62 protein-coding genes (1 of these 62 only partly in view) are annotated in these 56,403 nt (G+C 43.2%); 43 read left to right on the top strand and 19 right to left on the bottom strand.

Going from position 1 to position 56,403, the window contains the following annotated elements; all coding sequences use genetic code 11:
• The 4 genes from ACTWQL_RS07930 to ACTWQL_RS07915 all read left to right on the top strand — a co-directional run.
• A protein-coding gene (locus ACTWQL_RS07930; RefSeq protein ID WP_443141911.1) for a type II secretion system F family protein crosses the window boundary here: on the top strand, positions 1–809 show its 3' portion. Its footprint begins 151 nt before the window's first position; the window shows 809 of its 960 coding nt (coding positions 152–960); its start codon lies beyond the left edge, outside the window; its stop codon occupies positions 807–809.
• Positions 810–813: 4 nt separating this feature from the next.
• Complete coding sequence (locus ACTWQL_RS07925; RefSeq protein WP_443141910.1) at positions 814–1,731, top strand: type II secretion system F family protein; 918 nt, start codon at positions 814–816, stop codon at positions 1,729–1,731.
• A gap of 339 nt (positions 1,732–2,070) precedes the next feature.
• Positions 2,071–3,120, top strand: coding sequence for a ribosome small subunit-dependent GTPase A (rsgA, locus tag ACTWQL_RS07920; RefSeq protein WP_443141909.1), 1,050 nt, complete (start codon positions 2,071–2,073; stop codon positions 3,118–3,120).
• Complete coding sequence (locus ACTWQL_RS07915) at positions 3,087–3,524, top strand: secondary thiamine-phosphate synthase enzyme YjbQ (protein WP_443141908.1); 438 nt, start codon at positions 3,087–3,089, stop codon at positions 3,522–3,524. Before rsgA ends, ACTWQL_RS07915 begins: the two co-directional genes overlap by 34 nt.
• Before the next feature lie 66 nt (positions 3,525–3,590).
• On the opposite strand, the gene ACTWQL_RS07910 is transcribed toward ACTWQL_RS07915, so the two are convergent.
• Positions 3,591–4,142, bottom strand: coding sequence for a hypothetical protein (locus tag ACTWQL_RS07910; protein WP_443141907.1), 552 nt, complete (start codon positions 4,140–4,142; stop codon positions 3,591–3,593).
• Between the two features lie 305 nt (positions 4,143–4,447).
• On the opposite strand from ACTWQL_RS07910, the gene ACTWQL_RS07905 reads away from it, so the two are divergent.
• On the top strand, positions 4,448–4,573 hold the full coding sequence (locus ACTWQL_RS07905; RefSeq protein WP_443141906.1) for a hypothetical protein: 126 nt from the start codon (positions 4,448–4,450) through the stop codon (positions 4,571–4,573).
• A 569-nt stretch (positions 4,574–5,142) separates the two neighbouring features.
• Here ACTWQL_RS07905 and ACTWQL_RS07900 read toward each other — a convergent pair.
• Complete coding sequence (locus ACTWQL_RS07900; protein ID WP_443141905.1) at positions 5,143–6,501, bottom strand: alanine/glycine:cation symporter family protein; 1,359 nt, start codon at positions 6,499–6,501, stop codon at positions 5,143–5,145.
• A gap of 134 nt (positions 6,502–6,635) precedes the next feature.
• On the opposite strand from ACTWQL_RS07900, the gene ACTWQL_RS07895 reads away from it, so the two are divergent.
• Complete coding sequence (locus ACTWQL_RS07895; protein ID WP_443141904.1) at positions 6,636–7,100, top strand: low molecular weight protein-tyrosine-phosphatase; 465 nt, start codon at positions 6,636–6,638, stop codon at positions 7,098–7,100.
• A 22-nt stretch (positions 7,101–7,122) separates the two neighbouring features.
• On the opposite strand, the gene ACTWQL_RS07890 is transcribed toward ACTWQL_RS07895, so the two are convergent.
• A complete protein-coding gene (locus tag ACTWQL_RS07890; protein WP_443141903.1) occupies positions 7,123–7,386 on the bottom strand; it encodes a GlsB/YeaQ/YmgE family stress response membrane protein in 264 nt (87 codons plus the stop codon).
• Between the two features lie 154 nt (positions 7,387–7,540).
• Between ACTWQL_RS07890 and ACTWQL_RS07885 the strand changes: the two genes are divergently transcribed.
• From ACTWQL_RS07885 to ACTWQL_RS07870, 4 genes are all read left to right on the top strand, one after another.
• On the top strand, positions 7,541–8,008 hold the full coding sequence (locus tag ACTWQL_RS07885) for a YtxH domain-containing protein (RefSeq protein ID WP_443141902.1): 468 nt from the start codon (positions 7,541–7,543) through the stop codon (positions 8,006–8,008).
• Between the two features lie 37 nt (positions 8,009–8,045).
• Positions 8,046–8,873 carry a YihY/virulence factor BrkB family protein gene (locus ACTWQL_RS07880; protein WP_443141901.1) on the top strand — a complete coding sequence of 276 codons (828 nt, stop codon included), beginning with the start codon at positions 8,046–8,048 and terminating at the stop codon, positions 8,871–8,873.
• A 573-nt stretch (positions 8,874–9,446) separates the two neighbouring features.
• Positions 9,447–11,087 (top strand): acetolactate synthase large subunit, encoded by a 1,641-nt coding sequence (locus ACTWQL_RS07875; RefSeq protein ID WP_443141900.1) that lies wholly within the window; start codon positions 9,447–9,449, stop codon positions 11,085–11,087.
• Between the two features lie 449 nt (positions 11,088–11,536).
• Positions 11,537–12,016 (top strand): VanZ family protein, encoded by a 480-nt coding sequence (locus tag ACTWQL_RS07870; protein ID WP_443141899.1) that lies wholly within the window; start codon positions 11,537–11,539, stop codon positions 12,014–12,016.
• A gap of 287 nt (positions 12,017–12,303) precedes the next feature.
• Here the strand turns inward: ACTWQL_RS07870 and ACTWQL_RS07865 are convergent, their stop codons facing one another.
• The 3 genes from ACTWQL_RS07865 to ACTWQL_RS07855 form a co-directional block, all read right to left on the bottom strand.
• A complete protein-coding gene (locus ACTWQL_RS07865) occupies positions 12,304–12,744 on the bottom strand; it encodes a redoxin domain-containing protein (RefSeq protein WP_443141898.1) in 441 nt (146 codons plus the stop codon).
• A gap of 169 nt (positions 12,745–12,913) precedes the next feature.
• Positions 12,914–13,381 (bottom strand): alpha/beta hydrolase family protein, encoded by a 468-nt coding sequence (locus ACTWQL_RS07860; protein ID WP_443141897.1) that lies wholly within the window; start codon positions 13,379–13,381, stop codon positions 12,914–12,916.
• Between the two features lie 353 nt (positions 13,382–13,734).
• On the bottom strand, positions 13,735–14,907 hold the full coding sequence (locus tag ACTWQL_RS07855; protein ID WP_443141896.1) for an MFS transporter: 1,173 nt from the start codon (positions 14,905–14,907) through the stop codon (positions 13,735–13,737).
• Between the two features lie 154 nt (positions 14,908–15,061).
• Here ACTWQL_RS07855 and ACTWQL_RS07850 point away from each other — a divergent pair, with 154 nt between their 5' ends.
• From ACTWQL_RS07850 to ACTWQL_RS07830, 5 genes are all read left to right on the top strand, one after another.
• The gene (locus tag ACTWQL_RS07850; RefSeq protein ID WP_443142170.1) at positions 15,062–15,448 is read left to right on the top strand and encodes an OsmC family protein; all 387 of its coding nucleotides are present in this window, start codon (positions 15,062–15,064) and stop codon (positions 15,446–15,448) included.
• Positions 15,433–16,044 carry a YitT family protein gene (locus ACTWQL_RS07845; protein ID WP_443141895.1) on the top strand — a complete coding sequence of 204 codons (612 nt, stop codon included), beginning with the start codon at positions 15,433–15,435 and terminating at the stop codon, positions 16,042–16,044. The genes ACTWQL_RS07850 and ACTWQL_RS07845 overlap by 16 nt, the downstream gene beginning before the upstream one ends.
• Before the next feature lie 171 nt (positions 16,045–16,215).
• Positions 16,216–17,565, top strand: a complete 1,350-nt coding sequence (locus ACTWQL_RS07840) for an MATE family efflux transporter (protein WP_443141894.1) — start codon at positions 16,216–16,218, stop codon at positions 17,563–17,565.
• Positions 17,566–17,622: 57 nt separating this feature from the next.
• On the top strand, positions 17,623–18,222 hold the full coding sequence (locus ACTWQL_RS07835) for an abortive infection system antitoxin AbiGi family protein (protein WP_443141893.1): 600 nt from the start codon (positions 17,623–17,625) through the stop codon (positions 18,220–18,222).
• A 223-nt stretch (positions 18,223–18,445) separates the two neighbouring features.
• Positions 18,446–19,237, top strand: a complete 792-nt coding sequence (locus tag ACTWQL_RS07830) for a YfkD family protein (protein ID WP_443141892.1) — start codon at positions 18,446–18,448, stop codon at positions 19,235–19,237.
• Between the two features lie 125 nt (positions 19,238–19,362).
• On the opposite strand, the gene ACTWQL_RS07825 is transcribed toward ACTWQL_RS07830, so the two are convergent.
• The gene (locus tag ACTWQL_RS07825; RefSeq protein WP_443141891.1) at positions 19,363–19,692 is read right to left on the bottom strand and encodes a winged helix-turn-helix transcriptional regulator; all 330 of its coding nucleotides are present in this window, start codon (positions 19,690–19,692) and stop codon (positions 19,363–19,365) included.
• Between the two features lie 151 nt (positions 19,693–19,843).
• On the opposite strand from ACTWQL_RS07825, the gene ACTWQL_RS07820 reads away from it, so the two are divergent.
• From ACTWQL_RS07820 to rlmD, 4 genes are all read left to right on the top strand, one after another.
• Positions 19,844–20,032 (top strand): SE1561 family protein, encoded by a 189-nt coding sequence (locus ACTWQL_RS07820; RefSeq protein WP_443141890.1) that lies wholly within the window; start codon positions 19,844–19,846, stop codon positions 20,030–20,032.
• Positions 20,033–20,202: 170 nt separating this feature from the next.
• Positions 20,203–21,747: a fumarate hydratase gene (locus ACTWQL_RS07815; protein WP_443142169.1), complete on the top strand. Its 1,545-nt coding sequence runs from the start codon at positions 20,203–20,205 to the stop codon at positions 21,745–21,747.
• Positions 21,748–22,325: 578 nt separating this feature from the next.
• The gene (gene pdaA, locus ACTWQL_RS07810) at positions 22,326–23,099 is read left to right on the top strand and encodes a delta-lactam-biosynthetic de-N-acetylase (protein WP_443142168.1); all 774 of its coding nucleotides are present in this window, start codon (positions 22,326–22,328) and stop codon (positions 23,097–23,099) included.
• A 97-nt stretch (positions 23,100–23,196) separates the two neighbouring features.
• Complete coding sequence (rlmD, locus tag ACTWQL_RS07805) at positions 23,197–24,576, top strand: 23S rRNA (uracil(1939)-C(5))-methyltransferase RlmD (protein ID WP_443141889.1); 1,380 nt, start codon at positions 23,197–23,199, stop codon at positions 24,574–24,576.
• Positions 24,577–24,890: 314 nt separating this feature from the next.
• Here rlmD and ACTWQL_RS07800 read toward each other — a convergent pair whose 3' ends face one another.
• The 4 genes from ACTWQL_RS07800 to ACTWQL_RS07785 all read right to left on the bottom strand — a co-directional run bounded on the left by ACTWQL_RS07800 (position 24,891) and on the right by ACTWQL_RS07785 (position 28,391).
• Positions 24,891–25,049 (bottom strand): YfhD family protein, encoded by a 159-nt coding sequence (locus ACTWQL_RS07800; protein ID WP_443141888.1) that lies wholly within the window; start codon positions 25,047–25,049, stop codon positions 24,891–24,893.
• A 207-nt stretch (positions 25,050–25,256) separates the two neighbouring features.
• On the bottom strand, positions 25,257–25,808 hold the full coding sequence (locus ACTWQL_RS07795; RefSeq protein WP_443141887.1) for a GNAT family N-acetyltransferase: 552 nt from the start codon (positions 25,806–25,808) through the stop codon (positions 25,257–25,259).
• A gap of 391 nt (positions 25,809–26,199) precedes the next feature.
• Positions 26,200–27,324, bottom strand: a complete 1,125-nt coding sequence (locus tag ACTWQL_RS07790) for an amidohydrolase (protein WP_443141886.1) — start codon at positions 27,322–27,324, stop codon at positions 26,200–26,202.
• Positions 27,325–27,488: 164 nt separating this feature from the next.
• Positions 27,489–28,391 carry a TIGR01777 family oxidoreductase gene (locus tag ACTWQL_RS07785; protein WP_443141885.1) on the bottom strand — a complete coding sequence of 301 codons (903 nt, stop codon included), beginning with the start codon at positions 28,389–28,391 and terminating at the stop codon, positions 27,489–27,491.
• Positions 28,392–28,500: 109 nt separating this feature from the next.
• Between ACTWQL_RS07785 and recX the strand changes: the two genes are divergently transcribed.
• Positions 28,501–29,316 carry a recombination regulator RecX gene (gene recX / locus ACTWQL_RS07780; RefSeq protein WP_443141884.1) on the top strand — a complete coding sequence of 272 codons (816 nt, stop codon included), beginning with the start codon at positions 28,501–28,503 and terminating at the stop codon, positions 29,314–29,316.
• Here the strand turns inward: recX and ACTWQL_RS07775 are convergent.
• The gene (locus ACTWQL_RS07775) at positions 29,303–29,974 is read right to left on the bottom strand and encodes an SDR family NAD(P)-dependent oxidoreductase (RefSeq protein ID WP_443141883.1); all 672 of its coding nucleotides are present in this window, start codon (positions 29,972–29,974) and stop codon (positions 29,303–29,305) included. The genes recX and ACTWQL_RS07775 overlap by 14 nt on opposite strands.
• 96 nt (positions 29,975–30,070) lie before the next feature.
• On the opposite strand from ACTWQL_RS07775, the gene ACTWQL_RS07770 reads away from it, so the two are divergent.
• Positions 30,071–30,388 carry a YfhH family protein gene (locus ACTWQL_RS07770; protein WP_443141882.1) on the top strand — a complete coding sequence of 106 codons (318 nt, stop codon included), beginning with the start codon at positions 30,071–30,073 and terminating at the stop codon, positions 30,386–30,388.
• Between the two features lie 148 nt (positions 30,389–30,536).
• Positions 30,537–30,668 carry a hypothetical protein gene (locus ACTWQL_RS07765; protein WP_443141881.1) on the top strand — a complete coding sequence of 44 codons (132 nt, stop codon included), beginning with the start codon at positions 30,537–30,539 and terminating at the stop codon, positions 30,666–30,668.
• Positions 30,669–30,798: 130 nt separating this feature from the next.
• Here ACTWQL_RS07765 and ACTWQL_RS07760 read toward each other — a convergent pair whose 3' ends face one another.
• Together ACTWQL_RS07760 and sspK are read right to left on the bottom strand one after the other, a co-directional pair.
• A complete protein-coding gene (locus ACTWQL_RS07760) occupies positions 30,799–30,957 on the bottom strand; it encodes a YpzG family protein (RefSeq protein ID WP_443141880.1) in 159 nt (52 codons plus the stop codon).
• Positions 30,958–30,984: 27 nt separating this feature from the next.
• Complete coding sequence (gene sspK, locus ACTWQL_RS07755) at positions 30,985–31,128, bottom strand: small, acid-soluble spore protein K (RefSeq protein WP_443141879.1); 144 nt, start codon at positions 31,126–31,128, stop codon at positions 30,985–30,987.
• 74 nt (positions 31,129–31,202) lie between these two features.
• On the opposite strand from sspK, the gene ACTWQL_RS07750 reads away from it, so the two are divergent.
• The gene (locus ACTWQL_RS07750; RefSeq protein ID WP_443141878.1) at positions 31,203–31,487 is read left to right on the top strand and encodes a YfhJ family protein; all 285 of its coding nucleotides are present in this window, start codon (positions 31,203–31,205) and stop codon (positions 31,485–31,487) included.
• Between the two features lie 197 nt (positions 31,488–31,684).
• Here the strand turns inward: ACTWQL_RS07750 and ACTWQL_RS07745 are convergent, their stop codons facing one another.
• Positions 31,685–32,668, bottom strand: a complete 984-nt coding sequence (locus tag ACTWQL_RS07745) for a metal-dependent hydrolase (RefSeq protein WP_443141877.1) — start codon at positions 32,666–32,668, stop codon at positions 31,685–31,687.
• Positions 32,669–32,871: 203 nt separating this feature from the next.
• Here ACTWQL_RS07745 and mutY point away from each other — a divergent pair, with 203 nt between their 5' ends.
• Both mutY and ACTWQL_RS07735 read left to right on the top strand, forming a co-directional pair.
• Positions 32,872–33,963, top strand: a complete 1,092-nt coding sequence (gene mutY / locus ACTWQL_RS07740) for an A/G-specific adenine glycosylase (protein ID WP_443142167.1) — start codon at positions 32,872–32,874, stop codon at positions 33,961–33,963.
• 3 nt (positions 33,964–33,966) lie between these two features.
• Positions 33,967–34,725, top strand: a complete 759-nt coding sequence (locus ACTWQL_RS07735) for an SDR family NAD(P)-dependent oxidoreductase (protein WP_443141876.1) — start codon at positions 33,967–33,969, stop codon at positions 34,723–34,725.
• A 240-nt stretch (positions 34,726–34,965) separates the two neighbouring features.
• On the opposite strand, the gene ACTWQL_RS07730 is transcribed toward ACTWQL_RS07735, so the two are convergent.
• A complete protein-coding gene (locus tag ACTWQL_RS07730) occupies positions 34,966–35,190 on the bottom strand; it encodes a hypothetical protein (protein WP_443141875.1) in 225 nt (74 codons plus the stop codon).
• Positions 35,191–35,353: 163 nt separating this feature from the next.
• Between ACTWQL_RS07730 and ACTWQL_RS07725 the strand changes: the two genes are divergently transcribed.
• A complete protein-coding gene (locus ACTWQL_RS07725) occupies positions 35,354–35,701 on the top strand; it encodes a gamma-type small acid-soluble spore protein (protein ID WP_443141874.1) in 348 nt (115 codons plus the stop codon).
• On the opposite strand, the gene ACTWQL_RS07720 is transcribed toward ACTWQL_RS07725, so the two are convergent.
• Positions 35,671–35,892: a hypothetical protein gene (locus tag ACTWQL_RS07720; RefSeq protein ID WP_443141873.1), complete on the bottom strand. Its 222-nt coding sequence runs from the start codon at positions 35,890–35,892 to the stop codon at positions 35,671–35,673. The genes ACTWQL_RS07725 and ACTWQL_RS07720 overlap by 31 nt on opposite strands.
• Positions 35,893–36,300: 408 nt before the next feature.
• Here ACTWQL_RS07720 and ACTWQL_RS07715 point away from each other — a divergent pair, with 408 nt between their 5' ends.
• The 8 genes from ACTWQL_RS07715 (at position 36,301) to ACTWQL_RS07680 (ending at position 45,816) form a co-directional block, all read left to right on the top strand.
• Complete coding sequence (locus ACTWQL_RS07715; protein ID WP_443141872.1) at positions 36,301–36,975, top strand: SOS response-associated peptidase; 675 nt, start codon at positions 36,301–36,303, stop codon at positions 36,973–36,975.
• Positions 36,976–37,327: 352 nt separating this feature from the next.
• Positions 37,328–37,855, top strand: coding sequence for a nucleoside tri-diphosphate phosphatase (ntdP, locus tag ACTWQL_RS07710; protein WP_443141871.1), 528 nt, complete (start codon positions 37,328–37,330; stop codon positions 37,853–37,855).
• Positions 37,856–37,975: 120 nt separating this feature from the next.
• Entirely contained in the window at positions 37,976–39,703 is a 1,728-nt protein-coding gene (locus tag ACTWQL_RS07705; protein ID WP_443142166.1) for an ABC transporter ATP-binding protein, read from the top strand.
• Between the two features lie 302 nt (positions 39,704–40,005).
• Complete coding sequence (locus ACTWQL_RS07700; RefSeq protein WP_443141870.1) at positions 40,006–40,977, top strand: ABC transporter ATP-binding protein; 972 nt, start codon at positions 40,006–40,008, stop codon at positions 40,975–40,977.
• A gap of 14 nt (positions 40,978–40,991) precedes the next feature.
• Positions 40,992–41,978, top strand: a complete 987-nt coding sequence (locus ACTWQL_RS07695) for an ABC transporter ATP-binding protein (RefSeq protein ID WP_443141869.1) — start codon at positions 40,992–40,994, stop codon at positions 41,976–41,978.
• Positions 41,979–42,003: 25 nt separating this feature from the next.
• A complete protein-coding gene (locus tag ACTWQL_RS07690; protein ID WP_443141868.1) occupies positions 42,004–43,590 on the top strand; it encodes an ABC transporter substrate-binding protein in 1,587 nt (528 codons plus the stop codon).
• Positions 43,591–43,794: 204 nt separating this feature from the next.
• A complete protein-coding gene (locus ACTWQL_RS07685) occupies positions 43,795–44,799 on the top strand; it encodes an ABC transporter permease (RefSeq protein WP_443141867.1) in 1,005 nt (334 codons plus the stop codon).
• Positions 44,800–44,904: 105 nt separating this feature from the next.
• The gene (locus ACTWQL_RS07680; RefSeq protein ID WP_443141866.1) at positions 44,905–45,816 is read left to right on the top strand and encodes an ABC transporter permease; all 912 of its coding nucleotides are present in this window, start codon (positions 44,905–44,907) and stop codon (positions 45,814–45,816) included.
• Positions 45,817–46,083: 267 nt separating this feature from the next.
• Here ACTWQL_RS07680 and ACTWQL_RS07675 read toward each other — a convergent pair whose 3' ends face one another.
• Positions 46,084–47,172 (bottom strand): FUSC family protein, encoded by a 1,089-nt coding sequence (locus tag ACTWQL_RS07675; protein WP_443141865.1) that lies wholly within the window; start codon positions 47,170–47,172, stop codon positions 46,084–46,086.
• A gap of 293 nt (positions 47,173–47,465) precedes the next feature.
• Positions 47,466–48,755 carry a glutamate-1-semialdehyde 2,1-aminomutase gene (locus ACTWQL_RS07670; RefSeq protein ID WP_443141864.1) on the bottom strand — a complete coding sequence of 430 codons (1,290 nt, stop codon included), beginning with the start codon at positions 48,753–48,755 and terminating at the stop codon, positions 47,466–47,468.
• A gap of 258 nt (positions 48,756–49,013) precedes the next feature.
• On the opposite strand from ACTWQL_RS07670, the gene ACTWQL_RS07665 reads away from it, so the two are divergent.
• The 9 genes from ACTWQL_RS07665 to perR all read left to right on the top strand — a co-directional run bounded on the left by ACTWQL_RS07665 (position 49,014) and on the right by perR (position 56,227).
• Positions 49,014–50,027, top strand: coding sequence for an ABC transporter ATP-binding protein (locus ACTWQL_RS07665; protein WP_443141863.1), 1,014 nt, complete (start codon positions 49,014–49,016; stop codon positions 50,025–50,027).
• Complete coding sequence (locus ACTWQL_RS07660; protein ID WP_443141862.1) at positions 50,020–50,811, top strand: ABC transporter permease; 792 nt, start codon at positions 50,020–50,022, stop codon at positions 50,809–50,811. The genes ACTWQL_RS07665 and ACTWQL_RS07660 overlap by 8 nt, the downstream gene beginning before the upstream one ends.
• 5 nt (positions 50,812–50,816) lie before the next feature.
• Entirely contained in the window at positions 50,817–51,602 is a 786-nt protein-coding gene (locus ACTWQL_RS07655; RefSeq protein ID WP_443141861.1) for an ABC transporter permease, read from the top strand.
• An 89-nt stretch (positions 51,603–51,691) separates the two neighbouring features.
• Entirely contained in the window at positions 51,692–52,975 is a 1,284-nt protein-coding gene (locus tag ACTWQL_RS07650; protein WP_443141860.1) for a hemolysin family protein, read from the top strand.
• 65 nt (positions 52,976–53,040) lie between these two features.
• Positions 53,041–53,475, top strand: coding sequence for an ion channel (locus ACTWQL_RS07645; RefSeq protein ID WP_443141859.1), 435 nt, complete (start codon positions 53,041–53,043; stop codon positions 53,473–53,475).
• Positions 53,476–53,540: 65 nt separating this feature from the next.
• Complete coding sequence (gene bcp / locus ACTWQL_RS07640; RefSeq protein ID WP_443141858.1) at positions 53,541–54,008, top strand: thioredoxin-dependent thiol peroxidase; 468 nt, start codon at positions 53,541–53,543, stop codon at positions 54,006–54,008.
• A gap of 169 nt (positions 54,009–54,177) precedes the next feature.
• Positions 54,178–55,128, top strand: a complete 951-nt coding sequence (locus ACTWQL_RS07635) for a D-2-hydroxyacid dehydrogenase (RefSeq protein WP_443141857.1) — start codon at positions 54,178–54,180, stop codon at positions 55,126–55,128.
• Between the two features lie 3 nt (positions 55,129–55,131).
• Complete coding sequence (locus tag ACTWQL_RS07630) at positions 55,132–55,683, top strand: cob(I)yrinic acid a,c-diamide adenosyltransferase (RefSeq protein WP_443141856.1); 552 nt, start codon at positions 55,132–55,134, stop codon at positions 55,681–55,683.
• A gap of 106 nt (positions 55,684–55,789) precedes the next feature.
• The gene (gene perR, locus ACTWQL_RS07625) at positions 55,790–56,227 is read left to right on the top strand and encodes a peroxide-responsive transcriptional repressor PerR (RefSeq protein WP_314728316.1); all 438 of its coding nucleotides are present in this window, start codon (positions 55,790–55,792) and stop codon (positions 56,225–56,227) included.
• Positions 56,228–56,403 lie beyond the last annotated feature (176 nt).

Here is a 56,403-nt window from a genome sequence, read left to right as displayed (position 1 = left end):
AGTTCAACCTATTTCTGGAGCTCCAGTTATCGAAACAGCGACTACGCTCGAAGGTCTCGAAAAAGAAAAGCAAAAAGCTTGAAAGCATGCTGCGTAGAGCCGGGGTTCCATTGAAGCCGGAGGAGTTCATCCTGTTCCGGTGGATTTCAACCGCTTTAGCTGCTGGATTTCTTTTTCTGATATCGGGCAGTATTCTGATGCTGATCATCGGTGCTGTAGGTGGCTATATGCTGCCGATCATGTGGGTCAAGAAAAAGGAAAAGAAACGGATTCAAAAGTTCAATGATGGACTAGCGGATATGATTTCAACGGTAGTTGGCTCGTTACGTGCAGGGTTCAGTTTTCCGCAAGCTCTCCAAACCGTTGTCGAAGAAGCAGATGACCCGATCAGCAGTGAAATCGGTTTTGTGTTGAAGGAAATGCAATACGGCAGTTCGCTTGAAGATGCATTGAATGAATTATATGAGCGGATGCCGAGTGAAGATTTGGAACTGATGATCCAGGCGATCTTGATCCAAAGGCAGGTTGGAGGTAATTTAGCGACTGTCCTTGATAAAATTGTCCAGACGATCCGGGACCGTACGAAAATCCAGAGGCAGATCAGTACGCTTACCGCTCAGGGAAAGCTTTCTGGTATCGTCATCGGCTTGCTCCCGCTCATTTTAGGATTGGTTCTTTATCTGATCGAACCAGAGTACATCGGTACATTGTTCACACATATCATTGGTATGGGTCTATTGGGAGCCGGTCTTATTTCTGGAATTATCGGATTCATATTAATTAGAAAAGTAACAACGATTGAGGTGTAAAGAGATGATGTATATCAGTTTCTTCGCTGCGGTTACGTTATTTCTTTATTCCATTTACGTTTATCGAAGCGAAAAAAAAGAACCTGTAAAACGGAGATTGGATGCTTTTGTCGGTAAAAAAGCAGAAGCTGAGGAAGATGAAAATGATGCAACAACAAAACCGTTACATGTCCGCTTTCTGAGTCCGCTTTGGAAAGAGTTCCGTAGAGGATTCAAGAAAAAGATGCAAGGGGAGAAACAAGCCAAGCTAGAAGTGAAATTGCTTCAAGCGGGAAATCCATTCGGCATGACGACGTTTGAGTATCGCCTCATCCAGCTCGGTCTGATCTTGATCATCCCATTTTTAGCTGGAGGGTGGGGCGCATTATCAGGATTTGAATTGGGAGGCATCCTTCTGTCGGTATCATTTGCGATGCTGATTGCAATCATCCTTCCTCCTTATTATTTGAAAAGTAAAATGAAAGCTCGTTCACAATCTGCCTTACGCGAGCTTCCGGATGTCTTGGATCTTCTGACTGTCAGTCTTGAAGCGGGACTCGGATTTGATGGCGCACTCAGTAAGGTCGTTTCGAAAAAAGAAGGCGTCTTATCGACAGAATTCCACCGCTGTCTTGAAGAAATCCGTTTAGGAAAAACACGGAGGGAAGCGCTGCGTGGAGTAAGGGAGCGGCTGACCGTAGATGAAATCAACATCTTGATCAGCAGTATTCTACAGGCTGAAAAGCTCGGAATCGGGATGGTCAATGTCTTGCGCGTCCAATCTGAAGAAGTACGCGATCAACGAAAACAGCGTGCTGAACAAGAAGCGATGAAAGCACCGGTCAAAATGCTTTTTCCGCTTGTGTTGTTCATTTTTCCAAGTCTGTTCATTGTGTTATTAGGACCAGCAATCATCCAATTTGTTGAAGCATTCAGTAAATAATATTTACATTCTTAAATTGGTAGCATATAATGGAAACAGATTAAAGGACTTGAAGGAGGTTTTGTATTATGTACAAATTCATTGAGATGGTTAATAACACGTTAATTGTATATGATGCACAGCCTATAGAGGATGTTCAATAGAGTCACCTAATGATAAATGGCGAATTTCTAGTTTCTGATTCGGCAACTTTATGAACTCTCATTTAAATAACGATTTCTTTCTATTTTAATTAATCCATGGGCTGTGCACGGCCTATGGTTTTTTATATTCTCAAGAAAACCATCGGGAGATTTCCGATGGTTTTAATTTTCGTTTTAAAAATAGGAGGAAATTGAATTGAATTTACAACAACTAGGTTTTAATGAAGAACGTATGGAACAAGCAAAGGAATGGACTGAAAAAGGGTACGAACCTGGAAGAGTTGCATTGGAGCATAAGGGGATGTACACGTTGCTGACAGAGCACGGCGAAATCCGCGGTTCCATTTCCGGAAAGATGAATTTTGAAGCGACTCAACGTGAAGATTATCCTGCGGTAGGAGATTGGGTCATGTGTCAGATCCGCCCAAATGATCGCGCGGCTACCATCCACTCGATCCTGCCGAGGACCAGTAAATTCTCACGGAAGATTGCTGGACTTACGACAGAAGAACAGATCATCGCCACGAACATCGATACGGTGTTTTTAGTGAATGCGCTGAATAAGGATTTCAATGTACGGCGGATTGAGCGTTACCTGTTGATGGCGTGGGAAAGTGGAGCAAATCCGGTGATTGTGCTCAGTAAAGCAGACCTGTGTGAAAATGTTCAGGAACGGGTAAATGAAGTAGAAACCGTCGCTTTCGGGTTATCCGTCCATATCATCAGTTCAGAAACCGGTGATGGGATTGATGAAATCACACCATATCTGACAGAAGGAAAAACGGTTGCATTGCTCGGCTCATCAGGTGCCGGGAAATCGACACTGGTGAACCGTTTGTATGGAGAAGAAATCCAGAAGGTGAAGGAGATCCGTGAAGGCGACGATAAAGGGATGCATACGACAACGCACAGAGAGCTGTTCCTCATGCCTCAGGGAGGATTATTGATCGATACGCCGGGTATGAGAGAGCTTCAATTGTGGAATACGAATGATGGGTTATCCGAAAGCTTCCGGGATGTCGAGGCACTTGCTGAGACTTGTAAGTTCAGGGATTGCCAGCATGAAAATGAGCCGGGATGCGCGGTGAAAACAGCGATCGATTCCGGTGAACTGCCGGAAGAAAGATATGCATCCTATAAAAAATTGCAACGAGAGCTTGCTTATCTTGAGCGGAAAAATGATCAGAAAGCAAAGCTTGAAGAGAAGGCAAAATGGAAAAAGATAACGAAAAGCATGAGGAGGTAGCGATGCTCTACAAACAATCCATAGAAACACATAGTCGGGATGAAATGCTTGATGTGACGTCCACTGTAAAAGAACTGATCAAAAAAAGCGGGATTGTGAATGGCGTGGCTTATATCTATTGCGCTCATACGACCGCAGGCATCACGATCAATGAAAACGCCGATCCAGATGTGAAGCACGATATGCTGATGAGATTGGATGAAGTCTATCCATGGGAACATGCAAAATATAAGCATGCAGAAGGGAATTCAGCCTCCCATTTGAAGGCGAGTACTGTTGGAAGCTCGCAAATGGTGATCATCGAGGAGGGAGAGCCGATTCTTGGCACCTGGCAAGGCATCTATTTCTGTGAATTCGATGGACCGCGGACACGCAACTACTATGTAAAAGTAATTGAAGGTTAAAAAGGAAGGACTCACCGGGCTGGTGAGTCCTTTCAACATGTTCAGAAAGTCTCGTATCGGTGCAAACTAAATTTCACGAATTCTCTTAAGTAATCCAACAAGACCCCTGCTTCCGAAAAATAATATAAAGCCCAATGCTAATCGGAGTAGTTTCTCTAAAAAAGAAAACAATAATTCTCCTTTCATTCTTGGATCAACATAATTCACTCCTAATTCTTTAATATCTAGCCAGTTTTGTACCAAAGTAAAAAAGGACGGAAGCGTATGTACTATAAAGGCAAGACCTACAATCGAAACGGCAGCAACTTGAAACTGATGTACATTTAAAGACATCTGGTTTTGATTCGGTTCTAATTGATTTCCAACCTCCTTATATTTAGGAATAAATAAACGGCTTAATTTGTCAGCACATAACCAGAGAACTATACTTATTACAAGTTGAACCAAAAAAGGACCTAGATAGTGCAACATATTAACTTGACTAAGTTCTTGAAGCTCCTCATAGTAAATAGGTATCAAATAATAATTTACGATCTGAGATAAATCCATAAATGATTGTATTAATATATAAACCGCAAAAATTCGTAACGCTATAAAAGTAAAACTTTTTTGTGTCATAAAACCTCTCCCTCAACGATCCTGCTTTTTACTTAGGTTGTTTTGGCAAACTTTGTTGCTCTTGCACTTAAAGAAAGTATAAAATACTTTCTTCAGTATAAGGGCAACTAAGGCTCGACCTACAAAAGGCTTGGTCTCGCCAAGTTTTCTTTAAAAGTCGTTGATTTCCGCTCCAGGATGCTCGCTTTCCGCGGGGCGTGCGGTGAGCCCACGTCGCCTTGCGACTTCAGGAGTCTCCTTTTCAAGGAAGCACTTGTGCTCCTGCGTCTACAAGAAAGTCCTGTCGAAGCGAGCTTCCTCGTCGCATGCCTTGCGAGGAGATTATTCAGGTAGTAGGCACGCTGATCCCGCAGGAGTCTCGCACCTTGCTCTCCAATCAACTTGCACAAGTTGTTTTTTTTAAAAATGACTCAAAAGCAACAATCTTTTAGAAAAGAACATTTACTTAATACCAATTATTTCAAATGATTTGATCTAACTCAATATAATTTTCACAAAAAAGAGCTTATCTTACATTAGATAAGCCCTCTTTTAGTGAAGAATGGCTCATTCGGAAAACTTAACGGACACAGAGGACCTTATTTGATCAAATAATGGAATTTTACAAACCGTAACGGACACAGGAGACCTTATTTGCCCCAAAATCATCAAAAACAATCTACTTTTTAACGAATAGCGTCTCTGGTGTCCGTTAGCATCTCGAAATTAGCGTTTTTGTCACAGATAACGGCTCTCCTGTCCGTTAATACCAAAAATCCCATTTGCAAATGGAAGAATGACATCGATAATTGGGACACATTTCGATAAGCTACTTGGACCGTACAATAACTATTGTCCAAATGAAAATAACGTGTCAATTTAACTGTCACTTGCTTTAAACCTTGTATTCAAAGCAAAATGCCCTGTGTCAATTCACAGGACATTTTCTAATGTCATTTATAAGTTTTGCACTCAAAAACGACACCCTTCAATTTTCGCGATTCGCTTTTTAAAAAAGATTCTAAGCTGATTCCGAGGTTTGCTTTTGTTCTTCTTCCTTTTTCGCGGCAAGGAAGCGTTTCGTTTCGGCAACGACCACACCGGATAGACCGAGGAGTCCGATCAAGTTCGGAATCGCCATCAAGCCGTTGAATATATCAGCAAGCGTCCAGACGACATTAAGCGAAACAGTTGTACCGACGAATACGGCAAGCACAAACAGCAGCCTGTAGAATTTCACTGAATTGTCCCCGAACAGGTAAGAGAAACATTTTTCCCCGTAATAGGACCATCCTAATACAGTCGAGTATGCGAACAAAATAATACCGATCGTGACGATCAAGGCACCAGGCGTACCTAAAAAGCTTCGGAACGTTTCCGTCGTAAGAGCGGCACCATTCAAATCCCCTTTATACATATCACCCATGACGAGCGTGATTCCTGTAATCGAACAGACCACAATCGTATCGATGAACACCTGTGTCATGGAAACGAGCGCCTGGCGTGCAGGGTAGTCAGTCCTTGCTGCAGCGGCCGCAATCGGCGCTGAACCTAGACCAGCTTCATTCGAGAAAACCCCGCGTGCAACACCCCAGCGGATGACGGCACCTAGAGCACCACCCGCAACAGCTTCTCCTGTAAAGGCATCACTGAAAATCAGGCTGACAGCACTTGGAACGAGATCAAGGTTCATGAACAAGATCACTAATCCGCCCACGACATAAAAGAGAGCCATGAAAGGAACGAGGTAAGCCACGACACGGCCGATACTCTTGATACCACCTAGGATGACGAGCCCTGTTAGTACCATCAAGATTAAGCCAGTTGCCCAACCTGGGAAATTGAATGTCGTTTGCACAGCATCTGCAACAGAGTTTGATTGGACCATGTTTCCGATCCCGAATGCGGCAAATGCCCCAAAGAATGCAAAAAGGACACCAAGCCATTTTGCGTTCAGTCCTTTGTCGAGGTAATACATCGGACCTCCGGACATTTCACCATCTTTGTTTTTGACACGATATTTTACAGCTAAAATCGCTTCGGCATACTTGGTTGCCATCCCGAAAAGTGCACTAAGCCACATCCAGAGGACAGCTCCAGGACCCCCGATGAATACAGCCGTCGCTACCCCGGCGATGTTACCTGTACCGATAGTTGCTGCGAGCGCAGTCATCAGTGCCTGAAAGTGGGAGATATCCCCTTCAGATTTTTTGTCCTGCTTTTTTGTAAAAGCCAATTTCAATGAATAAGGTAGTAATGAAAACTGTAGGAAGCTAAGTCGCAGCGTCAGGAAAATACCTGTACCGACGAGTAATATGAGCAGCCATGGCCCCCATACCCAACCGCTAACTTCCCCTAGAAACGCTTCAAATTGAGCCATCAATTTTCCTCCTATCTATATGTTGTCTCTATTTTAATATTCTGCAAAAGGAGGAAACATGCCTTTTATCCGAGAAAAAATAGGGACAAGCTCACAAAAAAGCTAAATTTGGCAGAAGAGGAGGGAGTTAATCTGTGAAAAAAGTCTTGTTTGTGTCTTCTGGTGGTATTTGCCGTGCGCCGATCGCAGAAGCGGTTTTTAATGAAATGTGTAAAAATAAGGGGCTCAACGTTGATGTCGATTCAGCAGCGACAAGGGATTGGCACATTAGGGATTTTCCACATGAAGATAGTGTCGAAATACTTGCCGAAAAAAAGATCCCTTTTAAGACAAAGGAAAGCAGAAAGGTCAAAGCAGAAGATCTGGAGGCTTTCGACTACATCCTTGCAATGGATGCTGAAACGCTCGGAGAATTGCATCGTCTTGCGGGTATGCGGGAAACAGGGGTGATGGCCAGACTCCTTGATTTTGCTGAAGATTTAAAGGAAGACGATATCCCGGATCCATATATGACAGGAGAGTTTGATAAGGCGTTCGATCTGATTGAAGCTGGGTGTGGACATTTTATGGGGAAAATGAAAAAGAACGGGCTCTTATAAAGAACCCGTTCTTTCATACTTCTTAGTGATGGCGGCTTGGTCTTCTTGTCCGTTTCATGATGAAGCTTAATAGGAGTACGACGATGATTGCACCGATCAATGCCGGGATCAAGGCCATACCTCCAAGCGATGGTCCCCATGAACCAAGTAGAAGTGTTCCTAGCCAAGCACCAATGATTCCTGCAATGATATTACCGATGATTCCTCCAGGTACATCTCTACCTACGATAAGACCAGCTAACCAACCAATGATACCACCTACGATTAAAGTCCATATAAATGCCATATTCTATTCCTCCTTTTGGTTATTTTTGTTGATTTGTTTCTTTTTCATACCCGTGTGTAAAAATCCTTAAACAATTTGCGTAAAATGTTTTGGTTTTAAAAGAACAGGGGAAATTAAATATTATTGAAGAATAAAAATAAAGGAGAGATCATTTATGACTCAATCTGTATACACACCAGATCAACAAAAAGCGAATCAACCAACACCAATAAGAGTAAATGAAAAGAAAGAGGGTTCATTCCTATGGAAGGGAATCCTGATCGGTGCAGTGGTTGGTGGTGTTGCATCGTTGATTAACAAGAACACACGTAAAAATGTACAGGAACGTTCCATCAAGCTAAAAGATCAGACATCCTCTTTATACAAGTCTGTTCGTGAAGACCCGGCGATCATCATGGATACGGTCAAGCATACGATGGATACTACTTCAAAAGCGCTGAACGATTTATCACGTGAGGTAAGAGAGGTCATCCAGAAAGTTGATGATGTACGTCAACATTCTGTGGAGACGTATTCAAGCATGAAAGAGGTCGGCGGAGAACTGAAGGATGTTTCTGGCAAGGTGAGAGAAGCTGGAAGAGAAATTACGGACATACCTGATGAAGAGGACAATAAATATTAAGAAAGAACTTCTACAGATGTATAGAGGGGGTTGAGTGATGGTGGAAAGGTTGAAGCAGCCGTCAAAGAAGATTTTCTGGCAGGATCTATTCAGAAGGATCCAAGAAGACGGAGTGACCGACTTGGCGGCACAGCTTGCTTTTTATTTTCTGCTGTCACTTTTTCCATTTCTGATTGTTACGATTACCGTCATTACAACGATCGTAGATAAAAATCAATTGTTCACGCTCATTCAGCTGTATGGTCCACCTGAATTGATGAACATCGTAAAAGATAATACGGAAATCATTAACAACCAGGGGGGTGCGATCCTCTCCGTAGGAATCATTGTGACTCTATGGACTGCTTCTAACGGTATGAATGCAGTGATTAGAGCGTTGAATCATGCTTATGATGTAGAGGAGAGAAGAAATTTCCTCGTGGCGAGGGCGGTCGCGATATCCCTGACGCTGGGGATGCTCCTCATCATATTTGTCGCGATGGCTTTGCCAGTTTTCGGTCAGATGATCGGCAATGTTTTCGGTTACCTTGGACTGCCAAATTGGGAAACGATATGGAACGGACTTCGCTGGGTGCTTAGTACAGTCATCATTGCATGCGTGATCACAATCATTTATTTTGTGGCACCGAACAAACCATTACGGATAAAAGACGTCTGGGTCGGTGCTGTGATTGCTACGATTGGCTGGCAGCTTATTTCATGGGCATTTTCTTATTATGTAAATAATTTCGGTAACTACAGTGCTACCTATGGAAGCCTTGGCGGGGTCATCGTCCTGATGCTTTGGTTCTATGTCTCTGGAATGATGCTCATTATCGGCGGAGAGGTGAATGCAACCTTCAACAAGCTCCGTAAAAGTGGTTAAGAATGTATCCATTCGCATATTCAAAACGAACGCGGAGAAACTAAAGGTACTCTTTTGAAAAAGGAGATTACCTATGAGTAACAATAAGCAGAACCATAACGTGAAAAACCATAAAAAGCATACGAGCGATAGCAAGCATAAAACAAGCAGCTCGGCCAACAAGAAAAATCAATACCATTGACTTGGTAGATCGCCATCCGTTTTGGGTGGCTTTTTTAGACTTGGGAGCTAATTGTTGATTTTTACTAAATTCACTCCCTTTCCGCGGGCGATCCACAAGCCTCCTCACTTGCACAGGATGTGCTGGCTTCGACGTTCACCACAGGACGTGGTGGGTCTTAGTCGAAGATCCTTTTAAAAGTGTGGGGTCTCGCCTGGCTCGCTTTCCCGCAGGAGTGTCGTGAATTTCGGTAAATCAACACCATTTCAACAAAACACGTTTGCTTTACTAGTCTTTTCTGGAAGTATTCAACATAAGAGCCTACATATTCAGGTTTGAAACATACTGTTAAAAAGGAATGAATACGATAGACCTATTTATTGCTTGGAATTGAAAAATGGAGGGATTCGACTATGCGAGTATCCGAATTGTTTGTGAAATGTCTAGAAAAAGAAGGGGTCGAATATATTTTTGGTGTGCCGGGGGAGGAAAACATCGATTTTCTCGACGCATTGAAAGAATCGAACATCGAGTTCATCACCACAAGGCATGAAACCGGTGCTGCATTTATGGCTGGGGTATACGGTAAGTTGACTGGTAAACCAGGTATATGTCTTGCAACTCTTGGGCCAGGTGCAACGAATCTTGTTACAGGCGTAGCAGAGGCGAACATGGACTTGACGCCACTGATTGCGATAACAGGACAGGCAGATCTGGAGCGTCAGCATAAGCAGTCTCACCAATTTTATGATCTCGTCTCCATGTTTAAACCGGTCACCAAGTGGAATACCTCCATACGGGATAAAGATATTGTGCCAGAAGTTGTCTCCAAAGCCTTCCAACAAGCGGTCAGCGAAAAACCTGGAGCCGTACATATCGAGCTCCCGGAAGATATCGCAATGCTTGAAGTGGATGGAAATCCATTGGAAGCTCAGTCTAATGAACTGCATACGAGGGCTGTTGGTAAAAAGATAGAGGAAGCGGCACAATCGATCAATGAAGCGAAGAACCCGATCGTACTCGTTGGGAATGGCGTGACACGGATGGGAGCGTCAGAACCTCTTCAACATTTTGTGGAGAAAATCAGTGCCCCATTTACGAGCACGTTCATGGGTAAAGGCGCGATTACTTATGAACATCCTCAGAACCTGCAAACAGTTGGCTTACAGGACAAGGATCATATCGTATGTGGGATCGACAATGCTGATTTGATCATCACAATCGGTTTTGATTTTGCAGAGTATTCGCCTTCAGCCTGGAATCCAGAAGGGGATAAGCCGATCATTCACATCGATACACAGCCTGCAGAGGTTGATACGTGTTATCCGGTTAAAACAAGTGTGATCGGTGACCTTGTGGAAAATTTGAATCAATTGACTGAAAAAGTGAATGCACGCGAGCAGATGGATCCCTTTTTCGATAAGCTTCGAACTGAAATCATGGATGACCTAAGTGAACATGATGAAGATAAATCGTACCCGATGAAGCCGCAGAAAATTGCAGCGGATTTACGTGCTGTTTTAGATGATGATGCGATTTTGCTTTCAGATGTCGGGGCTCATAAAATGTGGCTTGCGCGTTACTTCCATTGCATCCAACCGAATACGTGCCTGATCTCGAATGGGTTCGCCTCAATGGGGATTGCGATGCCCGGAGCAATCGGTGCGAAGCTTGCTTTTCCTGATAAAAAAGTAGTGGCCGTAGCTGGTGACGGCGGATTTCTGATGACTGTCCAGGAGCTGGAAACGATGGTCCGCTTGAAATTGCCGATCGTAGTCGTCGTCTGGACAGATAACCGGTATGGTCTTATTGAATGGAAACAGATGAATGAATATGATCGAAGTTCGAGCATCACGTTCGAAAATCCAGATATCGTACAGCTGGCGAAAGCATTCGGTGCTGAAGGTTTGAAGGTTCTCCGGGCCGAAGAATTCCAGCCGATTTTAGAGAGAGCTTTTGAATTGGATCAACCAGTCGTCATCGACTGCCCTGTCGATTATAAAGAGAATGTGCGTTTAACGGAACGTTTGGGGAATATTATCTGTAATAACTGAAGCTATTGAAACAGGGAGAGGTTTTAAAAGGTTATTCTGCTTTCATATAGGTCTTTTTGTTCACACCTACGGTCGCACTTTTTGAGAGTGTTCGAATGTTGTGAGGAAAAAGCACCCTGAAGCAGGGTAGCCTTTTTTTGCACTTAAAGAAAGTATAAGCGCACCTAAGGCTAAGCCTGTGCCAAGGCTTGGCTTTGCCAAGTTTTCTTTATGGGTGTGATGGCGATATTCGCTTTTGTAGATAATGCTTCTGCATCCCAGGAATCGGCTAGGTTTGAGCTGAAAAATCGATGTTGAAATGGAAAAACGGAGGCGCTTAAAAAAACGATTTTCGATCAAAAAAACATCTAAATAGAACTAAGTGGAGCATTACCATCATAGACTAGTACTGCAAGTCCTGGTACACTATTCTTTGTTTTGTAAAGAATGGGAATAAAGGAGTAGAACTTATGGAGATACAAAAAGATACAAGAGAATACGCCCGTTTAAAGTGGCGATGGATAGGAGCGATCCTATTCGTTTGTTATACAGCAGTCCTGATTTACTCTACTTTATTCACATTCAACTATTACGTTTACGGAAAGTCCTTCAATCTCGTTCTGCTTGATAGCATCCGATTGATGTGGAGGAGCGGAAATTATTGGCTGATTTTCAAAAACGTAATCGGCAATCTATTGTTGTTCCTGCCACTAGGTTTCCTGTTGCCGTTGATGTTCAGATGGCTGGATTCATTCATAAAGATGTTCTTCATCTCGTTCGGGGTGAGCGGGTTGATTGAACTGCTTCAATACTATTACGCAAACCGGATTTTCGATATAGATGATATCTTGTTGAATGGGATAGGTGGATTGTCAGGATTGGTCTTATATAAAATTCTTGCGTTCTTCTACAGGATTTACGAGAGGAACTTCAAGAAAAGAAGGAGCTGACCCGGTCAGCTCCTTTCTGCTTATGTTTTAAAGTGAAGCATTTGAAATTTAGAGGACTCCAGGGACCTTATTTGGCCAAAAGAACGATGTTTTACAAAATACACGAGAGCCCTTATTTGCATAATAGCAGTAAAATAAGGACCGATTTTACTTAAGTAGCGGAACAGTTGTCCTCTAATTTTTCAAATCACCACTTTTTGTCACCGATAGCGGAACAGATGTCCTCTAATTTCAATATGAAAGCGAGAATAGAAAACTTAGTTTCCAGAGTGTCAAGCTTTCCAGATTTATTTTCCTAATACGCGATTGACACGCTTAGTGAGCATTTTCATTCCATCTCCGCCAGCTTGGAAGTGACGAAGCTTACCTTCGGCGTCGAATACGTAATATGCTGGAACGAATTGGTTTTCGTAAGCGTCAGTGAGCTTGTGTTGGTTATCAACGAAAATCGGTTGCGAAATGTCATGTTCAGCAGCGATTTCTTTGACTTGATCGATATCGAGATCTTTTTCAGAACGAGGCATATGAACTGCCACTACGTTCAGATCATCTTTATAATCATCACGGAATTGGTTGATGTTCGGCATAGCATCTTTACATAGCTGGCAGCTTACAGACCAGAAATGTACGAGTGTAGGTTTATCTCCTACTAGTTGGTCCTTCGAAACTTCTCCATTCAACCATTCTGTAGCACCTTCGAATTCAGGCATCTCAGTACGTAATCTCATTGTTTGATCGACTCCTTTAACAATAGTATTTACATTAAAATGATTATTATCTGATTACAATTTTAAAAGTAAAATTCCGATACGTCAATTTTTCTGTTTCACACTATAGTATACCTTCGGTGGTAATGGGTTAAACCTTTTGTCGTACTTGTGGAAAAGCTGTTTCAAGCTAGGTTACCGATTGCTCGACCATTGCAAGGGTAGTGGTATGATTGACATTTGGAAATAGCTCAATTTTGATTTTTTCTTTATCATCATATTGTTCAACTGCTTTTTCAAAGAACAATTGTTGCGTATTTGCTGGTATGATCTGATCATTTGGACCATGCAGAAGAATAGGGCGCTCCTGAATAGCAACCACGCCTTTAATAGGATCGAATTTTTGGATTTCCTCAACCCAACCGCTTGGCTTAAAACCGATCTTTTGAAAGTAATCTTCGCATCCAGTCCAATATCCTGAGCCATTTAACATGATCAATCCGTTTAACCTGTCATTTTGAACAAAAGCGCCTGAAGCAATCAAACCTCCCATCGAGCTGCCAAGTAATACTAGATCATAGGAGTTATCATGAAAAATATCCGTCAAACGATCAGAAAGCTGAATAACCTCAGTGACACTTTTTATGACAGTTTCCAAAAAATACGCTTCTGGATTTCTTTTTTACATTTAAAGAAAGTATAAATACTTTCTTCAATATAAGGGCAACTAAGGCTCAGCCTACGCTAAGGCTTGGCTTTGCCAAGTTTTCTTTAAAGGGCTCCTCTATTTTTCCCCGCGAATCGTGATATAAAATTTCAGGTGTAATGACATGGTAGCCCCACCTAGCTAAGGTAGAAGCGAAAAAAGCTATGTTCCTAATGCTAGATCCCCAACCATGATAAAGAATGATTCTTCGATTTAAGGGAATCTTCATTCGTAAGCCGATAATGCTTAAAAGGAATAGTTTCATTTTTATAAGAATCAATTGTAATCATAATTGATACACCATCCTACACGTCCTTGGCAACACTTTGCGTCGAGCGAATTGGTTTGAAAAAGATCAGGGCAGTGAGCAGAAGGAGCATCATTCCGCCGATTGTATAGAAGATGCTTCCTTCTTCAAAGAATTGGATGGCGACCCCTCCAATCAATGGACCGAAAATACTTCCGAGACTGAAACAAATCCCTGCCAAAATGTTACCTGCCGGAAGCAGTTCCCTGGGAAGAAGATCTGCCACATAGGTGATCCCCATCGAAAATAAAGAACCAAGGAACAAGCCGGCGATGACGAACATGACCGTTAAATAAACCAGTGAGTCGTTCACATTCATCGCAAGAAAACTAAAGCCCCCCATGAAAAGTGATATGACGAGAATCGGTTTTCTGCCGAAACGGTCGCTCAATAAACCGAGAGGCACCTGGAAAACGAGCGCTCCGACTGCAAAAGCTGGCAAAAGGATCGATACAGCTTCCACTCCAAGCCCTTGACGAATCGCATATACGGGAAAGTTACTGTGTACAGCTGTTTCGATAAACCCATATCCGAACGTCCCCAGCAGTCCAGCCCATGACATCCTGAAGACTTTTCCGTACCGTTTCCAGGTGCTTTGGACATCCGGTGTCGTAATGTTTTCGGGATATTCGTTGTCGATTTTAATTAGAAAAATCAGAGACAGGATACACAAGGCTGCAGCAATCATGAATGGCAGCGCATGGTGAATATCAACTAATCTTGTCATCACTGGACCAATACCGAACCCGAGTCCGAACGAAACCCCATAAATGGCAATGTTTCTTCCCCGTTTCTTTTCGGTACTCATTGATGTGAGCCATACTTGTGTTGCGAAATGGAAGATATGGTCCCCGATTCCGATGATGACACGGAGGATAAACCAAAACCAGATCGCCTGCCACAAGGGAAGGACAAGCACCGATACACATGTCAACGCGATACCGGTGACGATCAGCTTCTTGTACCCGAATGTATGTAATGGTTTTTCGATAAAAGGTGAGATGAGCAATATGCCGATATAAAACGCAGACGCACTGAGGCCGTTTACACTTGAAGAAACCCCAGCCTTTTCAAGCAATATCGCGAGAAGCGGCAGCAGCATTCCTTGTGCAAAACCAGAAACGAACACGACGGCGATCAGGACGTTGAAACGATAACGGGCGGGACGCATAACTTGTACTTCCTTTCATAAGTTGGTACATTTTTATATATTGGCTTATTCTTTATGATTTCTTTAAATAAATCGTTTATGATGATGTACGGAAATTCAATAGTTAAAATTATATCAGAGAACAATCTACATTGAGAGGTCAGGTGTGATGAAATTGGAATTTAAAATGACTGAAGGCGGATTTACAACTGAATTGGAATATGGAAAGCTTGATATTTCTGGAAATGAGGAGCATGGATTCCGTCCGTACCAATTGCTTGTTTCATCAGTTGCTGTATGCAGCGGCGGTGTTCTACGGAAAGTAATGGAGAAAATGCGTTATCCATTTGAAGATATTACAGTGGATGCTGAGGTCGAACGAAATGAGGCGGAGGCGAACCGGGTCGAGAAAATCGAACTTACGTTTCATATCAAGACAGCGGAGTGGAACGAACAGAAAATCGAAAAGGCGATGCATTTGACTCGGAAGAACTGTTCCATGGTCCAATCGGTGCAAGGCAGCATTGAGGTTGTGGAAAGAGCGAAATGGGTCCAACAGTAAAAACCCTTCTCCTTCTAGTTGTCGGAGCGATTATCCAGGGGCTTGGCATGGGACTGTTTCTTTTTCCGCATCATATTCCATCCGGTGGTGCAGCTGGGATTGCGATATTGAATGAGTACTTTTGGAATATCCCGCACGGTTGGTCTTTATGGTTAGTCAACGTTCCATTGTTGTTTGCTGCTGTAAAATTTCTCGGTGCTGTTTCTGCAGGAAAGACGATTTTCGCGGTGACCGTCACGTCGATTACCGTGGATCTGATCGGCATCCTTTTACCGCGTGCGATTTCAATACCATGGGTCGATCTCATCTTTGGAGGCTGTCTGTTCGGAATTGGTGTCGGGATTCTTTTTAAAAATGGGGCATCCTCCGGGGGCATGGCGATTTTAGCACAGATTTTCGCGAATGTATTCAAGCGTGCGCCTGGGCAGATGATGTTCTGGATTAATGGTGTGATCTTTTTCATTACCGCATTTGTAATCGGATGGTGGATTTTCTTGTTCGCAATCTGTACACAATGGATTGGCACCCAAGTTTTAGACCGTGTCTATAAAGGGAAACTTACATTTGTAAAACTTCGAAAGGCACTCCACATTTAGAGGAGTGCTTTTCTAGCTCTTATCCGGCGGAATTCAGGTATAATCCGGCGGGAATGAAGCTTATTCCCGCCGGTTCAGGATCGAATCCGGCGTAATTGAATCGTAATCCGGCCAAAGGTTCCTTTTTACACTTTTCATGTAAGAAGAAAAATACAGAAAGAAGGTGGCGCGATGTCTGTACAAATGGATTTTACAAAAGGATCAATTCCGAAGCAGATGATTGCCTTTTCGGTTCCAATATTTCTGACGAACATCCTGCAGACATCGTTCCAATTCATCGACAGTGTCTGGGTAGGGAATCTTTTAGGTTCGGATGCTCTTGGTGCGATCTCGATTTCAGCGACGTTGATTTTTACGATCCTCTCATTCATCATCGGGGTGAACAGTGCTTCCCTGACAGTCCTTTCACAAAAGAAAGGGGCAGATGATGAGCAAGGTTTGAAAGAATCGTTGAATGCGTTCGTCTTTGTACTTGGAATCATGGCATTGACCTTAGGGATTGTAGGTTTTTTCTTATCCGGTTGGCTGTTAAAATTACTTGGTACACCTGAGGAGATTTTTCCTTTGGCAGAAAGCTATTTGCAGGTGAACTTCCTCGGAATCCTTTTCTTGTTCGGTTACAACTTTATCGGAACGGTCCTTCGAGCGCTTGGTGACAGTAAAACGCCGATTCGGTTCGTGTTCATGGCGGTCGTCTTGAATACGATCCTTGACCCCGTTTTCATCTGGGTATTGGATATGGGAATTGTCGGTGCAGCATATGCAACGATCGTTTCTCAAGGATTTGCGTTCATTTATGGGATTTACTACTCGGTATGGAGAGCGAATGTTCCGTTCGTACTACCGTATTTACCTTCAAAGTTCTATTTCTTCACACTTTTCAAGCTCGGTGTACCAGCTGGACTCCAGATGATGGCGATTTCTGGGGGAGTAGCAGCGATCATGGGGATCGTCGCTCATTTCGGAGCAGATGTAGTTGCCGGATTTGGAGCTGCCCAGCGGATTGACAGCATCATCATGCTGCCAGCTTTTACGTTAGGATCAGCAGTGAACAGTATGGCAGGGCAGAATATCGGAATTCGTTCCTGGGACCGTGTCGAAGCGATATCCAAAAACGGGATCTATCTCATTCTTGGCGTATCGTTCTCGATCAGTGTGATTGCGTTCTTTTTTGCAGAAGGACTGATCCGATTATTTGTAAGTGATGAAGCTACGATCGCATTTGGAACGACTTATTTGAAAAGTGTCGCTTTCTTTTATCCTTTTTTAGGGATCAATTTCGTCTTGAACGGGATTGTCCGGGCAGCTGGAGCCATGGTGCAGATCCTGATTCTTAATCTGATTTCGTTTTGGGTGCTGCGTGTACCGTTGACCTACCTGTTTTCCCGCTGGTTAGGTGAGGATGGAATCGCTTTTGGAATTGGTACAAGTTTTGTTATAAGCAGTGTGGTTGCTTACGGATATTATAAGTTCGGCAATTGGCGTGAAATTGAGCTTTTCGAAAATGAAAAGAACACATAAATACAGTGTAGATGTACACCCTTTCTGTTAGGAAGACCTGATAGAAGGGTGTTTTTTATGCAACGATATTATTCGAGGATCTATTGGCATTTCACCGGCTCACCGAAAAGCGATGTGAAAGTGTTGAGTCCAGATGAGCTGTTGAAAAAGAGTGAGCCTAAGCCGGAAAAGGAATCCGTTGAGATTCTGTTGAAAATTTTGCAGTCGCAACGATTGAAAGCAACGAGTCAGGAACAGGTAGGTCCTTATAAGACGGACGCCTTTTGCTGTACCACGGATATTCCTTTTAAAGATTTGGTTGAGCATGCGGTGTACTATGGCAGAGCTGCGATCGGATTTAAGGCAGAAGCGATCCATGATGTTTTCTTGCCGGTTTGTTATGTGTCATCAATGCATGAAGCACACAACAATTTGCTGGAGAACGATCACCCTTTGATTGATTTCATCAAGATCACTGACTTCCATCCGAAAGAAGGGCATACGTTTTACCGGGAAAGAGAGTGGCGTAATATCGGAGACTTCGCATTTGAAAAAGATGAAATTGCAGCGATTGTTGTACCGGATGATTCGTTGAAAATGGTCCGCGTTTTTTTAGAAAAGCAGAAATATCCTGATGACATTTCGGTCTTGTCCTGGCGATTGATTGAGGAAGCGTGAAGAGGTTTTATTGCAGTCTTTTACCTTCGACAATTCTTTCAAATCGTCAATCAAATGTTTGATTAAGAGCTTTGATTGTTTGGGAGTAGTGGCTTTTCTTTTTCAATCAAACGCTTGTTTGAAACTTTGAGAAATTTGTCGTGGACATAGATATGAAAAATTTGGCATGTAGATTTTATCACGAGTGGAAAAAAATAAAGGTAAGAAGAAAGGAGCATGTCCGATGAGAAAGTTGGGTATTCTGATTGCCTGCTTAGGGCTTTTACTATGGTCGGATCAGGCATTATCCGCAGAAAAAGCGAAGAATTCTGAGAGAGTTTCGATTCCGAATTCGACTGTCTCGATTTCAAAAGAAAACACATATCCGAATGCAACGCAGGATTTACCTGATTTACAACCGAGTCAGCTGACTGAGGAAATGTTCTCGACAACCGATATCAAAATCGAGAATCCGGAACTTATCCGTCTCTTTAATGAATCCAGCATTTCACCGTCAAAAGCTGCGATCGGTTACCGTGCCAAGATTTATTTAGGCCAGTGGCCATTGAATTATGAATCCGCTGAAACGAATGTCAACTGGGAATTTCAGAAGGTGAATGTCAATCAGTTGAACAACCATGGCGGGAAAGCTGTCTCTCAATTGCGATTCAACCAGGAACATGAACAAAAGGTTTCCGGAGGATTGACCGCTAAGATCGAGAGCAGTGAAGATGTCCAGAAAATGATGATGATCGACGCTTCGAAAAAAACCGGCTTGCCGCTCTCTTTCACGACAATCATAGGAAGAGGGACGAAGAAGGATAATGTTTATAATATTCCACCGAAAAAGGTCGGATATCTTTATGGATACGTGCCTGCAGTAAATGAAAAAGGACGCGTCACTTACGGTGAGGTGTTCATCAATCTTAAAGGTAGCAAGAAAAGTATCGAAGTGAAAAATGTGACCCATCAAGGCATTGGGGCTTGGATCCCGGTCCAAGATTACATTTCGTTAAGATTCAATATGACTAACTGAACGATGAAGTAGCACATAAAAAAGGGGCAGACACATAGGAGTCGCCCCTTTTTTATACTTAAAGAAAGTATAAGTGCAACTAATGGCTCAGCATACGCCAAAGGCTTGCCTGAACCAAGTTTTCTTTATTCCTGCGGTTGTTCCATTTCCACCCAGTCATCACTCCAGCGTTGGATTTCACCGATGACATTTTTAAGGGAAGTGCCTTTGTCCGTAAGCGTATATTCAATTCGTACAGGTGTTTCCGGATAGACTTCACGTTTAACAATGCCGACAGCTTCAAGTTCTTTCATTCTTTCTGTCAGCATTCTGTCACTCATATCAGGAATTTGTTTTTTTATATCTTTAAATCGTTTAGGTCCAGCTAACAGGACACGAATGATCAGACCTGTCCACTTTTTTCCTATGATTTCGATTGCCGCTTCATACTTGGGGCACATGCTTTCATAATTCATCAATCATCACCTCGAATTGAGATTGAATCCGTTTATCTTAAGTGTAAGGTTTCGACTTACTTTTGTAAAGCAATTGTAAATGCGGGTAATTCCCAATAATGCTCAAAAATCTGTTATCATATTAGAGGAAAAAAGAAAGGAGACCTACTAGATGGGTAATGCCATAAATGATAAGTCATCACAAATGGAGTATATCCAAAACAAAATGGATATGCTTTTGAAAGTATTGGATACGGTCGATCCTGAAACAGCTGGAGTCGAGGAAATCGATCGGATCATTGCCATGCTGGATGAACTTGAAGAGAAATGCAAACAGTTCCGCCATAACTGGGGAGAATGATTTATATAAAAGGATTTTAAGTGCCGTATTTGTTATACTGAACATAGGTTTGATGTGTTTTGTTTCCGCTTTCAGTGCGGTTTGTTGATAAATTCATGATTCCACAGGCAGGAAGGGAGGAGGAGCCCTTCACCTGTGTGAAAATCTTCATAAAAGGGGTCATCGGGGAAATGGAAAAGCTGAAAGAAAGTATGTACGAATTGATTGTTGAGACGTCTACGAATTTACCGAAAGACGTACGTCGCGCGATTGCAAAAGCAAAAGCCCAGGAAAACGCTGGGACTCGTGCAGCGATGTCGCTCGATACGATCAGTGAAAATATTTTAAAAGCAGATGAGAATGTCTCGCCGATCTGTCAGGATACAGGGCTTCCAACGTTCAAAGTGAAGGTTCCTATCGGTGTGAACCAGTTGAAAATCAAGGACGCAATCATCGAGGCGATCAAACAAGCGACAGATGATACCAAGCTTCGTCCGAACTCAGTTGATTCGTTAACTGGGGCGAACAGCGGTGACAATCTCGGACCGGGGACGCCTGTCATCAAGTTTGAACAGTGGGAGAAGGATTATATCGATGCTCGCTTGATTTTAAAAGGCGGGGGTTGTGAAAATAAGAATATCCAGTATAGTCTACCAACCGAACTGGAAGGCCTAGGACGGGCTGGCCGTGACCTCGATGGTATCCGTAAATGTATCATGCACTCGGTCTATCAAGCGCAAGGTCAAGGATGCAGCGCTGGGTTCATCGGTGTCGGAATCGGCGGGGACCGTACGTCAGGTTATGAGCTAGCGAAGGAGCAGCTGTTTCGTTCTGTAGAAGACGTCAATTCGAATGAAGATCTTAGTAAACTCGAAGAATACGTGATGGATAATGCGAACGAACTCGGTATCGGCACGATGGGCTTCGGTGGTGAAACGACGCTTTTAGGTTGTAAGGTTGGTGTGATGAACCGTATCCCTGCAAGTTTTTTCGTATCGGTCGCTTATAACTGCTGGGCGTATCGTCGTCTTGGGTTCAAGCTCGATCCGAACACGGGTGAGATTCTTGAGTGGCTCTACCAGGACGGAGAGAAGATTGATTTTAAAAAAGAGATGGAAAAAGCGGCAGCAGCTCTTGATGATGTGAAGGAAGTACGCGAAGTCGTGCTTGAAGCGCCAATCACAGAAGAAAAGATCCGTGAATTGCGTGTTGGTGATGTGGTGCGTATCAATGGTGTGATGCACACGGGACGTGACGCAATCCATAAGCACTTGACGAGCAATGATGCACCGATTGACCTTGATGGCCAGATCATTTATCATTGCGGTCCAGTCATGATGAAGGACGCGAACGGTGATTATCATGTGAAAGCTGCTGGACCGACGACTAGTATCCGTGAAGAGCCTTACCAGGGTGACATCATGAAGAAGTTTGGTATCCGCGCAGTCATCGGAAAAGGCGGAATGGGGCCGAAGACGTTGAAGTCACTGGAAGAGCACGGTGGAGTTTATTTGAATGCGATCGGCGGTGCAGCGCAATATTATGCGGAGTGTATCAAGAAAGTGGACGGCGTCGATCTTCTCGAGTTTGGAATTCCAGAAGCGATGTGGCATCTGCAAGTAGAAGGCTTTACAGCAGTCGTAACCATGGATTCACACGGCAACAGCCTTCACCACGATGTGGAGAAATCATCACTTGAAAAACTCGCCCAATTCAAAGATCCAGTCTTCAAATAAAATCAAATCGATCAAAAATGAGAAAAGTCGGGGAAACCCGGCTTTTTTGATTTACATTTAAAGAAATTATAAATACTTTCTTCAATATAAGAGCACAAGCTGGCGGCTTCGGAAGCAATACACCGCACGAAGGAAAAGCAGTTGCTTTTTCGAGGAACTAAGGCTCAGCCTGCGCTAAGGCTTGGCTTTTTCCAAGTTTCCTTTATTAAGGCGTGCCTGGCACCGATCAGAAAGCGTTGGAGCTGTAGGGATCTCGATCGGTGCCAGGCACTGAAGCAAAACCCTTGAGGCTGTTGAGGTTTGAAATGGTGCCAGGCACTGAAGTGAAACCCTTGAGGCTGTTGAGGTTTGAAATGGTGCCAGGCACCGAAGTGAAACCCTTGAGGCTGTTGAGGTTTGAAATGGTGCCAGGCACCGAAGTGAAACCCTTGAGGCTGTTGACATCTCAAACGGTGCCAGGCACTGAAGCAGCGCAATATGGTAATCGATTCCTTGTATGGATATTTTCTTGTCATTCAAACTAATACTAAGGTTGTGTAAAGGAGTCGATTGCTGTGTTGAAGAAATTCGCAGTTTATATGTTGATATTTAGCTTTGTGTTGGCTGTTCCGCTGAATACTTACGCTTATTCGAATCAGAAGCATGATTGGTTTTTCAAGCGGAGTAAGGATCAGCGGCCTGCTACAACGGATCAGAAATTCATTGATCTCCTTGAAAAGTACAATGGTTATTATATCGGCGATACAAGTGAGAAGAACCTTTATCTCACTTTTGATAATGGCTATGAGAATGGTTACACGGAAAAAGTGCTGGATGTTTTAAAAGCAAAGAAGGTTCCGGCAGCATTTTTCGTAACCGGCCATTATTTAAAAGACCAATCAGATCTTGTGAAACGGATGGTGAATGAAGGACATATCGTCGGGAACCATTCCTGGCATCATCCTGATCTAACGGCTGTTAGCGATGAGCGTCTGAAAGAAGAGCTTCAAAAGGTGAAAGATAAATATGAAGAACTCACCGGACGGAAAGACATGATGTATTTACGGCCGCCGCGTGGCGTTTTCAGCGAACGAACCCTAGCCCTTTCTGAAAAAGAAGGCTATACCAATGTCTTCTGGTCGCTCGCCTATATGGACTGGGTTACGAACCAGCAGAAGGGTGCCGATCATGCGTACAGAAGCATCATGAAACAAGTGCATCCAGGCTCGATTTTATTGCTTCATTCTGTATCAAAAGACAATGCAGAAGCGCTTGGTCGAGTCATCGATGATTTGAGGAAACAGGGTTATTCTTTTAAAAGCTTAGACCATCTCGTCTCAAACGATCGAATTCCTAATCCGATTGCTGACTGAACATCTAAGGCAGCCTCTAAAGTTTAATTCGGAGGTTGTCTTTTTATGTTGTACACGTGATATAATAAGTCCGATTAAAAAAGGACGGAGTGTAAGTATGAAAGCAAACGAAATGAAGCTGAAGGCCGGAGACATAATCCGATTGCCAATCAAGCGTCTTGGGATCAATGGGGAAGGCATCGGTTTTTATAATAAAAAAGTCACCTTCGTACCTGGGGCATTGCCGGGTGAAGAAGTGATCGCGAAAGTGACGAAGCCTCTTCCGAACAGGATTGAAGCAGAAATGGTAACGATAAAAAAGCGATCGGAGGACCGAGTGAAGCCACCCTGTCCGATCTATGAGCAATGCGGAGGATGCCAGCTCCAGCATTTAAGCTATGAAGCCCAGCTGCGAGAAAAGAAAGATATCGTACGGCAGGCTTTCGGTCGGTATACAGAGTTGGACGCCCATCACCTGCCTTTGAAAGATACGATCGGCATGGAGGACCCGTGGTACTACCGCAATAAAAGCCAATTTCAAGTGGCTAAAAAGGGTGCGAGCGTGCTGGCGGGATTGTATGGCCTTGGGTCGCATAAACTGATCGATCTGACAAACTGCATGGTCCAGCATCCACAGACGACGAATGTTACGAATACAGTGAAAAAGATCTTGGAGGACTTGAACATTTCAATCTACAATGAGCGGAAACGGTCCGGGATTGTACGCACGATTGTAACCCGTGTCAGTTTTGAAACGGAAAAAGTTCAAGTCGTTTTGATCACGACTCAGCATGACATCCCGAAAAAGGATGTGCTGATTAAAGAAATGAAGAAGCGGCTTCCGGAAGTCACATCAATTTTACAAAACATCAACGGACAGAAAACCTCAGTGATATTCGGCGATGAAACGATCCATCTAGAGGGAGATCATACGATTCAGGAAACGTTGGGAGACCTTTCTTTTGAATTATCGGCAAGAGCCTTTTTCCAGCTGAATCCTGTACAGACTGTAAAATTGTATAATGAAGCACGTAGAACGGCTAAGTTGACAGGGGAAGAAAAAGTCGTCGATGCATATTGCGGCGTAGGAACAATCGGTTTATGGCTCGCTGAACGAGCAGGAGAAGTCCGTGGTATGGATGTCATTGAAGAATCGATTGAAGATGCGAACGAAAATGCTGCCCGTCACGGAATTAAAAATGCCCTCTATGTAACAGGAAAAGCAGAAGACCTGCTGCCGAAATGGCTTAAAGAAGGATGGAAACCAGACGTCATCGTCGTCGATCCGCCAAGAACCGGATGCGACATGACCTTCCTGAAAACAGTAGCGAAAATCCAACCCAGACGGATGGTGTATGTATCCTGTAATCCATCCACATTAGCCAAAGATGTGGATTACTTATTAAAGCGAGGATTCAAAATCGAACGGCTCCAGCCTGTGGATATGTTCCCACACACATCCCACATCGAAGTCATCGCCACGCTAGTAAAAAAGTAACACGCGTGCCAGGCACGACAATTTAACCTTTGTGCGCCAACGGTTTTGAGAAGGTGCCAGGCACCGATCGGGACCCCTTGATACACAAGGCTTCTGATTCGGTGCCTGGCACCAATTATTTTCGCTAACAGTTTATCCACACTCATGGGATAACTGAAGTTGTGGATTTACAAGTTATTCACTGACTTATGCACATTATCCACACAATAATATCCAGATTGTGCACATATCCACAGTTATCCACAATTTAAAAAAGACAAAACAATGGAGACTTGCCGGGGAAGGGACAAGTCTCCTGTTCAGCCTTGCAGAGGTTATTTACGTCTTGCGCGACGATCAGCCGCTCTTGCTCTTTCCTGCGCTTGCAGATCCTCAGTGTCGGCAAGCTCTTGGGAAAACTCGACATCACGACCGTCTGGTGCGATGTTTTGTTTGTTCTGTGCATTTTTGCGAGAACGTTTATCTTTTCCCATGAGTGAACCCTCCTTAGACAAATGGTGAGAGGATGACCTCTCGTTTATTATGATGTGCAATCGTTCCTGAACTATAAGAGGAAAGATAGGGTAAAGGTGTGAAAAATTGCAGCCATCCACATGTGTAAAACCCCGTACCCGCCTTAAGTTATTTCTCCACATAAAAAGGCTGAACTCAACCAAATGAGTCAGCCCAAGTATCGCTTTCTAAGCCTCCATCGCTTCTTCGACAAGAGAAGAATGGCGTGCTGTATACATATAATAAGTATCACGTTCAATTTGAAAAAGGTTATATACATCTTCTAATGCATTCAGTTGTTGATAAATATCTGGACGGGTCTCGTTTGCAAGTGATACATACGGAATTTTCAATGCAGCGCGTTCTGATCGAGGATTCGTTTTCCGGATCCGCATGAAGATCGTTTGGATATCTTTTTCAAAGAAAAGCTCGTTGAAAAACAATTCCTTCGCCAGTTGATTATAGCCTTTTCCGTGGTATGGTTTGCCGATCCACGTACCTAAAAAACCACAGTTTTCTTGAATGTCGAATAGATTGATCGTACCGATCGGGTTGCCCCATTCATCTAAAATCGTTCTCGAGATCAGTTCCCCATTCTCTTCTGCTTCCAAGGTCTGTTTTGTCAAAAAGATGAACTCTTCAACAGAACCAGCTTTGTGGCGCACAAAAGGGAAGACAGCGGGGTCTGCCATCAACTCATAAAGAACATGACATTCATTCAGATCACGTTTCTTTAACATTTTATACATCCTCCCAAAGAGGGCAGTCGATTTCTACCCTCGAATTAAAATTTCTAATTCGGGGTGGGAATCGAACCCACTAAGACCAGATGTACTGGTGGCGCACCAATTGCCTTCCCTTACCTTTGACTATTTTGTTTTTTGGTTCCAAACTTATAAATGCGATAACGGCTCAGCCCACGCGCGTCATGGCTTCACCACGTCTTTATAAACATATCATAATCGATTTATCTTAAAAATGGAACCAATATTTTTTGTTAAAATTAGTCTTTTTTTGTCGAGGGTACTTGTCCTTTCATTTTATGCCTTATAGCAGAAAAAAGTTCGCTGAAATACCAACTTTGGACAGGGGGCACAGGACATGCCCCAAAAGGATTTAAACAACAATTTTTCAATTGAATTTCTTATAGACAATTTCGCCTGAAATCATTGTCAGATTCGGTAAGGCGGAAAAATGGAAAGGGTGGTCGTTCCATAAAGTGATGTCAGCATCTTTTCCGATTTCCAGACTTCCAACTTTATCATCGATTCCGAGGTTTTTTGCTGGATTGATCGTGATCCCCGCCAGAGCATTTTCAACGGTAAGCCCTTCACGGACCGCAATCGCGGCACAGACATTCAAATATTGGATTGGAGTATATGGATGATCGGTTGTAATCGATACAGAAACGCCGTGATCGTTCAAAATTCGGTATGTCTGCCATGTCTTGTTTTTTAACTCGATTTTCGATTTCCTCGTCAACGTTGGCCCAACACATACCTGCAAATCACGGCCGGCTAATTCTGAGGCGATGAGGTGGCCTTCTGTACAATGTTCAATACGCAGATCCAGATTGAATTCCTCTGCAAATCGGATTGCTGATAAGATGTCGTCTGCACGATGAGCGTGGATCCGGACTGGCATTTCACGATTCAAAACAGAAATGATCGGAGCTTTCCTAAGACATTCAGGATGATCCGTATTCAACGCTTTATAAAATTCCTCCCGCAGCATGCCCATGATCCCCATACGTGTGATGGAATCATTGTGCCGGCCGCTGTGGATCCGTTTCGGGTTTTCTCCGAGTGCGATTTTCAGACCTGCTTTTTCTTTCACGATCATCTTCTGGATGTTTTGGCCGTACGTTTTGATGACCGCAGTTTGACCGCCAATGATGTTCTGGCTTCCGGGCATCACATGGGCTGTGGTGATCCCGAATTTGATTGCATCGTTAAAGGCGATGTCCAGCGGATGTACGCCATCAATCGCCCTGATATGAGGGGTCAGGGGCTCGTGTGTTTCATTCGCGTCGTTGCCAGCCCAACCTGTCCCTTCATCATAAAGACCCAAATGGGTATGTACATCAATGAAACCAGGCAGTAAATGCATCCCAGAAGCATCAATCACTTTCGTGTGACGATCGCTGTTGATATTCGCTGCTATATTTTTGATTTTCCCGCCTTCAATCAAAAGATCACCCTGGAACGGGGCTGATGTGACGGGATATAAAATTGCATGCTTGAATAACGTTTTCATATTATACCTCTTCCTATTCGCAAAACAAGGGGATACGTGGCGTTCACTGAAGCCGGAAAATAGCCTGTTAATGCAGTATATTCACATAAGGCCTAACCCGCGCCATAGGGTTTCACCATCTTTTAAAATCAAGTATAGCTTTCGCAAGTATGAAAAGGAAGTTGTTATCGTTCGTAAATCGCTGTTAAAGCAGACGATAGGGTAGGGTAAGTGAATTTAAAGTTATGATCGAGAGCTTTCTGTGGATAAACCTTTTGTCCATCAAGAATCAGGGTACTCATCTCTCCTAATGCGGTTTTTAAAACAAAACCAGGCAGCGGAAGCCAATGTGGACGGTTCAATCTACGTCCTAGAAGTCTGCCGAAGTCATTCATCTGGACTGGATGAGGAGATGTTGCATTCAATGAGCCTTCAATCGAACGGTTTTGGATGGCGAAATCAATCAGGCCAGCGACATCAGAGATATGAATCCAAGAATACCATTGGTCGCCGGAACCAATCGGACCTCCGCCATATAACTTATAGGGAAGAGCCATGCGTGGCAATGCACCTTCATCTTTATCAAGAATGAGACCGAACCGCGTACAAACGACACGTACACCGTAATCTTTGGCTTTCAAAGCTTCGTTCTCCCATTGCTTCGTTACTTCAGCAAGGAAGTCGTCTCCAGCTTCTTCTTTCCACTCATCGAATTTCTCCGTTTGTGAAGTTCCGTAATACCCGACTGCAGAGGCATTGATCAGTACTTCAGGTTTCGTTTCCTGCCGTTCGATCAGATCCATTATTGAACGTGTCGAGTCAATCCGGCTCGATAGGATCTTTTCCTTCTTTTCATCGGTCCATCTGCCATTGATCGATTCACCAGCAAGGTTTACGATCGCATCCAGTTCAGGCAGTTCGTCCAATTGATGATCATCACTCAGCCATTTTATATAGGTTACTCTTTCTTTTTCCGGTTTTCCGTCAGGATTCCTCGTCAAGATATAGACGTCATTTCCTTTTTCCGTAAAATGCTCGGTCAAAGCTTGGCCGACAAAGCCAGAACCACCCGAGATGGCGATTTTCATCTCCATTCCTCCTCAACCTGAATACTTATCTATTCTCTATATCTTGTGTTTTCCCTTTTTGAGGCAAGATAATCAACGGATATGCTAAAATGTGAATGAGGTGATCCATATGAAAGTAGCAAAGATCACAGTCCAGAAGAAAAACAAAAGTCGATTCAATGTATTTATAGATCGTGGAAACGGTGAAGAATTCGGTTTCGGGATCGATGAGGAAGTGTACATAAAGTCAGGCATAAGAAAAGGAATGGAACTGACTGACGAACAAGTTGAAGAGCTTCTTGTACAGGATCAATTCAGCAAAGGCTTGAATAGTACGATGCATTTTCTTTCCTTCCGAATGAGATCGATCCAGGAAGTCGATCAATTTTTATTGAAAAAAGAGTTCGAACCATCAACGAGAAAGGCTGTCATCGAAAGATTGCAAGAGATGGGTCATCTGAATGACCTGGATTTTGCGAAGATGTTCATCCGCAGTAAAATAACGACTACGAAAAAGGGGCCCAAAGCATTGAAACAGGAGCTTCAACAGAAAGGTGTGTCGCAAAAAATCATCGAGGAAGCATTGACGGTATACCCACAGGATGAGCAGATAGAGGAAGCAACGAACTTTGTGCAGAAAAAAGCGAAGCAATACAAAAAGCTCAGTGAAAATGCGCTTAAACAGAAGCTCGCGCAAGTTTTACAGCAGAAGGGTTATCCGTGGAGTGTGATTGAGCAAGCGATAGAAAAAGCCTCCCTTGAAAAAGATGAAGATGAGGAAAGGGAAGCTTTGGATCTGCAGGCACAAAAGGCCCACCGGAAATATGCAAAATTCACTGGCTGGGAATACAAACAAAAAATGAAGCAATTCCTTTACCGCAAAGGTTTTCCAATCGAATTAATCGAGGAATGGCTAAGCGAAAACCAGGACCTTAACGATCGATGAAAATCTCTGCCTGTCCAGTGTTCTGTTCGATGATGAGCTTAGCGACTTCATCCGGGCTTTTTAGGCGGGAGCGGTCCGTGATATGGTCAGTTTCATCCCAAAATGGCGTGTCCATTCCGCCCATATAGACGGCAGTCGCCTTGATGTTCGTCCCTTCAAGCTCTTTGATCAGACTTTCAGTAAAACCTCTGACAGCGAATTTACTTGACACATAAACGGATTCATTTTTCTTACCACGTAATCCAGCTGTCGAAATGATATTCATGATTTGTCCTTCGCCTTGCTCGATGAACCGTGGCATTACGGATCTCGTCAAGTTGATTGTGCCTTTGACGTTCGTTGCCAGCACTTGGTCGATCTCTTCATTCGAGTAGGAATTGAGAGGACCGAAGCAGCCTGTTCCAGCGTTGTTAATGAGGATATCGATTGTCGTTGATTTTAAAAGTGACTGGATAGTGCTCTGGACTTCTCGGTGATCGGTGATGTCACAGACAATGCTCGTTGCTTTTTCACCAGCATCTTTTATGTGTTTTTCAACCTGTTCAAGTGTTTCTAATCGGCGGCCGACTAAATAGACATGATTGCCTTCAGCACTATATTGAACGGCAAGGCTTTCGCCAAGTCCTGTTCCGGCTCCGGTAATCAATATGTTTTTCATGATGGAACACTCCTTGAAATCGGATTCTCCATTATGCTAGCATAATTTTTCTTTAGGGCAAAATTACCTTAGGATGAATTCAGGAGGGAAGTTAGAATGAGTAGATTATTCAGTGATATGAGTGAGTTTGAAATACATGAAGAAATCAGAAGTTTGACGGAGAAAGCCAGAAAAGCAGAGCAGCATGGTATTGTGAATGAGGTTGCAGTGTATGAACGGAAGATCGCGATGGCGAAGAGCTACCTGCTTGACCCATCTGATTATAAAAAAGGTGAGGTATACGAGCTGGCAAATGACCCTGGCAGTATGTTTGAAATTTCATATATGAATGGAGTTTTTGCTTGGGGATACCGTAATGATAATAAGGATCTTGAAGCATTTCCAATCTCCATGCTCCGTAAAAATAAGGCTTAAAAATAAAGGCTGTTTTCGCAAACTTTGTTGCACTTGCACTTAAAGAAAGTATAAAATACTTTCTTCAGTATAAGGGCAACTAAGGCTCGACCTACAAAAGCTTGGTCTCGCCAAGTTTTCTTTAAAAGTCGTTGATTTCCGCTCCAGGATGCTCGCTTTCCGCGGGGCGTGCGGTGAGCCCACTCGTCGCCTTGCGACATTGAATGGTCTCACCTGTCCCGCCGTCCCGCAGGAGTCTCGCACCTTGCTCTCCAATCAACTTGCACAAGGTGAGTTTTAAAAAAACTCAAAAGCAACAATCTTTTAGAAAACAGCCAAAATAAAAAAGGATGACTCATGGTGTAATGATTTCCTGTTGTTCAGGTAACCGTCTATGCCCGATGAGTCAGAGCCTTTAAATAAGCACTTATCTAGGAACGCTTACGTGTTTCAACTTTCAAAACATGGTTATGCAAGCTTCGCTCGGTTTCACCATTGACTTGATGAAACGAGTGCTTAGGGTTTGATCGAGGTGATTGAAATGGATCTTCATAGGCAGGATGCAGCCTGTCGCGGTTGTCTTTTGCCATGAGTTGACACCTCCTCACAAGGTAGCTTTAGGATCGATTGGAACGACTCATTCGTTCTTGGGGTTGAGTCTGGATCGAACCATCAGCACGTTTAGACGCATATTCATCCTTAGCACGGGCTTCGCCGTCAGGAGACTTGCGATTAGGAAAGTTTTTTGCTTTATTGCGCATTGGTAACACTCCTTTCTAAACGATATTTTTAGTATTGGATGAATGGTCTGCCAATATGTCGGGGAATTATTTACATGGGAAGCGAGGAAAGGACAATGGAAGAAACCTTTCATGATCTAGCTGAAGAATTAAGGAGAAAGAATCCACATTTGACGTATGAAGATGCGCGAAGCTGGGTGGAAGCGTTATGGGAAGATTTCGAAGCGACACGTGCACGTGCGGGGCGCAGCTACAAAGGTCAAGAAGTGACTGAACGGATCGTTCGTGAGTGGATCATGCGTTTCGGCGATAAACTCCACGAGTATTTCAGTGCGAATCCCAAATTCCAGCACCTATTGAAAAAAGGACCGAAGCACTGAGCAAGGTTTGATGAGACTGTTGAACGTCGATATCGGTGCAAGTCTAGATTTTATTGGTGAAAAATCAAAATTTATCAGTGATTTCGCGAAAATGGACAGAGAAATGAAAGGCTGATCCAGACGAGAGGAAACGTCCGGACCAGCCTTTTCAGCTCAGCCTGGGCCAAAGGCTTGGCATTGCCAAGTTTTCTTTATTTTTAATTCGTCGTGGCGACATCCAATTTGCGCCGTAATGTTTTTTCACTGTAAACCCAGCCTGTAAAAGAACTGGTGATGTTAAGTTCTTCATCCAATTTCACGACAGCGACGAATGGATAGTGCCCTTTGGAACGATATCTTAAATCGATGAAACGCACTTCATATCCATCAACCTCTTCTTCCACTTCCCAACGATAAACAGGAGAGAAGGACAAGAAGGCAGCAAGGTTTGAGTCTTTGACGGCTTCGTCTAAAATCGGATTTTTCGGAACTGGTTTTCGGTCATAGACATCGTGGATCGTCAGCTGGTCATTTTTTACCTCAATGACATGGAATTGACCGGGGCTCATGACTGCAACGTGCTTTTGCCCCCAGCGCATAGTCGGACACACGATGACTTTTGTAGCATCCGGAACTTCCTCTTTGACCATCTTTATCGTCTGCCTTTTTGCAAGGTAACGCCAAATATAATAACCGAACAGCACGATATAAATCGTCAAAAATGTGTAGCCCGGGTGGAAGCCCTGGTACCAAAGGATAAAACCAAGAATATGCGCAGCGAATATGAACGGATCAAATATATTGATCATCCCATGAGCAATCCACTTTTTTGAAAAGGGATGCATTGCCTGGGTGCCGTATGCATTAAAAATGTCGACGAACACATGCAGGAATACGGATAAGAACGTCCATAACCACACGTGCAGCATATTCGCTCCAGGGAAAAACAATTCCAGACATCCTACAATCAAGAGAGGCCAGAGCACTACCGCCGGGATCGAGTGCGTAATACCACGGTGGTTCCGCAAATAAACGGCATTATTTTTTAATTTTAATACGGTATCAAAATCGGGAGCATTGGAACCAATGATCGTCCCGATTAAAACGGTCTGTGTCGTTAGAGGATCCTGCGCAATAACCGGATCCAGGGTGGCGAGTCCACCTATTGCGATACCCATTACGATATGTGTACCTGTATCCATTCTATTGATGAAGCCTCCTCAGAAAAAAACGATTTCATTCATATTCGGTCTATTCTTAGTGTATCCAAAAATTCAAGTTCGATTGGTTCAGGAATTGTTAATCATTTTATCATTCTCAGTACTTTATAGTATAGTTTAGGACGAGACAGCGCTATTGCCTCATATTCTCAATATACTATCGCGATGGAGGATTAAAGTTGCCTATAAATTTGAAAGACGAACTTGATTTGACAATCGATATAGAAGCTTTCCAATCCGATTTGCTCTCCTGGTATGAAACGGATTACAGAGACTTACCATGGAGAAGGGAACGGGATCCTTATAAAATCTGGGTGTCTGAAATCATGCTTCAGCAAACCCGAGTCGATACAGTAATCCCTTATTTTGAACGTTTCATGGAAATGTTTCCGACTGTCACGGCACTTTCGAACGCAGATGAAGAAAAAGTGCTGAAGGCATGGGAAGGTCTAGGGTACTACTCCCGGGCCAGAAATCTTCAAGCTGCCGTCCGTGAAGTCGAAGAAAAATATCAAGGCATTGTGCCCGACCGACCGAAAGACATCCAGTCATTAAAAGGTGTCGGTCCTTATACAGCAGGAGCAATCGCAAGCATTGCATTCGGCCTGCCGGAACCTGCTGTCGACGGCAATGTCATGCGGGTCCTTTCAAGAATTTTATTGATCGATGAGGACATCGCAAAGCCTCAAACTCGGAAAATCTTTGAAGAAGCTGTACGGATCCTCATTTCTAAAGAAAATCCATCTTATTTCAATCAAGGTCTGATGGAATTGGGTGCAACCATTTGTACCCCTAAGAATCCGACATGCCTGTTATGCCCTGTCCAATCGTATTGTAAAGCATTTGATGAAGGATTACAGGACGAACTGCCTGTCAAAAAGAAAAAACTCAAAAACAAAACCTTACCGATCGCTGTTGCACTGCTTGAAAATGAGCAAGGTGAAACGATCATTGAAAAAAGACCATCTACAGGTTTGCTTGCAAATTTATGGCAGTTTCCTAACCATGAGACAGGGAGCGGATATGATCTTCCACAAAAAGATCAGCTCAAAGCTCACTTAGAAGAAAAATACCCTATTCAAGCCAATTTAAACGACCAATTGCTCAGCTTCCGCCATATCTTTTCGCATCTGACGTGGAATATCACGGTTTATTCTGGCACGTTTACGACAAACGAACCTATAGAAGAACCTAAGCTCGTTTCGAAAAAACAACTGGAGTCGTATCCTTTACCTGTACCACATCAAAAAATCGCTGCCTTATGGAAAGGAGAGTGAAGATTGGACCTGCATCTTAAAAACAAAACAGCACTCGTCACTGGAGGCTCGAAAGGCATCGGAAAAGCGATTGCTGAAGGCTTACTGGCAGAAGGCGTAAATGTTGGAATTTGTGCAAGAGGTGAAGAGGATCTTGAAAAAATGAAGCAAGAACACGAAAGGATTTCGATTTATCAGGGAGATCTGACCGATGAGAAGGTCCGTGAAAAAATCTTTGATCAATTCATTGCTGAGCATGGAAGCATCGATATTTTAGTGAACAATGCAGGCGGCAGTAACGGCGGAAGCATTGAAGAAACAAGCGTAAAACAGTTTCGAGAGGCGATGGAGTTGAACTTCCATTCAGCTGTCCATTTCAGTAAACTAGCGGTGCAAAAGATGAAGGAACATAAGCAAGGCTCGATCATCAACATCTCAAGCATCTACGGTCGTGAATCCGGCGGCAAACCGACCTATAACAGTTCGAAAGCTGCAATGATCAGCTTCACGAAAGCATTAGCTGAGGAAGCGATCAGCTATGGAATCAGGGTCATTGGCGTGGCACCTGGAGCCATCCTGCATCCGACTGGAAATTGGCAAAAAAGACTTGATGAAAATCCTGAGAAGATCAAACAATTTGTAAAAGATGAAATTCCTGGCGGACGCTTTGGAAAGACAGAGGAAATCGCAGATGTCGTTACATTTTTAGCATCAGATCGCGCAAGCTGGGTCGTAGGAGCGACTTTGAACGTGGATGGCGGCCAATCGTACTCGAACAGCTGAGGTTTGACGCTGTCGTGTCACGGCGCGCGAATTTTGTCAGGTACGCTCGTTTGGTCGCTAGATGCCCATTCGGCAGTATCAAGACCAATTTCAGCCGTATGCAAGCAAACAGCTGGACTCCTAAGTGGGTCCAGCTGTTTTTACACTTAAAGAAAGTATAAAATACTTTCTTCAGTAGAAGCGCAACTAAGGCTCAGCCAACGCCAAGGCTTGGCTGAGCCAAGTTTTCTTTACCATCGTTTATTCATAATTCGGGCGTGTGCCGTGACTCCAATCCGCTTCATCCCGATGCAAGCCGCCCCGTTTTTCGATTTCCTCAATGATATCTTGATGGATTGATGTTCCTTCACTATTCAAATAAGGAGTCATTTGCTGCAATGAATGATGGAAGAACGCCAATTCTTTGTCAGTCCATTCTTCCGTCGAGAGCGTTGATAATTCCGACATGTCTCTTCCTACATACATGGTGTTACCTCCTTTTTCGTGGCTTTAGTTTACTTTTACCCTGTGCATATTGAATTTAATCTATCCTTCAAATTAGAGATTATGTATGGTAAATGGTACATCTCAATTTGTCGGATAACACACCTTCTTGATGGTTAAATTAACTCATGTGGAGGTGAGACTCATGGCAAAACAACAAAAGCCAGGACAACAGACACAAGCTGGAACAAACATTCAGCATGTGAAACAACAAAACGCTCAACAGCAAGCTGGTCAACAACAACAAGCTGGTCAATACAATGCTGAATTCGGCAGCGAAATGACTAACGCTCAAGAAGTACGTCGTCAAAACCAGCAAGCTCAACAAAAAGCTCAACAACAAGCTGGGCAACAGCAAGCTGGTCAACAACAACAAGCTGGTCAATACAATGCTGAATTCGGCAGCGAAATGACTAACGCTCAAGAAGTGCGTCGTCAAAACCAGCAAGCTCAACAAAAAGCTCAACAGCAGCAACAACAGCGTAACAAATAGTTACCTTCCACAAGGCATCCTCGGCAATAGCCGGGGGTGCTTTTCCTTTTACATTTAGGCTCTTTTCTAAAAGATTGTTGCTTTTGAGTCATTTTTAAAAACTCACCATGTGCAAGTTGATTGGAGAGCAAGGTGCGAGACCCCTGCGGGATCAGCGTGCCTACTACCTGAATAATCTCCTCGCAAGGCATGCGACGAGGAAGCTCGCTTCGACAGGACTTTCTTGTAGACGCAGGAGCACAAATGCTTCCTTGAAAAGGAGACTCCTGAGGTCGCAAGGCGACGAGTGGGCTCACCGCACGCCCCGCGGAAAGCGAGCATCCTGGAGCGGAAATCAACGACTTTTAAAGAAAACTTGGCGAGACCAAGCCTTTTGTAGGTCGAGCCTTAGTTGCCCTTATACTGAAGAAAGTATTTTATACTTTCTTTAAGTGCAAGAGCAACAAAGTTTGCGAAAACAGCCTACATTTAAAAAAGAAAGCTCCCTTTCCTGACAAATCACAAAGCAAAAGACTTGTCAAAACATGAGATTTCTATAACATGGTTAAATAACGACCAAGTCAGGCTAAACTGTTAAATGAGGAAAGGTGGAACTATATATGTGTGGACGCTTTACGTTGACAGCTGAAATCGATCTACTGATGGATTGGTTTGAAATTGACGAATTCGCCTCGGAGCTTGATCTGCCTGCACGATATAATATCGCACCATCGCAAGAGATCCTGGCTATTGTATCAAATGGTGATAAGCGGAGGGCAGGTTTTTTAAAATGGGGATTGGTTCCTTTCTGGGCAAAAGACCCCACAATCGGGCACAAATTGATCAATGCTAGAGCGGAAACAGTGCCTGAAAAACCAAGTTTTAAGCATGCCTTCAAAAAAAGGAGATGCCTGATCCCGGCGGATGGATTTTTTGAATGGAAAAAAGAAGGAAAGCAGAAACAACCGAAATACATAAAAATGAAAAATGAAATGCCCTTTGCCTTTGCAGGATTATGGGAAAAGTGGAAGGATGATAAAGGGACTCCTGTTCATACGTGTACGATCCTGACGACAGAGCCTAATGAACTGATGGCGAATATTCACAATCGGATGCCTGTCATCTTAATGAAAGAGGACTATTCGAGATGGCTCCAATGGGACGGAGAGACTGATGCGTTAGTTGATATGATGAAACCGTTTGAGGCTTCAAAAATGAAGGCTTATGATGTACCGACCATCGTGAATTCACCGCGTAATGACGTTCCCGAGTGTATTGAGAAGGTATCACCCTAAGAATGCACATTCATTTTCATTTATAGGATTAAAGGATATAATAGGAAGAGAAAAATTAAACGTGCCTTATAAAAAGACTTTGTTATACTTTTTGCGAAATTCACTCCCTTTCAGCGGGCATCCGCAAGCCTCCTCACTCACTTGCACAGGATGTACTGGCTTTGACGTTTTTTTTAGTCGAAGGTCATTTTTATAGTCTAAGATCCATAATTGCTGCGGGGTCTCGCTTGACTCGCTTTTCCCGCAGGAGTGTCACGATTTTCGCTTCAACTTAACTCATCAAAAAATCTACATCGTAATTAACAAAAGTCTTATTAAAAAAGAGTTACAAAATGCAAGGAAGGAGTTTCGTATGTCTTTTCCGACCACTGGAAGTTCGATTCAAATTCAAAGTTATAAACATAATGGGCAGCTGCACCGTGTGTGGGAAGAAACGATTGTACTAAAAGGAACTTCCTCAGTAGTAATCGGCGGAAATGACCGTATCATAGTCACTGAGTCTGACGGAAGACAATGGCGGACGAGGGAGCCAGCGATTTGTTATTTTAACGCGGAACAATGGTTCAATGTCATCGGGATGCTGCGTGAGCACGGAATCCATTACTACTGTAATCTGGGAACTCCTTTTACGTATGATGAAGAGGCCTTGAAGTATATTGATTATGATTTGGATGTAAAAGTATTTCCAGATATGACATATACCATTCTTGATGAGGATGAGTTTGCACTTCATCGTAAAGAAATGGATTATCCAAAAGAAATCAATGACATTTTGAAACGGAACATGGATGAATTATGTTCGATGATCAATCAACGAAAAGGTCCTTTTGAGCCTGACTTTGTTGAAAGTTGGTATGAACGATTCTTAGAATATCGTTAAAAGAAGGGGGCTGACGTATCCATTCAGGTCAGCTCCTTTCTCCACTTGATATGGACGAAGCAAGTGCTGCTGAAAAAGAGACAGCTGGAGGTGATTACGACGAGTAGTACAAAGCGATATATGAAGTTTGTACGACCCTACACCAAACAGATCATTGTGACGGTGTTTATCGGGATATTCAAGTTCGGAATCCCGTTATTGATTCCGTTGATTTTAAAATACGTCGTCGATGACGTGATCAATGCTGATATAAGTGTTGAAGAGAAGTTATCCCGCTTGTCCTGGGTGTTGGGCGGCGCTTTTTTTGTTTTCATCGTATTAAGACCGCCGATTGAGTATTACCGTCAATACTATGCGCAGTGGACAGCGAGTAAAATCCTTTACGACATCCGGGATAATTTGTTCAGTCACATCCAGCGCCTGAGCCTCAAGTTCTATTCCAATACGAAAGTTGGCGAGATCATTTCGCGGGTCATCCATGATGTCGAGCAGACGAAAGCCTTTGTTATTACGGGGTTGATGAATGTTTGGCTTGATATGTTCACGATCGTCATTGCCATTGCAATCATGAGTACCATGGATGTCTGGTTGACACTTGTTGCCATCTCCTTGCTTCCACTTTACGGATTATCGGTCAAATATTTCTACAGTCGATTGAGGAGGTTAACGAAAGATCGTTCTCAGGCGCTTGCAGAGGTTCAGGGACACTTGCACGAACGTGTCCAGGGGATTACGGTGATCAGAAGTTTTGCGATTGAGGACTATGAGCATGAGCAGTTCGATGTCCGCAACTCGAACTTTTTGAACAGAGCACTTGATCATACATCTTGGAACGCACGGACATTTGCCGTTGTCAATACGATTACCGATATAGCTCCAATGCTTGTCATCGGGGTTGCTGGTTATTTTGCGATTACAGGAAAAATTACTGTTGGTTCGATGGTTGCGTTTGTTGCCTACATGGACCGCCTTTACAATCCATTACGCCGTTTGGTGAACTCATCGACTACCTTAACTCAAGCAATCGCCTCTATGGATCGTGTCTTTGATTTCATGGATGAAGCCTACGACATTGAAGACAAACCAGGTGCAAAAAAACTGAAGCATGTCGACGGAAATGTTTCATTCGACAGAGTTACGTTCCAATACAACGAAGAAGAGGAGCCAGTTTTGAAGGATATCCGACTTGATGTGAAAGCTGGCGAAACGATTGCCCTTGTCGGAATGAGCGGCGGTGGTAAATCATCCTTAGTCAGTTTGATACCGAGATTTTATGATGTAACAAGCGGGAGAATTCTGCTGGATGGGGAAGACATCCGCAACTATCAAGTCCGTACGCTGAGAAATCAGATTGGCATGGTGCTTCAAGATAATATCCTGTTCAGTGAATCCGTCCGGATGAATATCAAAATGGGGAATCCTCATGCCTCAGATGAAGAAATGTTTAGTGCCGCCAAGGCTGCGAATGCGCATGCCTTCATCATGAAGCTCCCACAAGGGTATGACACGAAAATCGGCGAACGAGGGGTCAAGCTTTCAGGAGGTCAAAAGCAACGACTCGCGATTGCCAGGGTATTTTTGAAAAATCCACCATTACTTGTCTTGGATGAAGCAACTTCTGCGTTAGACTTGGAAAGTGAGCAGTTAATCCAAGACTCCCTGCAAACTCTTGCTGCTGACAGGACTACCTTTATCGTAGCGCATAGATTAGCTACGATCACGCATGCAGACCGGATTGTTGTAATTGAAGATGGAGCCATTTCAGAAATTGGTTCGCATGAAAAATTAATGGCGAACAAAAGTAGTTATTACAATTTGTTTACTGTACAAGCGTTAGACAAAAAATAGTTTGTAATATTTTTTGAGGTTGGTATCAATATATCAACCTCATTTTTTGTAGGTAAATAAAGGATAAAACAGGTGCGTAAATAGGTATTTAAACGCCGTTATAAGAGAAAAAAGGGGAAGAAAGAAGGATTTTTCGGGTTTGTGTCTAATAGTACATAAGACGTATATTTTAATTTTTCTAAATTTTTCGTGTTGTCAAACTAGTGTAGTGATGGCATAATTATGAACAAACGTTCAGAGACGTAACAATTTTGTAAACTTTTAAACATCAAGATCCAGAGACAGAAAGAGAGGTGGGGCGGATGGATGCTCCAGTACTGGACGTTAAGGGTTTAAAGACCTATTTTTTCACTGATGATGGTGAAGTGCCCGCTGTCGATAATGTCGACTTTCATGTCAAGCGCGGCGAGGTCCTCGGGATTGTCGGAGAGTCAGGTTGCGGAAAAAGCGTAACGTCACTCTCGGTTATGGGGCTTGTTCCTTCTCCTCCAGGAAAAGTAGTAGGTGGGGAGATCCTTTACAAAGGTGAAGATTTAACAAAAGCTACGGATAAACGGATGAGACAAATTCGCGGGAACGATATCGCGATGATCTTCCAAGAACCGATGACATCCTTGAATCCAGTATATAAAATCGGGAATCAGCTGATTGAAGCGATCCGGCTACACAATAAATGGGATAAGAAGAAAGCCTGGAATCGTGCAGTTGAGATCATGAAATTGGTAGGGCTTCCAAGAGCTGAAGAATTGATGGAAAGCTACCCGCATCAGCTTTCCGGAGGTATGAGACAAAGGGTCATGATCGCAATGGCCATGGTATGTAATCCGGAGGTACTTATAGCGGACGAGCCTACCACTGCACTGGATGTGACGATCCAAGCGCAGATCCTTGATTTGATGAAACGTCTGAATGATGAAACGGATACATCGATCATTATGATTACGCATGATCTTGGAGTCGTAGCTGAAATGTGTCAGCGAATCGTCGTCATGTATGCCGGCAAAGTCATTGAAGAAGCGAATGTCGAAACGATCTTCAACAAGCCGAAGCATCCATATACAGTTGGATTGATTCAATCTGTTCCAGATATGCGCCAGAAGAAGGATCGTCTGTATTCCATACCAGGAACGGTGCCGAAGCCAGGTTCGATTAAAAAAGGCTGCAGTTTCGCACCACGTTGTGAACACGCTTTCGACCGCTGTTTTGCCGAAACACCACAATTAGAAGAACAAGAGGATGGAAGCCGGGTTCGTTGCTGGCTTCATGACAGCTAGGAAGGGGTCGAAAAATGTCACAGCCATTATTAGAAGTTAAAGACTTGAAGAAGCATTTTCCGATTACCGGAGGCGTGTTCGGAAAACAAATCGGATCTGTAAAGGCGGTAGATGGTGTATCATTTTCAGTAAATGAAGGTGAAACGCTTGGATTGGTCGGAGAAAGCGGATGTGGTAAATCTACAACAGGACGTATGCTCCTAAGGCTGTTGGAACCGACAGAAGGTGAGGTTCGTTTCAATGGAAAAGAACTGACGAAACTTTCGAGTGGAGAAATGCGTAAGATCCGCAGAGATATGCAAATGGTCTTTCAGGATCCATATGCATCACTCAATCCAAGGCATACAGTCGAAAAAATCATCGAAGAACCGATGATTGTCCATGGTATTGAGAAGGACAGCAAAAAACGCAAAGCACGTGTACGTGAACTTCTTGAAACGGTAGGGTTGAGCGGTTACCACGCAAAACGGTACCCACACCAATTCAGTGGAGGGCAGCGTCAACGGATCGGAGTTGCGAGAGCACTTGCCGTAAAACCGAAGTTGATCATTGCGGATGAACCTGTATCAGCATTGGATGTATCTGTTCAAGCACAGGTACTGAATCTACTTCAAGATTTACAAGGGGAATTTGACCTGACATATGTCTTCATCGCCCACGATCTTGGAGTCGTTCGTCATATCAGCGACAGAGTTGGGGTGATGTATTTAGGGAAAATAGCTGAATTGGCAGATAGCGAAAAGCTATATAAAAAACCGTTGCATCCGTATACACAGGCGTTATTGTCTGCTGTACCGATACCTGATGTAGATTATAAAAAAGATCGAGTCATGCTGCAGGGAGATGTGCCAAGTCCATCGAACCCGCCAGCAGGATGTCCGTTCCACACAAGATGTCCCGAAGCAATGGATGTCTGTAAAAAGGTTGTTCCAAAGTTCCAAGAAGTAGAAGAAAATCATTATGTAGCTTGTCATCTATATGAAGATGACAAGTCCATATAAAAACATTCAAGAGGGGGAGTACCTGATGAAAAAAGGATTTTTATGGGCACTAGCCGTTATCATGGTCATGTCAGTAGCACTGGCAGGATGTAACTCAGATTCTGGCGGAGATGGTGGAGACGATAAGAAAGAACAAACGTTGATATTCGGACGTGGTGGTGACTCTGTTGGATTAGACCCTGCGACTGTAACAGATGGAGAATCATTCAAAGTAATCAAAAATGTCTATGACACGTTAGTAGAGTATGGAGAGCAAGATACAGAAGTAAATCCTTCACTTGCTAAAGAGTGGGAAGTTTCTGAAGATGGTTTGACTTATACGTTCAAACTACGTGAAGGCGTCAAGTTCCATAATGGTGAAGACTTCAACGCAGAAGCAGTAGTGAAAAACTTCGAGCGTTGGATGACTAGTGGGGATTCTGGTAAATTTGCTTACTATGCATCCATGTTTGGTGGGTTCAAAGGTGACGAAGGACATGTCATTAAAAGCGTAGAAGCGAAAGATGAGCATACGGTCGTATTCACATTGAACCGTCCTCAAGCACCATTCTTGAAGAACTTAGCGATGACACCGTTTTCAATCGGTGCACCAGGTGAATTCGACAAACTTGAAACAGAGCCAGTAGGTACTGGTCCATTTAAATTTGTAAGTTGGAAGCGTAATGACCGCATTACTTTAGAAAAGAATGAAGACTTCTGGAGAGATGGACTTCCAAAGCTTGATAAAGTCATCTTCCGTGCAATCCCTGATAACTCAAATCGTTTGAATGCATTGAAAACAGGTGAAGTTCACCTGATTGATGGTGTAAACCCAAGTGATGTGGAAGAAATCAAAAACGCAGAAGAACTTCAGACTTTCTTCCGACCATCTATGAACGTTGGCTACCTTGGATTTAACACTGAGATGGAACCGTTCAATAACAAAAAAGTACGTCAAGCTTTGAACCACGCAGTTGATAAGGATGCATTGATCAAGGCGTTCTATGAAGGACAAGCTGAACCAGCTAAGAACCCTATGCCTCCTGTTATCAAAGGATATAATGATGAAATAGAGCCATACGAATTCGATCTTGATAAGGCGAAGGAATTACTCGCTGAAGCTGGATATCCAGATGGATTCAAGACTGAAATATGGGCAATGCCTGTACCGCGTCCATATATGCCAGATGGTAAGAAAGCTGCTGAAGCGATCGCAGCAAACCTTGCTAAAATCGGTGTAGAAGCTGAAATCGTTTCATACGAGTGGGGTACTTACCTCGAAAAGGTACAAAAAGGTGAAGCACCTATGTTCCTACTAGGATGGACAGGGGACAACGGTGACGCAGATAACTTCCTTTACACGTTACTTGATAAAGATACGATTGGTTCTAACAACTATTCTCGTTTCGCAAACGATGAATTACACGATATCTTAGTTGAAGCACAATCAACACCGGATGAAGATAAGCGTGCAGAGCTTTATAAAGAAGCGCAAGTCATCCTCCACGAAGAAGCACCTTGGGTACCGCTTGTACACTCTGAGCCAGCACTTGCAGGACTAAAGAATGTAGAAGGTTTCAAACCACATCCAACTGGTTCTGACAAGTTAACAAACGTTTCTTTAAGCGAATAAGAGATGGGGGAGTTTAACGCTCCCCTTTTCTTTTAGTAAAAATTCAATTAATCAGTACTGATCTGTGGACCGGATTGTGATTATTTATCTTGTTCGCTAACAGGTATTATAACAAAACCGGTTTACATAGCATTGGCTTATCTAGCGAATAAGCAGCTATGATCCTACGAAATTAAGCCAGTATGCTGAAGAGGTGATAGAAAAGTGTTTGCGTACACAATACGACGAATTTTAATGCTGATCCCTGTTCTAATCGGAATGTCACTTATCGTGTTTTTTCTGATCCGTGCGATTCCTGGGGACCCAGCTCAAATTATTCTTGGTCAACAAGCTTCGAAGGAAGCAGTAGCCCAATTACGAGACTCCTTAGGCTTGGATGAACCATGGTACACACAATATTTCATTTATATGAAAGATCTGCTCACTGGGGATCTAGGGAACTCCATCCGTACTCACGCACCTATCAGTGATGAGATATGGCCTTATTTTGCTGCAACATTAGAACTGTCATTATTTGCAATGATTATCGCAGTTGTAATTGGAGTAAACGCAGGGATCATCAGTGCATGGTTCCAAAACTCCTGGTTCGACTATGTAGCAATGCTTCTTGCACTTATCGGAGTTTCCATGCCGATCTTCTGGCTTGGATTGATGGAACAATGGGCTTTTGCTGTCGAGTGGAATATATTCCCTACATCAGGCAGAGAGAGTATATTGAATCCTGTTGATTCAATCACGAATTTGTACATCATCGATACGATTATACAAGGGCGTTTCGATCAATTACAGACGGTCTTGAAACATTTAGTTCTACCGGGACTTGCATTAGCAACGATTCCAATGGCAATCATTGCAAGGATGACTCGCTCAAGTATGTTGGAAGTGATGCGTTCTGACTATATCCGTACAGCCCGTGCAAAAGGACTTCGGATGTTCTGGGTTGTTTACAAGCACTCATTGAAAAATGCTTTCATTCCAGTATTAACGGTAATTGGTCTACAGATGGGACTGTTATTAGGGGGAGCAATCCTTACAGAAACCATCTTCAGTTGGCCTGGAATCGGAAGATACATCTATGATGCAATCGGATTCCGCGATTATCCAGTCATCCAATCCGGAATACTTGTCATTGCCTTAGTTTTTGTAACGATTAATCTTCTAGTTGATCTCTTATATGCGGCAATCGATCCTAGAATCAAATATCAATAATAATTAATGTCAAAAAGTCACCGCATGATAAACGGCGGAGAGACGAGGTAACTTCAGTCGGTAAAGACTTTTTGAATGCTTATTATTTTCAAAGGAGAGAACATTATGGCGGAACTAGCACGTAACGAAAATCCAATCGAGCCAAAGCAGCAAGAAGAAAAGCCTGCTTCGCCATGGAGAGATGCCTGGAAGAGTTTTCGTAAAAACAAAATGGCACTAGTAGGACTGGGACTGGTAAGTTTCTTTGTCTTCTTAGCTGTATTTGCGCCACTCATCGCTCCTGAAGGTATAAATGATCAAAAGCTTTCATCAGATAACTATGCAAAGCTTGAAGCACCTTCTTCAGAATATTGGTTTGGAACAGATGATTTTGGTCGGGATGTCCTTAGTAGAATCATATATGGATCAAGAATTTCACTTACAGTAGGATTCTTTGCTGTATTAGGTTCAATCATCATAGGTTCCACTTTAGGAATTATTGCAGGCTATTATGGTAGATGGGTAGATACGATCATTTCAAGAATTTTCGATATCATGCTTGCATTTCCGAGTATCTTGTTGGCAATCGCAATCGTAGCGGTATTAGGGCCATCATTACGAAATGCTCTGATAGCCATTGCGATAATCAACGTACCGAACTTCGGACGATTGGTTCGTTCAAAAGTGTTAAGTATAAAGGAAGAAGAATATATCATGGCTGCTAAAGCTGTAGGAATGAAGGATTCGAGGATATTGTTTCAACACATCCTTCCAAATAGTACAGCACCAATAATCGTACAGGGCACGTTATTGATTGCAACAGCGATTATTGAAACGGCAGCGCTTGGATTCCTTGGGTTAGGTGCTAAAGCGCCAACACCGGAATGGGGAACAATGCTTGCTGATGCACGTTCTTACATTACAGATGCACCGTGGACAATGATTTTCCCTGGTCTCGCGATCATGCTGACTGTTCTAGGCTTCAACCTTATGGGTGATGGCTTGCGTGATGCGTTAGATCCGAAAATGAAAAGTTAAGATTTGTATTTAAAACGCAGGTGGTTCCAATAGTGGGGAATCACTTGCGTTTTTACATTTTTAGAGGACATCTGTTCCTTTATGTGTGACAAAATGCGTTGTTCTCAAATAATAGAGGACACCTGTTCCGTTATCGGTGTTATTTAGAGCATTTTTATAGGTGATTTATTGAAATAAGGTCTCTGGTGTCCTCTTAATTTTTCTATATAAAAAAGACTGACCCAAAACTGTCGGACACTTTTGGATCAGCCCTTTGCCTTTTATCCATTATTCGTCTTGTGGGTAGGTGTCTGAAATTTTCACTTCGTTTTCTGAAGTATGGTATGTGTGGAAGCTCTCGACCAATCGATCCAAATGAATCAGGTGATGGTTGTAATCAATGATCAAGCCAATGAGCGGGAATATGTTCATCCATTGCTCCCGTTCCACTTGCTTATGATCATAGAGATTCATGAAATACTCCGTCAATTCTTTTTCATCATTCTCCAGTTGATTGATGACTTCATCAGGGGAGTGATAACGGACTTTACCGATATATTTCATTAATATCCTTTGGTGATAATTCGTCAAATGATCGAGCTGATCCTGAATCAATTTCTGGATAGTTTCAGGCATCTGATATATTTTATGGTCATGCTGATCAAGACTTTTTAAAATCGCCAACGCTTTGTATGTGGTTGAGATCATATTCCTGAACAATACCAGTCTGCGATTCTTCGTATAGTCAGAACTTTTGAAATAACTGCGTTCTTCTTTGAACATAAGGTAATAGTTATCTGCTTTTATCATACTTTCGTTAATTTTTGTCAGATCTTCTTTTAAGATTTTACGGTCTGCATCATTTCGTGTAGCTAGCCGGATCCACTGTGCAATCTGTTCCATATTCTTCACGTTTTTATGGTAAAGACGCGTTTCATATTTTGGCGGAAGAAAAATCAAATTCACCAGGAATGCGCAGAAAACGCCAATCATGATTACAGAAAAACGTGTAATGGCAAAAGTAAGGTAATTGTCCCCCGGGTTAACCATCAAGATGATGACGGTAACGATCGCCAGCGGAATTGTGCTTTCGATTTTCAATTTTATATTGATTGCGATGACAAGGACGCCGATCAGTCCGATTACGATCGGTTCATTTCCCAGAGTCTGCACCGCTATGATCGCGAGTGTTGCACCTATCAGATTCGCTTGTACTTGTTCAACGATTGTCTGATAAGAACGATAAATGGTCGGCTGGATGGCGAACATCGCTGCAATGGCAGCAAAGGCCGCTGAATCTAGGTTCAACCAATGTGTAATATATAATGCTAGTGAAATCGCGACTCCTGTTTTTAAAATACGAGCACCGAATTTCATAGTTTTAGCAAAACCCTTTCTAAAAGCATTGTTAATAATGAACGTACTATACACCCAAACCTTTAAGAAAGCAATAGGCAATGTAAGCTTACTTTTGACAAACAAAGAAGAAAGCATCCATCCCTATGATTATGTAGGTTTTTCGTATTAATGCTTGTTTTTATGAGGTTATGCCTTTTATGTATAAGGTGTTGTGCACAATTTGGAAATATACTCGTTTTTCCTGCCTGTTGGTTTCACCTTAAATATAAATGAGGCTGACCTATTGTGGACCAACCCCATTTCAGTACTTCCTATAGTTTTTGGAAGGCTTTTTCAACGGCCTCCAATGTGTTTTGGATATCTTCATCTGTATGTTCAGTCGTCAGGAACCACGCTTCATATTTCGAAGGAGCCAGGTTGATGCCTTGCTCAAGCATCAGTTTAAAGAACTTCGCAAATAGTTCTCCATCACTTTTCTCAGCTTGTTCATAGTTGGTTACTTCATTTTTTGAACCAAAGTAAAGGGTGAGCGCGCCTTTCAACCGATTGAGTGACAAAGGTACGGAATATTGTTTTGCAAGTTTTCGGATGCCAGCTTCTAGCTTTTCTGCAAGCGTGTCGAGATGTTCGTATACACCATCCTGTTGCAAGACTTCAAGACAAGCAATTCCTGCTGAAATCGATGCAGGATTTCCAGCCATTGTACCAGCTTGATAGGCTGGGCCAAGGGGTGCGACCTTTTCCATGATCTCTTTCTTACCACCATAAGCTCCTATCGGAAGGCCGCCACCAATGATTTTACCAAGAGCGGTCATATCCGGTTCGACATTCAATAGATTCTGGGCACCGCCGTACATGAAACGGAATGCAGTGATTACTTCATCATAGATGACGAGCGAACCGGCATCATGAGCGATTTCGTTAACTGCTTCTAAAAAACCTGGTCTCGGTTCGACAATGCCGAAGTTTCCTACGATCGGTTCCACGAGAATACCTGCAACTTCATGACCCCATTTATCGAGCGCTTCTTTAAAGGAGTCAATGTCGTTGAATGGAACTGTGATGACTTCTTGCGCGATGCTCTTTGGAACACCTGCTGAATCTGGTGTGCCTAGAGTGGATGGGCCGGACCCAGCTGCAACAAGGACAAGGTCGGAATGTCCATGGTAACAGCCAGCAAATTTGATGATCTTGTCACGGCCGGTATATGCTCTTGCGACACGGATTGTCGTCATGACTGCTTCCGTCCCGGAGTTGACAAACCGGACTTTTTCTAAGGAAGGAATTGCTTCTTTCAGCATTTTTGCGAATTGATTTTCAAGGATGGTCGGTGTCCCATATAAGACCCCGTTTTCCGCTGCATGCGTGATCGCTTTGGTGATGTGCGGGTGGGCGTGGCCTGTAATGATCGGACCATAAGCTGCAAGATAGTCGATGTATCTGTTGCCGTCCACATCCCAAAAATGAGCGCCTTTCGCTTTCTCCATAAACACAGGAGCTCCGCCGCCGACAGCTTTGTACGAACGTGAAGGACTGTTCACTCCGCCAACAATGTGCTCAAGTGCATCCTCATACAACCTCTCCGAATTCTCTTTATTCATCACTGAACCTCCTATAAGTATCAAATATTATTTAGGCTTACATTTGAATTAATAATTGCCTCGGTGCCAGGCACCATTTCAGACCTCAACAGTCCCAAGGGTTCTGCTTCGGTGCCTGGCACCATCTTGGAACCGTTGGGGCGCAAGGGGTAAATTGTCGTGCCAGGCACTGCCTACTATATCATGAATCAGCGGATTTGTGTTTTGTTGTAGAGGTTGTATAAACTGTTAGTGGTGCAAGAAGAGGGGGAACAGGTGATGAATTCAATGATACATGTTGAAAACTTAACAAAGGAATTCAAATCTTATTCTAGTAGATCTGGTCTGAAAGGTGCCTTCCGTGACCTTCTGACGAGAAATTATAAAATCCATCGGGCGGTCGATTCGATCTCACTTGATGTGAAACCGGGTGAGATGATCGGCTATATCGGGGAGAATGGAGCGGGTAAGTCAACGACGATCAAGATGCTTACCGGTATCCTCACGCCCACGTCCGGGGAAGTATTGATTAACAGAATGAACCCGCATAAGGAACGGGAGAAATTCGTAAAAACGATCGGTGTCGTATTCGGACAGCGTTCTCAGCTCTGGTGGGATATCGCTGTGCAAGAGTCTTTCAGGCTGCTTAAAAAGGTATACAATGTCTCAGATGGGGATTACCGCAACCATATGGGGATGGTAATTGATGCGCTTGATATTGCACCACTGCTCGACAAGCCTGTGCGTAAACTTTCACTCGGTCAGCGGATGCGGTGTGAATTGGCAGCAGCGCTCATCCACAATCCGCCGCTGCTTTTTTTAGATGAACCGACAATCGGTCTCGATGTGCTCGTAAAGCTGAAGATCCGTGAGTTCCTTAAAGAGATGAACAAAAAATACAACACGACAGTGATGCTGACAACGCATGATTTGTCCGATATCGAAGCTCTCTGTGAACGGGTCGTCATGTTGGATGAGGGGAAAATCATTTATGATGGCGCGCTTAATCAGCTGAAAACAAGCTGGGGAGAAGGGAAGCAGATCCAGTTCCATTTTAAAACCCCAAAAACAAGAGATGAACTGATCAATGCTACTGGTCAGCAGCTTGTCGTCTGGGAGCCTGGAGAAAATGAAAACAGCTGGACGGTGAATGTGACGAACGATGAAGATATCATTTCACAAGTCATCGGTGACGTCGTGGCCAACCATGAGATTCTAGACCTGAAAATCCTTGAGACTTCAACGGAAGAGATCATCCGTAATATTTACGAAGAGGGAATCATCCATGGGTAAGTACATCGAAATGATCCGCATCCGGTTTTTGATGATGCTGGCGTATAGGACGAACTATTACAGCGGGATCATTATTTACAGTATCAACATTGCTGCTTATTACTTTTTGTGGAGTGCCATATATGGCGGAAAAGAGGACATCCAGGGATTGTCAGTCATACAGATGACCACTTACATAGCCGTCGCCTGGATGGCTCGAGCGTTTTATTTTAACAATATCGACCGTGAAATCGCGCTAGAAATTAAAGAGGGGAAAGTCGCTGTCGAATTGATTCGACCCTATCATTATCTCAACATGAAGACGATGGCGGCGCTTGGCGAAGGGATTTTCCGATTGCTCTTTTTCTCAGTACCGGGTATGTTCCTGGTCAGTCTCGTTTTTCCGCTCCAATTTTCTGCAAATCTAGCTACCTGGGGATATTTCGGGATTTCGATTTTATTCAGTTTCATCATTAATACACAAATCAATTTGATGACCGGCATTTTCACTTTCTTCATCTTTAACAATGACGGGTTGATGAGGGCAAAAAGAGTGGTCATTGATCTGTTTTCGGGGTTGATCCTGCCAATCAGTTTCTATCCTGGATGGGCTCAATCCGCTATGGAATGGTTCCCGTTCATGTACATTTCCTATGTTCCAAGCATGATCTTTTCTGAAGGGTTCATCGGACAGCAGGTCTTGAACGCTCTGATGATGCAGTTCTTATGGTGCTTATTGCTCCTTGTACCGTTACAGATCTTATGGGTCCTAGCGAAAAAACAAATGGTCATACAAGGAGGGTAGCCGTCATGTCTTATCTTTCAATTTTTATCCAATATGTCGGCCAATACATGAAAACAAGGCTCACGTACCGTTCAGATATGGTAGTGGAAATCCTCTCTGACCTGCTTTTCCAGGCAGTCAACCTGATTTTCATACTAGTCGTATTCGGTCATACCAAGTTATTGAGCGGCTGGAGTAAGGACGAAATCATCTTTATTTATGGTTTCTTCTTAGTTCCTTTCGCGCTTTTCTCAACCTTTTTCAACATTTGGGACTTTAATGAGCGTTATATCGTAAAAGGTGAACTCGATCGAATCCTGACTCGGCCGATTCATAGTCTGTTTCAGGTGATTCTTGAACGTATGGAATTGGAATCGATGTTCGGTGTGATCACAGGTCTTGCTGTCATGTTTTATGCAGGGAGCAATCTTGGGATGACGATCGCATGGTACGACCCGTTTTTATTCCTGTTATTCGTTATTGGAGGCGCGCTGGTTTATGCAGGTATCTTCATCAGTCTGGCAACGATCAGCTTCTGGTCTGACAGTCGTACAGATATCATGCCGATGATGTACAACATCGGGAACTTCGGCCGGTATCCGGTTGATATTTATAATCAGATCATCCGCTATATACTTACATGGATTTTGCCTTTTGCGTTTGTCGGGGTTTATCCTGCAGCATTTTTTCTTGATAAAACAGAATGGTATGGATACGCGTATTTGACGCCTGTCATGGGTATTTTCTTTTTCACTTTGGCCATTTTCTTATGGAACATCGGGGTTACGAAATACCGGGGAGCGGGAAGTTAAAGGTATGTTATGTTTTATCCGTTCAGAGGAATGATAGAAAATATAAACTAGGGATGGAGGTGAAGCCTTCGATTTAGTGAAGGCGACCCGTGGTTATCTTTAAGCTCCTATCCGTTGCCATTCTGATTGCGCTCACGGCTTTTTTCGTAGCAGCAGAATTTGCAATTGTGAAAGTACGTTCTACTAAAATCGATAAGCTCGTTGAGGATGGAAACAAAAAAGCGGTAGCTGCCCGTAAAGTGCTCGACAATCTGGATGGCTATTTATCTGCGTGTCAGCTCGGGATCACCATCACCGCCCTGGGGCTCGGGTGGTTAGGTGAACCCACAGTTGAACAGATCCTTCATCCGGTTTTTGAAGAGTTCGCGATTTCGGAAACACTTGCAAGTACGCTTTCCTTCATTATCGCGTTTTCAGCGATCACGTTTTTACACGTCGTTCTGGGGGAACTCGCACCGAAGACGATTGCAATTCAGAAAGCAGAAAGAATTAGTCTCTTACTCTCAAGACCGTTGATTCTGTTCTATAAAATCATGTACCCCTTCATCTGGGCATTGAATGGATCGGCTCGAGTCTTCACAAGGTTACTTGGATTCAAACAAGCAAACGAGCATGAAGTAGCCCACTCAGAAGAGGAACTGCGAATCATCCTTTCCGAAAGCTATAAAAGTGGAGAAATCAACAAGTCAGAGCTTCATTACGTCAATAAAATTTTCGAATTCGATGACCGGACTGCCAAAGAGATCATGGTGCCGCGGACAGAGATGGTCTGCATGTTCACTGATGAGCCGATGGAAGAGAACATTTCAATCATGAGTAATGAAAAGTTCACCCGGTATCCTGTCGCAGATGGTGATAAAGACCACATCATCGGACTCGTTAATATAAAAGAAGTCTTCAACTCTTTGTTATTGAAGGAAGAACGTCCGCTTAACGAGTTCATCCGACCGGTCCATAAGGTGATTGAAACAACACCGATCAAAACATTGCTTGTCCACATGCAGAAGGAACGGGTGCATATGATGATACTGGTCGATGAATACGGAGGTACTGCAGGTCTCGTCACGGTTGAAGACATCATTGAAGAGATTGTCGGTGAAATCCGCGATGAATTCGATACAGAGGAAAAGCCTCAGATTGAAAAACTCGACCGTAAACACGCGATTCTTGACGGTAAAGCACTGATTTCTGACGTCAATGAGTTTTTCAAAATCGAGATCGACGACTCAGAGCTGGATACGATCGGTGGCTGGCTGTTGACACAAAGCTCAGACATTTCCATAGACGAAGAATATACTTTCGAACATGTAACCTTTAGAATCATCGAAGCAGATGACCAACAAATCAAACGTATTGATGCAATCGGCCATTAGCATTTCCGGTCCATCTTGTCCTATCTTTCCATTTTCCAGCATAGGAATGTGAAGAGGTGGATAAGATGGATCTTCTTATTGTGATCTTTGTATTCGTTTCGGTCTTCATTATTGTGCAAAAGAGTCTGGTGTCCTTTTTTCGCCATCCTCGCCATTTACATAAAAAATCACGTAAATTCATTTCTTTTGATGATCTGATGGCTTTATTCATCGTCTATTCAATCATCATCGTTGGATTCGGTGCGATCTATTTCAGTCTTTTGATGGTTGGGGTTCCAGTTCTGATGGAAGGTGGTACGCCTGTAAACGGAACGTATGCCGAACTGACTGAAGTGGTATCTTACTTCAGTGCGGTCACACTCCTTTCCGTAGGGTACGGGGATATCACACCGATTGGAATCGGCAGATGGATTTCAATCATTGAGGCATTGGTCGGATACCTTTTACCGGCAGCCTTTGTTCTTTCCACTGTCGTGGATACGGAGTGGAAATCGGATTAGTTGTTTCCTTCCAAGTTATTGGGTACCCTTAATATAGAACGTTTTAAAATAGGAGGGTACAAATCATGTCTGTCAAAACAGGAGAAAAAGCACCGGAATTTACTTTAGAAGCGAATAATGGTGAGAAGGTCAGTCTCACAGATTTCAAAGGAAAAAATGTTGTATTATATTTCTATCCGAAAGACATGACACCAGGATGTACAACGGAAGCTTGCGATTTCAGAGACCATCACAGTGAGTTCAGTGATCAAAACACGGTGATCCTTGGTGTGAGCCCGGATCCAATCGACCGCCATAAGAAATTCATCGAAAAGCATGATCTTCCATTCTTATTGCTTGCGGATGAAGACCACAAAGTGGCTGAACTCTATGATGTTTGGCAATTGAAAAAGAACTTCGGTAAAGAATACATGGGCATTGTCCGTTCCACGTTCATCATCAATAAGGACGGCGAGCTTGTGAAAGAGTGGCGTAAAGTAAAAGTAAAAGATCATGTAACAGAAGCACTCGAATATATAAAAGAAAATCTTTAATCAGGAATGAGGCTGCCCCACAGCCTCATTTTTTTCTTAATTAATAGTTAGCGACTCAACCTTCACCGAGCAGTATATTATGAAATCGTCAGAAAATTTTGTTTAAGATTGGACGATGCTGATTGAATTGTTGTTTAATAAAAGTAAGAAACCTAGGGAGGTAATCGTGATGTTTATTGTATCTTCAGCAAAAGTACGCTATTCCATCCAGGACGAAATGAAGGAAACATATCCAAATATCCAATTCCAGTTCTGCCAAAACATAAAGGAAGCGGAAGAGTATTTGCCTGATGCAGATATTCTGCTTACATATGGAGAAGATTTAACACCTGAAATCATTCAACAAGCAAAACAGTTGAAATGGATCAATGTCATGTCAGCTGGTCTTGATAAAATGCCGTTCGAAGCGATTAAGGAACAGGGCATACTTGTTACAAACGCAAGAGGCATTCATAAAATACCCATGGCTGAATATACAATCGGTATGATGCTTCAAGTGATTCGTAAATTTCCGTTAATCAAGGAAAATCAAAAGAACAAAGTTTGGGAACGTAAATTCCAATTCGGGGAATTATATGGTCAAACGCTTGGCGTCTTGGGAGCAGGTGCTATCGGTTCTGAAATTGCACGTTTGGCAAAAGCCTTCAATATGAATACGATTGGATTGAACCGCAGCGGCCGCCCGGTGGATCACTTCGATGAAATGGTCACCTTCGGTCAGCTGGATGCCCTTTTACGTAAAGCTGATTTCGTTGTATCTGTCTTACCGAAAACCGATGAAACACACGCCTTTTTAAAGAAGGTACATTTTGGAACAATGCAGGAGCATGCCGTATTCATAAACATTGGGAGAGGGACAACAGTTGATCAGCAAGGTTTAATCCAAGCCCTCCAAGAAAATCAAATTGCACATGCAGTTCTTGATGTGATGGAAAAAGAGCCCTTGCCGGAGGATAATGTACTTTGGGAACTGGAGAATGTAACGATCACGCCACACCTTTCAGGCATCACGCCTCTTTACCAGCGACGCGCCTTTGATCAATTCGAAGAAAATCTTAAGGTTTATCGACAAGGTGCAGGGGAGTATCTAAATAAAATCGATCTCAGCAGGAGGTATTGATTGATGAAGATTTATACGAAATCTGGTGATAAAGGCACAACCTCACTCGTTTACGGCGATCGTGTCGGGAAGAACGATCCTCGGGTTGAAGCATATGGGACCTGTGACGAAGCTAATTCAATGATAGGATTAGGATTAAGCCATTTACAGGACCAGAACAGGGAATGGAAAGCGGAATTTGAAAAAGTCGTCCGCAGAGTCCAGACCGTGCTTTTTCATGTGGGAGCCGAGTTAGCCACTCCAGTAGATAAAAAAGTAGGATGGACGCTGGAAGAGAGTGATATCACATACCTTGAACAAGCCATCGATCAGTGGGATGAGGAAGTGACACCGTTGAAGCAATTCGTGCTCCCAGGGGGTTCAAAAGCCGCTTCAGCTTTTCATGTAGCAAGAACCGTCGTAAGGAGAGCAGAACGTCAGGCGGTCGGAATTGAGAAAGTCAATCCGTTGGTGCTTTCCTATCTGAACCGGCTGTCTGATTTCTTATTCGTAGCAGCTCGGTATACGAATAAGAAAATGAATGTAGTGGAACCAATCTTACATGAAGAGGAGTAAATCCGCGTAAAATAAGGGTTATAATTGACAATTGTCACAAATTCCGTGTACACTAATTATAAATATTATAAAGTAATAATGTCTTTCGGAAGAGAGGTGCATGACGATGACACAAGAAGAAAACCGATTGCAAACAGCGGTTGATACGTTGAAGGATGCGGGGGTTCGCATTACGCCACAACGTCATGCGATTCTAGAGTATTTAATCCAAACAATGTCTCATCCGACTGCTGATGAGATTTATAAAGCATTAGAGGACAAATTTCCTAATATGAGTGTAGCGACTGTATACAACAACCTGCGTGTATTTAAGGGTGCAGGACTCGTAAAAGAACTGACCTACGGGGATTCTTCCAGCCGTTTCGATTGTGTAACGACGGACCACTATCACATCATCTGTGAAAGCTGCGGCAAAATTGTCGATTTCTCTTATCCAGGCCTTGATGAAGTGGAGGATGTCGCAAAGCACGTAACAGGCTTCAAAGTTGCGAATCACCGTATGGAAGTTTACGGAACATGTCCAGAATGCCAAAAGGTCCATTAAAAAGACGACCTTCGTTCCCATGATTGATGGAGCGGAGGTCGTTTTTTGTGGCTCTACAATATTTGTTGGGGTATGAGAAAAATTCACGTAAAAAAACACACAAGCTCCTATAACCTGTACACTTGAATTGACGAGAAACAAGAGTGGGGATAGGAGTTGTGTGTACGTGCATTTTA

Origin of the sequence: Pseudalkalibacillus sp. R45, from assembly GCF_052246725.1 — a bacterium.
Taxonomy (GTDB): Bacteria; Bacillota; Bacilli; order Bacillales; family Fictibacillaceae; genus Pseudalkalibacillus.
This window is presented reverse-complemented; position numbering and strand designations above follow the sequence as displayed.

Bases quoted from the DNA above. Each gene is read 5' to 3' on its own strand.
- ACTWQL_RS07635 (WP_443141857.1), top strand. From the start codon at position 54,178: ATGTTTATTGTATCTTCAGCAAAAGTACGCTATTCCATCCAGGACGAA.
- ACTWQL_RS07795 (WP_443141887.1), bottom strand. From the start codon at position 25,808: ATGTTAAAGAAACGTGATCTGAATGAATGTCATGTTCTTTATGAGTTG.
- bcp (WP_443141858.1), top strand. From the start codon at position 53,541: ATGTCTGTCAAAACAGGAGAAAAAGCACCGGAATTTACTTTAGAAGCG.
- ACTWQL_RS07700 (WP_443141870.1), top strand. From the start codon at position 40,006: ATGGATGCTCCAGTACTGGACGTTAAGGGTTTAAAGACCTATTTTTTC.
- ACTWQL_RS07880 (WP_443141901.1), top strand. From the start codon at position 8,046: ATGGTGGAAAGGTTGAAGCAGCCGTCAAAGAAGATTTTCTGGCAGGAT.
- ACTWQL_RS07645 (WP_443141859.1), top strand. From the start codon at position 53,041: ATGGATCTTCTTATTGTGATCTTTGTATTCGTTTCGGTCTTCATTATT.
- ACTWQL_RS07720 (WP_443141873.1), bottom strand. From the start codon at position 35,892: ATGCCTTGCGAGGAGATTATTCAGGTAGTAGGCACGCTGATCCCGCAG.
- ACTWQL_RS07670 (WP_443141864.1), bottom strand. From the start codon at position 48,755: ATGAATAAAGAGAATTCGGAGAGGTTGTATGAGGATGCACTTGAGCAC.
- ACTWQL_RS07915 (WP_443141908.1), top strand. From the start codon at position 3,087: ATGGAAAAAGATAACGAAAAGCATGAGGAGGTAGCGATGCTCTACAAA.
- ACTWQL_RS07890 (WP_443141903.1), bottom strand. From the start codon at position 7,386: ATGGCATTTATATGGACTTTAATCGTAGGTGGTATCATTGGTTGGTTA.
- ACTWQL_RS07695 (WP_443141869.1), top strand. From the start codon at position 40,992: ATGTCACAGCCATTATTAGAAGTTAAAGACTTGAAGAAGCATTTTCCG.
- ACTWQL_RS07775 (WP_443141883.1), bottom strand. From the start codon at position 29,974: ATGAAAAACATATTGATTACCGGAGCCGGAACAGGACTTGGCGAAAGC.
- ACTWQL_RS07725 (WP_443141874.1), top strand. From the start codon at position 35,354: ATGGCAAAACAACAAAAGCCAGGACAACAGACACAAGCTGGAACAAAC.
- ACTWQL_RS07820 (WP_443141890.1), top strand. From the start codon at position 19,844: ATGGGTAATGCCATAAATGATAAGTCATCACAAATGGAGTATATCCAA.
- perR (WP_314728316.1), top strand. From the start codon at position 55,790: ATGACACAAGAAGAAAACCGATTGCAAACAGCGGTTGATACGTTGAAG.
- ACTWQL_RS07870 (WP_443141899.1), top strand. From the start codon at position 11,537: ATGGAGATACAAAAAGATACAAGAGAATACGCCCGTTTAAAGTGGCGA.
- ACTWQL_RS07785 (WP_443141885.1), bottom strand. From the start codon at position 28,391: ATGAAAATCGCCATCTCGGGTGGTTCTGGCTTTGTCGGCCAAGCTTTG.
- ACTWQL_RS07925 (WP_443141910.1), top strand. From the start codon at position 814: ATGATGTATATCAGTTTCTTCGCTGCGGTTACGTTATTTCTTTATTCC.
- recX (WP_443141884.1), top strand. From the start codon at position 28,501: ATGAAAGTAGCAAAGATCACAGTCCAGAAGAAAAACAAAAGTCGATTC.
- ACTWQL_RS07885 (WP_443141902.1), top strand. From the start codon at position 7,541: ATGACTCAATCTGTATACACACCAGATCAACAAAAAGCGAATCAACCA.
- ACTWQL_RS07715 (WP_443141872.1), top strand. From the start codon at position 36,301: ATGTGTGGACGCTTTACGTTGACAGCTGAAATCGATCTACTGATGGAT.
- ACTWQL_RS07765 (WP_443141881.1), top strand. From the start codon at position 30,537: ATGCTCGCTTTCCGCGGGGCGTGCGGTGAGCCCACTCGTCGCCTTGCG.
- ACTWQL_RS07690 (WP_443141868.1), top strand. From the start codon at position 42,004: ATGAAAAAAGGATTTTTATGGGCACTAGCCGTTATCATGGTCATGTCA.
- ACTWQL_RS07655 (WP_443141861.1), top strand. From the start codon at position 50,817: ATGTCTTATCTTTCAATTTTTATCCAATATGTCGGCCAATACATGAAA.
- ACTWQL_RS07830 (WP_443141892.1), top strand. From the start codon at position 18,446: ATGAGAAAGTTGGGTATTCTGATTGCCTGCTTAGGGCTTTTACTATGG.
- pdaA (WP_443142168.1), top strand. From the start codon at position 22,326: ATGTTGATATTTAGCTTTGTGTTGGCTGTTCCGCTGAATACTTACGCT.
- ACTWQL_RS07660 (WP_443141862.1), top strand. From the start codon at position 50,020: ATGGGTAAGTACATCGAAATGATCCGCATCCGGTTTTTGATGATGCTG.
- ACTWQL_RS07905 (WP_443141906.1), top strand. From the start codon at position 4,448: ATGCCTTGCGAGGAGATTATTCAGGTAGTAGGCACGCTGATCCCGCAG.
- ACTWQL_RS07675 (WP_443141865.1), bottom strand. From the start codon at position 47,172: ATGAAATTCGGTGCTCGTATTTTAAAAACAGGAGTCGCGATTTCACTA.
- ACTWQL_RS07760 (WP_443141880.1), bottom strand. From the start codon at position 30,957: ATGGCAAAAGACAACCGCGACAGGCTGCATCCTGCCTATGAAGATCCA.
- ACTWQL_RS07875 (WP_443141900.1), top strand. From the start codon at position 9,447: ATGCGAGTATCCGAATTGTTTGTGAAATGTCTAGAAAAAGAAGGGGTC.
- ACTWQL_RS07835 (WP_443141893.1), top strand. From the start codon at position 17,623: ATGCAACGATATTATTCGAGGATCTATTGGCATTTCACCGGCTCACCG.
- ACTWQL_RS07730 (WP_443141875.1), bottom strand. From the start codon at position 35,190: ATGTATGTAGGAAGAGACATGTCGGAATTATCAACGCTCTCGACGGAA.
- ntdP (WP_443141871.1), top strand. From the start codon at position 37,328: ATGTCTTTTCCGACCACTGGAAGTTCGATTCAAATTCAAAGTTATAAA.
- ACTWQL_RS07705 (WP_443142166.1), top strand. From the start codon at position 37,976: ATGAAGTTTGTACGACCCTACACCAAACAGATCATTGTGACGGTGTTT.
- ACTWQL_RS07900 (WP_443141905.1), bottom strand. From the start codon at position 6,501: ATGGCTCAATTTGAAGCGTTTCTAGGGGAAGTTAGCGGTTGGGTATGG.
- rlmD (WP_443141889.1), top strand. From the start codon at position 23,197: ATGAAAGCAAACGAAATGAAGCTGAAGGCCGGAGACATAATCCGATTG.
- ACTWQL_RS07865 (WP_443141898.1), bottom strand. From the start codon at position 12,744: ATGAGATTACGTACTGAGATGCCTGAATTCGAAGGTGCTACAGAATGG.
- ACTWQL_RS07770 (WP_443141882.1), top strand. From the start codon at position 30,071: ATGAGTAGATTATTCAGTGATATGAGTGAGTTTGAAATACATGAAGAA.
- ACTWQL_RS07910 (WP_443141907.1), bottom strand. From the start codon at position 4,142: ATGACACAAAAAAGTTTTACTTTTATAGCGTTACGAATTTTTGCGGTT.
- ACTWQL_RS07845 (WP_443141895.1), top strand. From the start codon at position 15,433: ATGGGTCCAACAGTAAAAACCCTTCTCCTTCTAGTTGTCGGAGCGATT.
- sspK (WP_443141879.1), bottom strand. From the start codon at position 31,128: ATGCGCAATAAAGCAAAAAACTTTCCTAATCGCAAGTCTCCTGACGGC.
- ACTWQL_RS07840 (WP_443141894.1), top strand. From the start codon at position 16,216: ATGTCTGTACAAATGGATTTTACAAAAGGATCAATTCCGAAGCAGATG.
- ACTWQL_RS07665 (WP_443141863.1), top strand. From the start codon at position 49,014: ATGAATTCAATGATACATGTTGAAAACTTAACAAAGGAATTCAAATCT.
- ACTWQL_RS07800 (WP_443141888.1), bottom strand. From the start codon at position 25,049: ATGGGAAAAGATAAACGTTCTCGCAAAAATGCACAGAACAAACAAAAC.
- ACTWQL_RS07630 (WP_443141856.1), top strand. From the start codon at position 55,132: ATGAAGATTTATACGAAATCTGGTGATAAAGGCACAACCTCACTCGTT.
- ACTWQL_RS07750 (WP_443141878.1), top strand. From the start codon at position 31,203: ATGGGAAGCGAGGAAAGGACAATGGAAGAAACCTTTCATGATCTAGCT.
- ACTWQL_RS07680 (WP_443141866.1), top strand. From the start codon at position 44,905: ATGGCGGAACTAGCACGTAACGAAAATCCAATCGAGCCAAAGCAGCAA.
- ACTWQL_RS07815 (WP_443142169.1), top strand. From the start codon at position 20,203: ATGGAAAAGCTGAAAGAAAGTATGTACGAATTGATTGTTGAGACGTCT.
- ACTWQL_RS07855 (WP_443141896.1), bottom strand. From the start codon at position 14,907: ATGCGTCCCGCCCGTTATCGTTTCAACGTCCTGATCGCCGTCGTGTTC.
- ACTWQL_RS07825 (WP_443141891.1), bottom strand. From the start codon at position 19,692: ATGAATTATGAAAGCATGTGCCCCAAGTATGAAGCGGCAATCGAAATC.
- ACTWQL_RS07790 (WP_443141886.1), bottom strand. From the start codon at position 27,324: ATGAAAACGTTATTCAAGCATGCAATTTTATATCCCGTCACATCAGCC.
- ACTWQL_RS07745 (WP_443141877.1), bottom strand. From the start codon at position 32,668: ATGGATACAGGTACACATATCGTAATGGGTATCGCAATAGGTGGACTC.